At 51.5% G+C, this 57,671-nt stretch carries 49 protein-coding genes (1 of these 49 only partly in view); 14 read left to right on the plus strand and 35 right to left on the minus strand.

Features of this window, described 5'->3' with window-relative positions:
• Positions 1–134: 134 nt before the first annotated feature.
• The gene (locus EDI29_RS05190; RefSeq protein ID WP_137740024.1) at positions 135–446 is read left to right on the plus strand and encodes an ArsR/SmtB family transcription factor; all 312 of its coding nucleotides are present in this window, start codon (positions 135–137) and stop codon (positions 444–446) included.
• Positions 447–504: 58 nt separating this feature from the next.
• Here EDI29_RS05190 and EDI29_RS05195 read toward each other — a convergent pair whose 3' ends face one another.
• Positions 505–2,805 (minus strand): TonB-dependent siderophore receptor, encoded by a 2,301-nt coding sequence (locus EDI29_RS05195; protein ID WP_137740025.1) that lies wholly within the window; start codon positions 2,803–2,805, stop codon positions 505–507.
• Positions 2,806–3,230: 425 nt separating this feature from the next.
• On the opposite strand from EDI29_RS05195, the gene EDI29_RS05200 reads away from it, so the two are divergent.
• Both EDI29_RS05200 and EDI29_RS05205 read left to right on the plus strand, forming a co-directional pair.
• Positions 3,231–4,214, plus strand: a complete 984-nt coding sequence (locus tag EDI29_RS05200; RefSeq protein ID WP_137740026.1) for a helix-turn-helix transcriptional regulator — start codon at positions 3,231–3,233, stop codon at positions 4,212–4,214.
• 108 nt (positions 4,215–4,322) lie between these two features.
• A complete protein-coding gene (locus EDI29_RS05205) occupies positions 4,323–5,651 on the plus strand; it encodes an MmgE/PrpD family protein (protein WP_137740027.1) in 1,329 nt (442 codons plus the stop codon).
• 132 nt (positions 5,652–5,783) lie between these two features.
• Here EDI29_RS05205 and EDI29_RS05210 read toward each other — a convergent pair whose 3' ends face one another.
• The 7 genes from EDI29_RS05210 to pdhR all read right to left on the minus strand — a co-directional run bounded on the left by EDI29_RS05210 (position 5,784) and on the right by pdhR (position 17,125).
• Entirely contained in the window at positions 5,784–7,490 is a 1,707-nt protein-coding gene (locus tag EDI29_RS05210) for a hypothetical protein (RefSeq protein WP_137740028.1), read from the minus strand.
• Positions 7,491–7,728: 238 nt separating this feature from the next.
• Positions 7,729–8,907 carry a dienelactone hydrolase family protein gene (locus EDI29_RS05215; RefSeq protein ID WP_137740176.1) on the minus strand — a complete coding sequence of 393 codons (1,179 nt, stop codon included), beginning with the start codon at positions 8,905–8,907 and terminating at the stop codon, positions 7,729–7,731.
• 226 nt (positions 8,908–9,133) lie between these two features.
• The gene (locus EDI29_RS05220; protein WP_137740029.1) at positions 9,134–9,757 is read right to left on the minus strand and encodes a hypothetical protein; all 624 of its coding nucleotides are present in this window, start codon (positions 9,755–9,757) and stop codon (positions 9,134–9,136) included.
• Positions 9,758–10,007: 250 nt separating this feature from the next.
• The gene (gene lpdA / locus EDI29_RS05225; protein WP_137740177.1) at positions 10,008–11,432 is read right to left on the minus strand and encodes a dihydrolipoyl dehydrogenase; all 1,425 of its coding nucleotides are present in this window, start codon (positions 11,430–11,432) and stop codon (positions 10,008–10,010) included.
• A 214-nt stretch (positions 11,433–11,646) separates the two neighbouring features.
• Entirely contained in the window at positions 11,647–13,539 is a 1,893-nt protein-coding gene (gene aceF, locus EDI29_RS05230) for a pyruvate dehydrogenase complex dihydrolipoyllysine-residue acetyltransferase (protein WP_137740030.1), read from the minus strand.
• Between the two features lie 14 nt (positions 13,540–13,553).
• Positions 13,554–16,217, minus strand: coding sequence for a pyruvate dehydrogenase (acetyl-transferring), homodimeric type (gene aceE, locus EDI29_RS05235; RefSeq protein ID WP_137740031.1), 2,664 nt, complete (start codon positions 16,215–16,217; stop codon positions 13,554–13,556).
• Between the two features lie 143 nt (positions 16,218–16,360).
• Positions 16,361–17,125, minus strand: coding sequence for a pyruvate dehydrogenase complex transcriptional repressor PdhR (gene pdhR, locus EDI29_RS05240; protein ID WP_137740032.1), 765 nt, complete (start codon positions 17,123–17,125; stop codon positions 16,361–16,363).
• 659 nt (positions 17,126–17,784) lie between these two features.
• Between pdhR and EDI29_RS05245 the strand changes: the two genes are divergently transcribed.
• Positions 17,785–19,143, plus strand: a complete 1,359-nt coding sequence (locus tag EDI29_RS05245; protein ID WP_137740033.1) for an amino acid permease — start codon at positions 17,785–17,787, stop codon at positions 19,141–19,143.
• 83 nt (positions 19,144–19,226) lie between these two features.
• Here the strand turns inward: EDI29_RS05245 and ampE are convergent, their stop codons facing one another.
• Both ampE and ampD read right to left on the minus strand, forming a co-directional pair.
• Complete coding sequence (gene ampE / locus EDI29_RS05250; RefSeq protein ID WP_137740034.1) at positions 19,227–20,081, minus strand: beta-lactamase regulator AmpE; 855 nt, start codon at positions 20,079–20,081, stop codon at positions 19,227–19,229.
• Positions 20,078–20,653 carry a 1,6-anhydro-N-acetylmuramyl-L-alanine amidase AmpD gene (gene ampD, locus EDI29_RS05255; RefSeq protein ID WP_137740035.1) on the minus strand — a complete coding sequence of 192 codons (576 nt, stop codon included), beginning with the start codon at positions 20,651–20,653 and terminating at the stop codon, positions 20,078–20,080. Before ampD ends, ampE begins: the two co-directional genes overlap by 4 nt.
• 417 nt (positions 20,654–21,070) lie before the next feature.
• On the opposite strand from ampD, the gene EDI29_RS05260 reads away from it, so the two are divergent.
• The 5 genes from EDI29_RS05260 (at position 21,071) to hofC (ending at position 26,400) form a co-directional block, all read left to right on the plus strand.
• The gene (locus tag EDI29_RS05260; RefSeq protein ID WP_137740036.1) at positions 21,071–21,931 is read left to right on the plus strand and encodes a nucleoside-specific channel-forming protein Tsx; all 861 of its coding nucleotides are present in this window, start codon (positions 21,071–21,073) and stop codon (positions 21,929–21,931) included.
• A gap of 144 nt (positions 21,932–22,075) precedes the next feature.
• Positions 22,076–22,966 carry a carboxylating nicotinate-nucleotide diphosphorylase gene (gene nadC / locus EDI29_RS05265; RefSeq protein ID WP_137740037.1) on the plus strand — a complete coding sequence of 297 codons (891 nt, stop codon included), beginning with the start codon at positions 22,076–22,078 and terminating at the stop codon, positions 22,964–22,966.
• A gap of 310 nt (positions 22,967–23,276) precedes the next feature.
• Positions 23,277–23,723, plus strand: coding sequence for a prepilin peptidase-dependent pilin (gene ppdD / locus EDI29_RS05270; RefSeq protein WP_137740038.1), 447 nt, complete (start codon positions 23,277–23,279; stop codon positions 23,721–23,723).
• 2 nt (positions 23,724–23,725) lie between these two features.
• On the plus strand, positions 23,726–25,198 hold the full coding sequence (gene gspE / locus EDI29_RS05275) for a type II secretion system protein GspE (RefSeq protein WP_137740039.1): 1,473 nt from the start codon (positions 23,726–23,728) through the stop codon (positions 25,196–25,198).
• Positions 25,195–26,400 (plus strand): protein transport protein HofC, encoded by a 1,206-nt coding sequence (hofC, locus tag EDI29_RS05280; protein WP_137740040.1) that lies wholly within the window; start codon positions 25,195–25,197, stop codon positions 26,398–26,400. The genes gspE and hofC overlap by 4 nt, the downstream gene beginning before the upstream one ends.
• A gap of 87 nt (positions 26,401–26,487) precedes the next feature.
• On the opposite strand, the gene EDI29_RS05285 is transcribed toward hofC, so the two are convergent.
• The gene (locus EDI29_RS05285) at positions 26,488–27,528 is read right to left on the minus strand and encodes a GMP reductase (protein WP_137740041.1); all 1,041 of its coding nucleotides are present in this window, start codon (positions 27,526–27,528) and stop codon (positions 26,488–26,490) included.
• Positions 27,529–27,822: 294 nt separating this feature from the next.
• Here EDI29_RS05285 and coaE point away from each other — a divergent pair, with 294 nt between their 5' ends.
• Genes coaE through yacG form a run of 3 tightly spaced genes read left to right on the plus strand, consistent with a single transcriptional unit; the run spans position 27,823 to position 29,445 of the window.
• On the plus strand, positions 27,823–28,449 hold the full coding sequence (gene coaE / locus EDI29_RS05290) for a dephospho-CoA kinase (RefSeq protein WP_137740042.1): 627 nt from the start codon (positions 27,823–27,825) through the stop codon (positions 28,447–28,449).
• Positions 28,442–29,194, plus strand: coding sequence for a cell division protein ZapD (gene zapD, locus EDI29_RS05295; RefSeq protein WP_137740043.1), 753 nt, complete (start codon positions 28,442–28,444; stop codon positions 29,192–29,194). The genes coaE and zapD overlap by 8 nt, the downstream gene beginning before the upstream one ends.
• Positions 29,195–29,250: 56 nt before the next feature.
• Positions 29,251–29,445 carry a DNA gyrase inhibitor YacG gene (gene yacG / locus EDI29_RS05300; protein ID WP_137740044.1) on the plus strand — a complete coding sequence of 65 codons (195 nt, stop codon included), beginning with the start codon at positions 29,251–29,253 and terminating at the stop codon, positions 29,443–29,445.
• 44 nt (positions 29,446–29,489) lie between these two features.
• Here the strand turns inward: yacG and mutT are convergent, their stop codons facing one another.
• The 3 genes from mutT to secM all read right to left on the minus strand — a co-directional run bounded on the left by mutT (position 29,490) and on the right by secM (position 33,305).
• A complete protein-coding gene (gene mutT, locus EDI29_RS05305; RefSeq protein WP_137740045.1) occupies positions 29,490–29,885 on the minus strand; it encodes an 8-oxo-dGTP diphosphatase MutT in 396 nt (131 codons plus the stop codon).
• 90 nt (positions 29,886–29,975) lie between these two features.
• Positions 29,976–32,678, minus strand: coding sequence for a preprotein translocase subunit SecA (secA, locus tag EDI29_RS05310; RefSeq protein WP_137740046.1), 2,703 nt, complete (start codon positions 32,676–32,678; stop codon positions 29,976–29,978).
• A 111-nt stretch (positions 32,679–32,789) separates the two neighbouring features.
• Positions 32,790–33,305, minus strand: coding sequence for a secA translation cis-regulator SecM (gene secM / locus EDI29_RS05315; RefSeq protein WP_193555641.1), 516 nt, complete (start codon positions 33,303–33,305; stop codon positions 32,790–32,792).
• A 26-nt stretch (positions 33,306–33,331) separates the two neighbouring features.
• Here secM and EDI29_RS05320 point away from each other — a divergent pair, with 26 nt between their 5' ends.
• A complete protein-coding gene (locus tag EDI29_RS05320; protein WP_137740048.1) occupies positions 33,332–33,859 on the plus strand; it encodes a DUF721 domain-containing protein in 528 nt (175 codons plus the stop codon).
• Between the two features lie 12 nt (positions 33,860–33,871).
• Here EDI29_RS05320 and lpxC read toward each other — a convergent pair whose 3' ends face one another.
• The 17 genes from lpxC to EDI29_RS22710 all read right to left on the minus strand — a co-directional run bounded on the left by lpxC (position 33,872) and on the right by EDI29_RS22710 (position 52,316).
• A complete protein-coding gene (gene lpxC / locus EDI29_RS05325; protein ID WP_137740178.1) occupies positions 33,872–34,789 on the minus strand; it encodes a UDP-3-O-acyl-N-acetylglucosamine deacetylase in 918 nt (305 codons plus the stop codon).
• A 104-nt stretch (positions 34,790–34,893) separates the two neighbouring features.
• The gene (ftsZ, locus tag EDI29_RS05330) at positions 34,894–36,045 is read right to left on the minus strand and encodes a cell division protein FtsZ (RefSeq protein WP_005975217.1); all 1,152 of its coding nucleotides are present in this window, start codon (positions 36,043–36,045) and stop codon (positions 34,894–34,896) included.
• A 68-nt stretch (positions 36,046–36,113) separates the two neighbouring features.
• Entirely contained in the window at positions 36,114–37,370 is a 1,257-nt protein-coding gene (ftsA, locus tag EDI29_RS05335; RefSeq protein WP_010298002.1) for a cell division protein FtsA, read from the minus strand.
• On the minus strand, positions 37,367–38,248 hold the full coding sequence (ftsQ, locus tag EDI29_RS05340) for a cell division protein FtsQ (RefSeq protein ID WP_137740049.1): 882 nt from the start codon (positions 38,246–38,248) through the stop codon (positions 37,367–37,369). Before ftsQ ends, ftsA begins: the two co-directional genes overlap by 4 nt.
• A 1-nt stretch (position 38,249) precedes the next feature.
• On the minus strand, positions 38,250–39,170 hold the full coding sequence (locus EDI29_RS05345) for a D-alanine--D-alanine ligase (RefSeq protein ID WP_137740050.1): 921 nt from the start codon (positions 39,168–39,170) through the stop codon (positions 38,250–38,252).
• Between the two features lie 8 nt (positions 39,171–39,178).
• Positions 39,179–40,639, minus strand: a complete 1,461-nt coding sequence (gene murC / locus EDI29_RS05350) for a UDP-N-acetylmuramate--L-alanine ligase (RefSeq protein ID WP_137740051.1) — start codon at positions 40,637–40,639, stop codon at positions 39,179–39,181.
• 62 nt (positions 40,640–40,701) lie between these two features.
• Positions 40,702–41,793 (minus strand): undecaprenyldiphospho-muramoylpentapeptide beta-N-acetylglucosaminyltransferase, encoded by a 1,092-nt coding sequence (gene murG, locus EDI29_RS05355; RefSeq protein ID WP_137740052.1) that lies wholly within the window; start codon positions 41,791–41,793, stop codon positions 40,702–40,704.
• On the minus strand, positions 41,790–42,992 hold the full coding sequence (ftsW, locus tag EDI29_RS05360; RefSeq protein ID WP_137740053.1) for a cell division protein FtsW: 1,203 nt from the start codon (positions 42,990–42,992) through the stop codon (positions 41,790–41,792). Before ftsW ends, murG begins: the two co-directional genes overlap by 4 nt.
• Entirely contained in the window at positions 42,992–44,308 is a 1,317-nt protein-coding gene (gene murD / locus EDI29_RS05365) for a UDP-N-acetylmuramoyl-L-alanine--D-glutamate ligase (RefSeq protein WP_137740054.1), read from the minus strand. The genes ftsW and murD overlap by 1 nt, the downstream gene beginning before the upstream one ends.
• Before the next feature lie 3 nt (positions 44,309–44,311).
• Positions 44,312–45,394 (minus strand): phospho-N-acetylmuramoyl-pentapeptide-transferase, encoded by a 1,083-nt coding sequence (gene mraY, locus EDI29_RS05370; RefSeq protein ID WP_010298023.1) that lies wholly within the window; start codon positions 45,392–45,394, stop codon positions 44,312–44,314.
• Positions 45,388–46,749: a UDP-N-acetylmuramoyl-tripeptide--D-alanyl-D-alanine ligase gene (murF, locus tag EDI29_RS05375; protein WP_137740055.1), complete on the minus strand. Its 1,362-nt coding sequence runs from the start codon at positions 46,747–46,749 to the stop codon at positions 45,388–45,390. Before murF ends, mraY begins: the two co-directional genes overlap by 7 nt.
• A complete protein-coding gene (gene murE, locus EDI29_RS05380; RefSeq protein ID WP_137740056.1) occupies positions 46,746–48,233 on the minus strand; it encodes a UDP-N-acetylmuramoyl-L-alanyl-D-glutamate--2,6-diaminopimelate ligase in 1,488 nt (495 codons plus the stop codon). Before murE ends, murF begins: the two co-directional genes overlap by 4 nt.
• The gene (locus tag EDI29_RS05385; RefSeq protein WP_107171045.1) at positions 48,220–49,983 is read right to left on the minus strand and encodes a peptidoglycan glycosyltransferase FtsI; all 1,764 of its coding nucleotides are present in this window, start codon (positions 49,981–49,983) and stop codon (positions 48,220–48,222) included. Before EDI29_RS05385 ends, murE begins: the two co-directional genes overlap by 14 nt.
• Before the next feature lie 26 nt (positions 49,984–50,009).
• On the minus strand, positions 50,010–50,327 hold the full coding sequence (gene ftsL, locus EDI29_RS05390; RefSeq protein WP_137740057.1) for a cell division protein FtsL: 318 nt from the start codon (positions 50,325–50,327) through the stop codon (positions 50,010–50,012).
• Positions 50,324–51,268 (minus strand): 16S rRNA (cytosine(1402)-N(4))-methyltransferase RsmH, encoded by a 945-nt coding sequence (gene rsmH, locus EDI29_RS05395; protein ID WP_137740058.1) that lies wholly within the window; start codon positions 51,266–51,268, stop codon positions 50,324–50,326. Before rsmH ends, ftsL begins: the two co-directional genes overlap by 4 nt.
• Before the next feature lie 2 nt (positions 51,269–51,270).
• Positions 51,271–51,729 (minus strand): division/cell wall cluster transcriptional repressor MraZ, encoded by a 459-nt coding sequence (gene mraZ, locus EDI29_RS05400; RefSeq protein WP_107171042.1) that lies wholly within the window; start codon positions 51,727–51,729, stop codon positions 51,271–51,273.
• A gap of 449 nt (positions 51,730–52,178) precedes the next feature.
• Positions 52,179–52,316: a hypothetical protein gene (locus EDI29_RS22710; RefSeq protein WP_167494481.1), complete on the minus strand. Its 138-nt coding sequence runs from the start codon at positions 52,314–52,316 to the stop codon at positions 52,179–52,181.
• Positions 52,317–52,619: 303 nt separating this feature from the next.
• Between EDI29_RS22710 and EDI29_RS05405 the strand changes: the two genes are divergently transcribed.
• Positions 52,620–53,057, plus strand: coding sequence for an L-alanine exporter AlaE (locus EDI29_RS05405; protein WP_137740059.1), 438 nt, complete (start codon positions 52,620–52,622; stop codon positions 53,055–53,057).
• Between the two features lie 64 nt (positions 53,058–53,121).
• Here the strand turns inward: EDI29_RS05405 and cra are convergent, their stop codons facing one another.
• The 4 genes from cra to EDI29_RS05425 form a co-directional block, all read right to left on the minus strand.
• Positions 53,122–54,126, minus strand: a complete 1,005-nt coding sequence (gene cra, locus EDI29_RS05410; RefSeq protein WP_137740060.1) for a catabolite repressor/activator — start codon at positions 54,124–54,126, stop codon at positions 53,122–53,124.
• 267 nt (positions 54,127–54,393) lie between these two features.
• Positions 54,394–54,885, minus strand: coding sequence for an acetolactate synthase small subunit (gene ilvN / locus EDI29_RS05415; RefSeq protein ID WP_165800684.1), 492 nt, complete (start codon positions 54,883–54,885; stop codon positions 54,394–54,396).
• 2 nt (positions 54,886–54,887) lie between these two features.
• A complete protein-coding gene (ilvI, locus tag EDI29_RS05420; protein ID WP_107171039.1) occupies positions 54,888–56,606 on the minus strand; it encodes an acetolactate synthase 3 large subunit in 1,719 nt (572 codons plus the stop codon).
• 487 nt (positions 56,607–57,093) lie between these two features.
• Positions 57,094–57,671, minus strand: the 3' portion of a protein-coding gene (locus EDI29_RS05425; RefSeq protein WP_137740061.1) for an AMP-dependent synthetase/ligase. Its footprint extends 1,228 nt past the window's final position; 578 of the gene's 1,806 nt are visible here — the last part of the coding sequence; the start codon falls outside the window, past its right edge; it ends in the stop codon at positions 57,094–57,096.

Below are 57,671 nucleotides of genomic sequence, written 5' to 3' on the forward strand. Positions count from 1 at the left end.
GGGCCGCATCGCGCTGGCTCCGTTATGGGCTGTTTTATCGATGTCAGTCATTCTCCTCGCTCAAGGCTGGGGGTATGGTAAACTCAGTACATTAGGCATCACTAAATTAGTCGGTAACGCGGGGTGGAGTGAAGATGACGTTGAGCAATTCAGATCGGGAATTCATGCAGGACGGCGCGGTAAAAGCCGCGGCGCTACTGCGCGCGATTGGCAACGAAAACCGGCTGTTGGTGCTTTGCCTGCTTATCGAACACGGTGAAATGTCAGTGGGTGCGCTGCTTGAGCACATTCCGCTCAGCCAGTCCGCTCTCTCGCAACATCTGGCGAAAATGCGTGAGGAAGGGTTGATTAGCTATCGTCGTGAATCACAAACGCTGCACTATCGCATCGAAAATCAGGATGTAAAAACCATCATCGCTACCTTAAAAGCCCTGTTCTGCCCCTAATCACGACAACAACGCCACGGCTAGACGATGCCCGTGGCGTTGATGATGAAGTATGGCGTTAGAACGATGTCTTCACACTCACAAAGAAAGTCCGTCCCGGTTCGTTATAGGTTGCTGCTCCAGCACCCGCGATGGTAACCACGTTATTGTTCACCACATCCTGCGCATTACCCGCGCGGAACAGACGTTTATCAAACAGGTTATCGACACCGCCGGTCACGCTCAGGTTCTTGTTAAATTTATAGGTGCTGCTTAACCCGAACAGCGCATAAGGGCTTAACTCATTGGTTGCGCTACCCGTTACACGCTCACCTTTGTAGTTATACATCTTCGGCTTCTGGCGACCATACCAGGTCATATCGGCCAGGAAGGAGAGGCTCTCCGTTGCCTGCCAGTCCACCGATGAATTCAGGGTAAACTCCGGCGTAATCGACAGATAATCACCCGTGGTTTTATTTTTCGATTCCAGCATCCAGGTCAGGTTGTTACGCCAGTTGATGGTTTCCGTGACAGGAACGGTCAGGTTACCTTCCAGTCCCTGAATAACCGCTTTCGGTACATTGCCCCACTGGAAGATATTGGCGTTGTTGCGCCCCGTATTGTTTCCACCTACCGCGTTGCCAATGACATTGTTTCCAGACTCAATCTTGTTACGGTAATCGTTGTGGAAGTAGGTGATACCAGCGATCAACCCATCACGGTGAAACTCCAGGCCAATCTCTTTATTCAGGCTGGTTTCCGCTTTCAGATCTTCATTGCCGATCAGGTAGCAAGGGGTGCCACCGGAGCAGCCCTGTCCGCGGCTATAGAGAATGTAGTTCTCGTTGGTCTGATACAGGTTCGGCGCTTTGTAAGCGCGGGCGATACCTAGCTTCAACGTATAGTCGTCACCCAGTTCCTGTGACAGGTTGAGCGACGGGCTCCAGTTAGTACCTGCCGTGCTGTGATCATCGACACGCAGCGCAGGTGTCAGCACGGTACTTTGTGTTAGCTGGATATTATCTTCAACAAAAGCAGAAGCCAGACGAGCAGAAGATCTCTCACTACGGCCACGGCTACTTAGCGAACCAATGCTTCCAGCTTCATCTGTATCCTGTGCATTTGAAACGGGATCTTTCATCTTCTGCTCGTTCCACTCAACCCCGAATGTGAGCACCTGATCGACCCAGAGATTCAGCGGAAGATTTACCTCGTTGTGCGCGGTAAAATTGTCCAGCTTTATCGTGCCATATTGGTTCGGACTCGTCGTATCAAAAATCCCTTCTAAACCGCCAGACAGTCCCTCAAGGATACGGGTATTGTGCGTGCGTTCGTATTGCAGATACGACGTAGAGCTGACGCCGCTGTCCCAGTAGCCGCGATGCGTCACCGCAAAGTTCTGGCGGTACATGCGGTTGGTTTCCTTGCCATAATTACTCACGACAAGCGGGTTGGTGTTGGTATTTTGCGAATCGCCCGCATAGATATTGCCCTGACGGCTGGAACCCGCTTCAAACTCCAGTGACTGCTGCTCGGTCATATCCCAACGCAACAGGCCATTGATATCTTTATTACGCACCCCTTCGCGCCCGGAAGGCAGTGAAGCGGACTGATTGCCCGCGCGTGCGGACTGATGCCCTTGGTTAATATCGCGTGCATCAGCCTCAGTTTTGTTCAGGTTACCGTACAGACGGAAGCTCAGGCTGTCGGTCAGGCCGCCCATCAGGCTGAAATCGGTACGCTTGGTTGCACCTTCTGAGCTATGCTCCGGCGCGTTCAGGAAGGTGTTCCAGGTGCCGTGCCATTCTTGCGTCGGCTGCTTGGTGATGATGTTAACCACACCGCCTGCGGCACCGTTACCATAGCGCGCCGCAGCCGGGCCGCGCAGCACTTCAATGCGCTCAACCATGTCGGCAGGCACCCAGTTGGTGTCACCACGGGTGTCGCGCTCGCCGCGCCACCCGTAGCGTACAGCTGTACGACTTGATACTGGCTTGCCATCTACCAGAATCAGCGTGTTTTCCGGTCCCATGCCGCGGATATCGATCTGACGATTGTTGCCACGCTGGCCGCTAGTTGAGTTACCGGACAGATTAACGCCCGGCATGGTGCGAATCAGCTCTGACAGATCGTTAGCGGGCGGACATTTGCTGATATCCTCAGCCGTGATTACCGACACCCCTGGAGCCTGACGAGTTTGCTCCGCAGCCGTCACCACCATCGTATCGCCCGATGGACTATTTTCGGCCTGATTCTGCACCTGAGAGGCAGGTTCTGTTGAAGGAATGGTCGAGGTCTGCGCCGCACTCAGAAACGACGTCATCCCGCAGCTAACGCCAATAAGCGTCGCCAGATAACGGCGCGATTGTGGTAGTTTCATCAAAATTATCCTGCCCTGTAAGAAATGAATAAGTAGCCTGAAAAAGGATCAACATCGCAGCCGGTACAGCGACACCTAATGACAATCAGCAACAGTGCTGAATAACGGCGGAGATAAAACGCGCAGACGTGCGGTTATCAGGGAGAAGCGTCATGCAAACGGGGCATCACGTCGCGTTGTTATGAAATACTGTTTGTAATCAATCAGCCCTCTTTCTCCGCATTGCCGGAAATGGAAAATGCATTTATCGTGCAATGTGACCTCCTCAACGAAAAATGCTATTGAGAAGTATTTGCATTACCATTTTGGCGCGGTCATTGTTACATTTGTCATTCAGGACGGGGTTTGCTCTAGCAGCAAAATGTTTTGCCAAAGCATCAAAATGGAAGGCGCAGGTCGAAGGGTTTAATCAGGTAGGTAATCACGTGCGCAGCTTCACTCAGTCATCAAAGCCGATCTATAAAGATCACATCGTTCAGCAATCGAGTCTGGTCGCGAACAATTACCGTTTTATCGGCCCCCGGCTGATCGATAACACGCCGGTGCTCTTTGGGTCGTTCACTGTCGTGCAGCTCAATCCGCATCTGATCCTGCATACCGCGGATGTGATTAATCGCCACAACATGAAAACCCAAAACCTGCTGGATGGCGCAATCAAGCTCGCTATCGTGGTGAGCGGCAATGCGCATATTTCATTTGCCCATCAGGAACTGCATCTGGGAGAGAGCCAGCCCGCCTCGCTGATTTCGCTGACGGAACCGACGATGTTTACCCGCATCGGCAAGCGTGATGAATATGAACGAACCATTACGCTGACGTTCGACAGGGAATGGCTGTACGGCAATATGATGGACTCCGTTGGCGACTGGCAGGCCATCCACGATTTCACGCAGACCCACCTTGCGACACACCTGTGGACACCATCCCGACAGGCGCTGGCGATTGCTTTACAAACGCTGGATGCTAAACCTTGCCAAACGCCGCTCCAGCGCCTTTATCTGGAAACGCAGTGCATGAGCCTGATTATCGAGGCGTTTACGTCACTGACCACCAGCGTGGCGCAAGAGAAAAACAGCGGCGTTACCCTGCGCGGCTACCATCGTATTCAACAAATCAGAGATATGCTGGAAAGCGGCAGCGCTGACCATCTTTCGATGAGTGAAATCGCCAAAAGCGTCAACATGAGTGAAAGCACGCTACAACGCCATTTTCGCCAGACGTTCAATATGAGCGTTTTTGAATACCTGCGTAACTGTCGCTTGCAGCGCGCCATGCTGGCCTTGCAGAAGGACGGCATCGGTATCGCTCAGGCAGCCAGCATTGCTGGCTACAACAGCCCCGCTAACTTTGCCACCGCGCTGCGCCGTGCATTCGGTATTACGCCAGGGCAGCTAAAAGACCGCTTCTGATCCCCATTATTAATAACCAAATGGAATTTATTATTCCTTTTGGTTATTAATCGCTATTCAGTGACGAGCAGTAAATTAGTGTTTTTCTGCCAAGATGCCTGACAACTCATGACCACTCAGACTGATATCACCGCAACGCTTGCCCACCACATTATCCATAGCGAACCCAATCGAGAAGCGATTGATGCCGCCCGTGACGGGGTGACTGATTTCGTTTCCACCGCGCTCCCCATCGTACAGGGTGCGATTGCCGATAGCGGGCTCGCGCCGTTAAAGCAGGTATTCAGCGGCGCGGACAGCCTGACACGTAGCCTGATTTTGGGTTATGCCGGTCACGTACTCGACTTTGACGATTATCATCCTGCATTTCGCGGCCACCCCAGCACCGTCATTCTACCTGCGCTGTTTGCCCTTGCCGCAGAAGAGGAATCCGTGACGGAAGAGGCGTTTTTGACAGCCTATGTCATCGGCGTAGAAGCCGCCGGCAGAATCGGGCTGGCATGCGGCCCGCGTCATTACAGCCTCGGCTATCACAACACGGCTACGCTCGGTGCTACCGCCGCCGCCGCCGCCGCTGCACGTCTGGCTGGTGCTTCGGTGGAGCAAACGCAAACTATTCTTGGCCTGGCCGCTACACAGGCCGCAGGGCTACGGGCACAGTTTGGTTCCGCGGTCAAACCGCTACATGCTGGGCTTTCTGCCAGAGCAGGATTAACCGCCGTCAAGCTGGGGTTAGCGGGCTTCGAGGGCAACGCACAACGGGTGATTGATGCATTTCTTACCGCGCACGGCGATCAAAAACAGCAGCCAGCGCTGCTGGTGGAAAACTGGGGAACCCCGTGGCGTATTCTTTCTCCCGGTCTGGAGTTCAAGCGCTACCCAACCTGTGGCGGAACCCACAGCGCCGCCGAGGCTGCGTTTGCGTTGCGGGAACGGTGGCATGAGCAAAATGGTGCGGATGCCGATCTGGCTGACGCCATCGAGCGTATCACAGTGACCTTCCCGCCGGGCGGCGACGTTGCTCCTTTCATCCGTAATGCGACCAACGGCGTAGAGGCACGCTTCAGTCTGGAATATGTCATTGCGGCTGCGCTGATTGAAGGGGAACTGAAGCTGGCGCATTTTTCGGAAGCACCGGTTGAAACCACGATCGCCGCGCTAGCGAATCGTGTCATACGTCGCGCCGATGAAACCGCACCACCTGATGAGCTTGACCCAGAGGCGCGTTTTCATGAGGTTACCCTGCATTTGCGTAACGGCAGCACGCTGATCCAGCGAACCACTCGTCAGGAAACCTCAGCACGTCCCACCGATCTGCGCGCCAAATTGCAGCAAACCATCGGTTCTCTGGCCCATCTCGACAGTAACCAGATCGCCGATCGTTGCGCATTACGGCAAGCGGGCGATCTGCGCTATTTACTTGGGCTGTTATTTTAACAATGCTGGTTTTAAAAAAATACCAGCTTTAGGCTTTAACGGGATGCTGGTTGCTGTCGATAAGCATCGTTATCGGCAGCACTATTCTCGACAATACTATTACCCCGACAGCCACCACGCCGTAAGTTCGACTCAATCAGCCTGATGGGATATCAATTTCCCTTTTTCATCAAATACCGTCACGCCGGGTACTCTGGAATAATTCCCTTCTCCCTCTGATTTATAGCGGGTCGCCAGTATATGGGGAGAACGGTATTCAAACTTAAAATAGCCATCAGCAGGATTAGCTATTATCAGATTGCCTACACTGTCGATAAGACCTTCTTTCACTTTGAAATAACGGTTATCAAGGTTAGATTCGAAAAATGACGCACGCTCATACTTAGACAAGTTTTTTCCCTCTTGCTCAGGAATCACGGGGAAATGCGCCATATCAAGCTGCCGTAATACATGCAGAAACATCAGGCGTTCCAACGGTGTTCCTGAATCTTTCGGGACTAAAAATTGCAATGTGAGCCCATTTCCCACATTCACATCATATTCATAGCCGACAAACGCGCTATCACCATAAATAAAGATGTCGTCCACCTGTTTACCTTCAGGAACAATCTCCTTAGTTTCAGCCATAAGCTCAGGGATGGACTGGGGAGAGACCTGAAAATAAATGTCATACGTAAAGACTTCTGACGGGAATCTTATCCGTATACGTTTCATTCCCCGATCGATAAAACGTTCGGGCTTTTCCAGATTCTTATTTATGTCTTTCCATATTTGCTGATGCATTTCTGCGATAGTAAATTCATCAGCGATTTTTACGCCATACTTCGCTTCCAATTCCTGCTGAGATAAGGCCAGATCGTACATCGACAACGCCTGCTCGCCACGGTAACGTTCATCCATGGTACGCAGTACGGCAAACGCATTGGCTAACGCGACGGTATCTTCAGCATTCGCTAACCCAATAAAATAGCGCTGCTTAGCCTCATCATATTGAAAATAGACCGCTTCCAATGTGCCTTGTTGATTATCGTATGCCGCGCCGTTTTCCGACTGGAACAACACGCCCTTTTGCCCTTCCAGCCACGATGCGAGCTTAAAATCCTCTTTTGCCGCGCTCACGGTAAACAGGTCAAAGTCAGTTTTATTCTGCTTATCCTGATAGGAATAGATCTGCGTGTCTTTATTTTCCCGGTCGATAAGCAGACGCCCCATCCGGCGAACATAGGTCCCGAATGTCCACAAATCCAGCTTGTCGTACATCTTAAACGGCAGCTTAATCTCAAAATGCTCATCAAGATAAAAGGGGATACCGGGGAAATCGTTCATCGGCGCGTGGCTGAATGCTTCTTTCTCTTCAAGAAGCCACACCTGATAGGCTTTTTTATGTTCGTCAAAACGCTGCTTGATCTTAAGTAAACCGGGTGACTGTTCTTCCGTCTTTTTCAAGACCATGGTGATTTCACAATAATAAAATGCACAGGCAGCACTTTTATCCGATACAAGCTGAACTGTGTTTTTCCCGGTAATTTTTAGCGTCTGCCACGAACCGTTGACCTGTACTCGGTTCTCTTTTATGTCCTCAGTATGTTCACCATCCACACTGTAATAACTCACCTGAGTTGGTGTCAGATTAAAATAGAGGTCGTTTTTAATGCCCTTGAGGCTTTTCGCTATATGTTCCTGAAGATCATCTCTGTTTTTATTGGCTTCAGGGTTTTTACTGTTATCAAACACAACGCGAATATCTTCAACCAGATATTTCCCCTCGCTAAGTGTTTCTTCTCCATTACAGCCCGACAGCCATAGCACCATCATGATAATACCCAGATATTTCTTCATCACCTCATCCCTGTAAAATTAAAAAGCCCCTGAATGCTACAGCACGCAGAGGCGAGTCATGCATCAGTAAGCTGATGTTATCAAAAAACTTATTATATTCGTCATACTTCAAGTTGCATGTGCGTTGGCTTCGCTCAGTCACCCGAATCACTTACCTGAGTAAGCTCATCGGGATTCCTTCCCTTGCCGCCTTCATGAAACTAGAATTATTTAGAGTAGATAATTCAGGCACTGCCAGTTAGGGCTTTAGCCACTGGTCCAGAAAGCGAAAGACGTCTTCCTGTTGCTCCTGATAGAAAACGTGTCCCAGCTCAGGCCATATTTTGGTTTGCAGCTTGTTGTCCGCCCCTTGAGATTGCCACACCTTGTGCATTTTAGCGTAGGCATCTTCAACGGATTGCGTCGGGAACAGTTTGTCTTTGCCACCGTTAAATAACAGCATCGGTTTTGGTGCGGCAACGCTCGCCACATCCGGGAAATCAAAGCGTGTCGGTTGCCCCGGATGCAACATATAGAATGCCGACTGTCCTCTCAGCACATTGTTACCTGGCGTCATCAGACCGTCGTACGTGCCAATCCAGGACACCGCTGCCGTTGCCGCGACCTTGTCGGACAGGGCGGCAAGCTGCCAGGCACGGTAGGCGCCCATCGAGAAACCGACGACGCCAATGCGGTGCTTATCAACCTGTTCAAGCGATGCCAGAAAATCCGTTGCCCGCATGTCTTCGTAGGCCATCAACCCCGCGAGCGAGCGCCCCAGATTAAAGAAGTTACTCGCCAACGCCTGCTGCTGCTCATATTTGATCGGCCCGCGCGATCCCCAACCTAGCGCATCCACGGCCAGCACCACATAGCCTCGCTTCGCCAGCTCATCGCCGACAAAGCGCCCCGTGAAGAACTTATCGGCCCACGCCTGTGCGGAAGCAAGCTGTTCGTCATTGCCCCACGGCTTGATCATCTTCTCTTTGCCGATATCAAACTTCGCGCCGTGATCGTGCAGCAGAATTACCGCCGGATGCGGCCCCGCGCTTTTTGGCGTCAGGAGCAACGCGTCTACGCGGCTTTCATCGGTGAGATTAAAAGCGATCTTTTCTGCCGTGTAGCTACCACGATCCTGTTTTTCAATCGCCTGCGGCGCAAAGTCTTTGGTGGAATCAGGCGTCAGAAGCAGCGAACGCAGCGTTTTTCTTGATTGAGATTGCCACTGACTAAAATCCGTAAAATTGCCAGATAGCCAGGAATCAGAGTAGGTCATCTGCTGCTTAAGCTGCGGATAAAATGAAGGCAGCCCTTCATCCGTCACCGCCTGATCCGCCGCTATTTGAGGAGAAGGGTTCATATCGTTCGCCATCAGTGAAGGGCTGGCTAGTAACGCCGCCAATAACCAGACAGAGGAGCGTAAGGTATTCAGATTCATCATAACCTCAAAAACAAAACATCGTTTCTTTTTTGAGGTTTGATTGTAATTGACATGGCTAAAAATAAACGGACGGAGCGCGCATTCTGCGAAGCCACAGGCAAAAAAGGTTCGTCGCGGCAGCGTAGGCTCAGAAGGGAATACCACACACGCCAGCGATCAGAGTATTCAATTTATTACATAGTTAACGATTTAAGATCGCTTAATGTCTCAGAGCAGAACGACATCAGGCGGCTGATTCGTCTCGTTTGCGTTCAGCCACCAGCACAACTCCTTTTCGCGATTCATTCGGCGCAAGGCTCCAGATATCGCTTTCGGGAATGCTGCGACCATCGTATCGAATCCGTTCTCCGTCATACGGCCAGAAAGTACGTTGTTCTGAGTCGAACACAAATACCTCAATGCCAACCTCTTTACGCGCCATACGCGCCCACAACGCTTTCCCTCCAGGGAACTGAACGTTATCGCTAACCAGCACAATACCGTCGTTAATGAGCGCCTTATACATGGCGCTGGCGACATTAGCATTTCGTTCACGTTTGGTGACAATCACGCCTTCAACCTGAGCGAGATGATCATTCATCGGTTGCAAGTTCTCGTAGTAACCGATGACGGCCAAAATAGTTTCAGCCTCATCGTCGCTGTTACGGGATTTCAGGTCGATCTTTGCAACAACAACATGCCGTAAATCACCGTTAACGTCATCAGGCTCTCCATATATGGCAACGGCGTGATGCCGCTCATTATGGATATAAATATCCACGGCGCGACCATTCACACTCGTTTCGCCAATTTTCCGATATTCCCGCGCCATAGTGGCGGGGCTATATGACATTGGAAGAATCGCCATATCAAAACTCCCGCTATCGTTGAGGACTGGTGACATTATAAGCATAGCCTGTTGCACGTCGTTGGAGTCTATAATACCAAACATCATGCGTATTTATTAGCCAATTTTCGCAACCGCACTCTGTCTCTCAAATAGGAGAGTGGGAAAACAGAGAAGTAGTTAACTCAATGATCCAACACCTATACTCAAAAAAAATCCGGCACCTGTAAAGGTGCCGGATTGAATTCACGCTATTCGAACCTGAGAGAACTTACTTCTTCTTCGCTTTCGGGTTCGGCAGGTCGGTGATGCTGCCTTCAAAGATTTCAGCAGCCAGACCAACAGACTCATGCAGCGTTGGGTGCGCATGGATAGTCAGTGCGATATCTTCTGCATCGCAGCCCATTTCGATCGCCAGACCGATTTCGCCTAACAGTTCACCACCGTTAGTCCCGACAATTGCACCACCAATAACACGGTGAGTTTCTTTGTCGAAAATCAGCTTGGTCATACCGTCAGCGCAGTCAGACGCGATAGCACGGCCAGATGCCGCCCATGGGAAGGTCGCGGTTTCGTAGCTGATGCCTTTCTCTTTCGCTTCTTTCTCGGTCAGACCCACCCACGCCACTTCTGGTTCGGTATAGGCGATAGAAGGAATCACTTTCGGATCGAAGTAGTGTTTCTTACCGGAGATCACTTCAGCAGCAACGTGGCCTTCATGCACGCCTTTGTGCGCCAGCATCGGCTGACCGACGATGTCGCCGATCGCATAGATGTGTGGCACGTTGGTACGCATTTGCTTATCAACGTGGATGAAACCGCGATCGTCAACTTCCACACCCGCTTTGCCCGCATCCAGGTTTTTACCGTTCGGTACACGACCGATAGCAACCAGAACCGCATCGTAACGCTGTGGTTCAGCAGGTGCTTTTTTGCCTTCCATCGTCACATAGATGCCGTCTTCTTTGGCTTCTACTGCCGTCACTTTGGTTTCCAGCATCAGGTTGAACTGCTTGCTGATACGCTTAGTGAAGACCTTAACGACATCTTTGTCAGCAGCAGGGATAACCTGATCGAACATTTCAACGACGTCGATCTGTGAACCCAGAGCATGGTAAACGGTACCCATTTCCAGACCGATGATACCGCCGCCCATCACCAACAGACGTCCTGGGACGTTTTTCAGCTCCAGCGCATCGGTAGAATCCCATACGCGCGGGTCATTATGAGGAATGAAAGGCAGTTGGATCGGACGTGAGCCCGCAGCGATAATCGCGTTATCGAAGCTGATCGTCGTTTTACCGTTTTCACCATCCACTTCCAGCGTGTTGGCACCGGTGAATTTGCCCAGACCGTTAACCACTTTAACTTTACGGCCTTTTGCCATACCCGCCAGACCACCGGTCAGTTGGGTGATGACTTTTTCTTTCCACAGACGGATTTTATCAATGTCGGTTTTAGGTTCACCGAACACGATACCGTGTTCCGCCAGCGCTTTGGCTTCTTCAATAACTTTAGCAACGTGCAGCAGGGCTTTGGAAGGAATACAACCCACATTCAGACACACCCCACCCAGCGTGGAGTAGCGCTCTACCAGTACGGTTTCCAGACCCAAATCCGCCGCGCGGAATGCAGCAGAGTAACCCGCGGGGCCGGCACCAAGTACCACTACCTGAGCTTTAATTTCAGTACTCATCATGACCTCTTAATTGATTTCCGGCGGGTCTGTGACGTCATTGTTATTGAGTCTTAACGCCCTCTTCCACCGGGACGTGTCTTTGCCGCAGTAGTTTACAAAATCGTTAACAATTTTGAAACAACAAGCGACTAACGATTTGTCCTTGATCACTGACCGCTGTAACAAATAACAGCTTATCAGAAAAAAGCCGGCCGTCAGGCCGGCTTTTCGATTACATCACCAGACGGCGGATGTCAGACAACGTGTTGTTAATGATGGTAATGAAGCGAGCACCATCAGCACCGTCAATGACCCGGTGGTCGAAGGACAGAGACATCGGCATCATCAGACGCGGAGTGAACTCTTTACCATTCCAGACCGGTTCCATCGCGGACTTAGACACACCAAGAATAGCCACTTCCGGCGCGTTGACGATCGGCGCAAAGTGCGTAGTCCCGATGCCGCCCAGGCTGGAGATAGTGAAGCATCCGCCCTGCATTTCGCCAGCGGTCAGCTTACCGTCACGGGCTTTCTTGGAGATCGCCATCAGTTCGCGAGACAGCTCAGTGATGCTCTTCTTGTTCACGTCTTTGAACACTGGAACCACCAGACCATTCGGGGTATCAACCGCTACACCGATGTTGATGTATTTCTTCAGCGTCAGACGTTGAGCGTCTTCAGACAGTGAACTGTTGAAACGTGGCATCTGCTCAAGGGCAGCGGCAACGGCTTTCATGATGAAGACAACTGGGGTGAATTTCACATCCAGTCTGCGCTTCTCAGCTTCGGCGTTCTGCTGTTTACGGAACGCTTCCAGATCGGTGATATCCGTTTTATCAAAGTGCGTAACGTGCGGGATCACTACCCAGTTACGGCTCAGGTTGGCACCAGAGATTTTCTGGATGCGACCCAATTCCACTTCTTCAACTTCACCGAACTTGCTGAAATCGACTTTCGGCCACGGCAGCAGCCCCGGCAGAGAACCACCGGTAGCAGCGCCAGCGGCAGGCGCAGACTCAGCGCGTTTCACGGCATCTTTCACGTAAGTCTGAACGTCTTCGCGCAGGATACGGCCTTTACGACCAGAACCCTTCACTTTCGCCAGATTCACGCCGAATTCACGTGCCAGACGACGGATAACCGGCGTGGCGTGAACGTAAGCATCGTTCTCAGCGAAGTCGCTCTTGCCTTCAGCTTTCGCTGCCGGTGCAGCAGCAGGTTTTGCCGCTGGAGCTGGTGCAGCCGCCGCTTCTTGCTTGGCAGCCGGAGCCGCCGCAGGTGCAGCGCCTTCCACTTCGAAGACCATGATCAGTGAACCGGTTTTAACTTTGTCGCCGGTGCTGATTTTGATTTCTTTAACCGTACCCGCGAACGGCGCAGGGACTTCCATTGAAGCCTTGTCGCCTTCAACGGTGATCAGTGATTGCTCAGCCGCGATTTTATCGCCAACTTTAACCATCACTTCAGTCACTTCGACTTCATCACCGCCGATATCCGGTACGTTGACTTCTTTCGCCGCAGAGGCCGCTGGCGCAGCTGCTGCAGGAGCAGCGGCTTGTGCCGGAGCGGCAGCAGGTGCTGCACCCGCGACTTCGAATACCATGATCAGAGAACCGGTAGAGACTTTATCGCCGGTGCTGATTTTGATCTCTTTAACCGTACCTGCGAAAGGTGCCGGAACTTCCATAGACGCTTTGTCGCCTTCTACAGTGATCAGAGACTGTTCAGCAGCAACGGTGTCGCCCACTTTAACCAGCACTTCAGTCACTTCGACTTCGTCACCGCCGATATCCGGTACGTTGACGTCTTTCGCCGCAGAGGCTGCTGGCGCAGCAGCCGGAGCCGCTTCTTTCTTCTCTTCTGCCTTAGCAGGTGCAGCGTCAGCTGCACCGTCGGCGGAATCGAAAATCATGATCAGTTTGCCGGTTTCAACTTTGTCACCGACAGAGACTTTGATCTCTTTAATGACACCAGCCTGCGGAGAAGGGACTTCCATAGAAGCCTTATCACCTTCAACCGTGATCAGCGACTGTTCAGCTTCAACCTTGTCGCCCACCTTCACCAGCACTTCGGTGACTTCAACTTCATCTGCACCGATATCCGGTACGTTGATTTCGATAGCCATGTAATCTTTACCTCTTATGCCAGACGCGGGTTAACTTTATCTGCATCGATGTTGAATTTAGTGATGGCATCAGCAACCACTTTCTTATCGATTTCACCGCGTTTAGCCAGTTCACCCAGAGCCGCAACCACGACGTAAGACGCATCCACTTCGAAGTGGTGACGCAGGTTCTCACGGCTATCAGAACGACCGAAACCGTCAGTACCCAGTACGCGGTAATCGCTAGCTGGGATGAAGTTACGGATTTGTTCAGCAAACAGCTTCATGTAGTCAGTAGATGCAACCGCTGGCGCATCGCTCAGTACCTGAGCCACGTAAGGTACACGCGGCGTTTCGGTCGGATGCAGCATGTTCCAACGCTCACAATCCTGGCCATCACGCGCCAGTTCAGTGAAGGAGGTTACGCTGAATACGTCAGAACCCACACCGTAGTCTTTCGCCAGAATCTGAGCCGCTTCACGTACGTGACGCAGGATAGAACCAGAGCCCAGCAGTTGAACTTTACCTTTGCTACCATCAACCGTTTCCAGCTTGTAGATACCTTTACGGATACCTTCTTCCGCACCCTGCGGCATCGCAGGCATGTGGTAGTTTTCGTTCAGCGTGGTGATGTAGTAGTAAATGTTCTCTTGCGCTTCGCCGTACATACGGTGCAGACCATCATGCATGATCACCGCAACTTCATAGGCGAATGCCGGATCGTAGGAGAGACAGTTCGGGATAGTCAGCGACTGAATGTGGCTGTGGCCATCTTCGTGTTGCAGACCTTCACCGTTCAGCGTTGTACGTCCTGAAGTACCACCGATCAGGAATCCACGCGCCTGTTGGTCACCCGCAGCCCAGCACAGATCGCCGATACGTTGGAAACCGAACATGGAGTAGTAGATGTAGAACGGGATCATCGGCAGGTTGTTGGTGCTGTAAGACGTTGCCGCCGCCAGCCAGGAAGAACCTGCACCCAGCTCGTTGATACCTTCCTGCAGAATCTGACCTTTCTGGTCTTCTTTGTAGTAAGCAACTTGCTCACGGTCCTGCGGGGTGTACTGCTGGCCTTTCGGGCTATAAATACCGATTTGGCGGAACAGACCTTCCATACCGAAGGTACGCGCTTCGTCAGCGATGATCGGAACCAGACGATCTTTGATAGATTGGTTCTTCAGCATCACGTTCAGGGCACGTACAAACGCGATAGTGGTAGAGATTTCTTTGTTCTGCTCTTCCAGCAGCGTGCGGAAATCTTCCAGCGTTGGCAGTTCCAGTTTTTCGCTGAAGTTAGGCTGACGAGACGGCAGGTAGCCACCCAGCGCCTGACGACGTTCGTGCAGGTACTTGTACTCTTCGGAATCTTTATCGAAGGTGATGTACGGCAGGCTTTCGATGTTTTCATCGCTCACTGGCACGTTGAAGCGGTCACGGAAGTAACGTACGCCATCCATGTTAACTTTCTTAACCTGGTGAGCGATGTTCTTACCTTCCGCGGCGTCGCCCATACCATAACCTTTAATGGTATGCGCCAGAATAACGGTTGGTTTGCCTTTGGTGTCCTGCGCTTTTTTCAGTGCAGCGTAGACTTTCTTCGGATCGTGACCACCACGGTTCAGTGACCAAATCTGATCGTCGCTCCAGTCTTTAACCAGTGCAGCCGTCTCCGGGTATTTACCGAAGAAGTGCTCGCGCACGTAGGCACCATTTTTGGATTTGAAGGTCTGGTAGTCACCGTCAACGGTTTCTTCCATCAGTTGGATCAGTTTACCGCTGGTGTCTTTACGCAGCAGTTCGTCCCAACGATCGCCCCACATCACTTTAATCACATCCCAGCCAGCGCCGCTGAAGATGCCTTCCAGTTCATTGATGATCTTACCATTACCCGTAACCGGACCATCCAGACGTTGCAGGTTACAGTTGATAACGAATACCAGGTTGTCCAGTTTTTCACGGGTCGCGATGGTGATCGCACCTTTGGATTCTGGTTCATCCATTTCGCCGTCGCCCAGGAAGGCATAAACGGTTTGCTTAGAGGTATCTTTCAGACCACGGTTTTCCAGATACTTCAGGAATTTAGCCTGGTAGATAGCACCAATCGGACCCAGACCCATAGAGACGGTCGGGAACTGCCAGAAGTCAGGCATCAATTTAGGGTGCGGATAAGAAGACAGACCGTTACCGTGAACTTCCTGACGGAAGTTGTTCATCTGGTCTTCTGTCAAGCGGCCTTCAAGGAAGGCACGAGCGTAAACGCCCGGAGAAATGTGGCCCTGGAAGTAGACCAGGTCGCCGCCGTCCTGCGCAGTGCGAGCACGGAAGAAGTGGTTAAAGCACACTTCATAGAAAGTAGCGGAAGACTGGAAAGAAGCCATGTGGCCACCCAGATCCAGATCTTTTTTCGAAGCACGCAGCACTGTCATGATCGCATTCCAGCGGATTGCTGAGCGAATACGACGTTCCAGATCCAGATTACCAGGGTACTCCGGTTCGTCTTCCACTGCGATGGTGTTGATATATTGGCGTGCGGCCGTACCAGCAGCAACGCTAACACCGCCTTTACGCGCTTCACCCAGAACCTGATCTATCAGGAACTGAGCGCGCTCAACACCCTCTTCACGGATGACCGATTCGATCGCCTGCAGCCAGTCGCGGGTTTCGATCGGATCCACGTCATTATTTAAACGATCTGACATGGTTATTCCTTATCTTCTCTAATAAGTTGGTTTGTTGGAGCCTGTCTTCATGCATTCTGGCTTATCTTTGATCATAAGCAAAACGCATGAAGACAGGCTCATCGTCGTCATTGCCGCATTCAGAACACCAAAAATACGGGTGCTCAGTCCTTGCGTTGCTGGAGCCGACGCAGCGATCTCTCGCGCCGACTATGTTCCCGGTTAAGATCCAGCAATACTTCCTCAATAAACGCCAGATGGCGGTGTGATGCTTCGCGCGCCTTCTCCGGCTCACGGGCAACAATCGCCTCAAAAATGCTGGCGCGATGAATGCTAACCTGAGCCAACACTTCACGGCTCAAATAAAGCAATTCAAAATTCTGCCTCACGTTCTGTTCGAGCATCGGCCCCATACAACGTACCAAATGCAGCAAAACCACATTATGCGTGGCTTCTGTTACAGCAACCTGATACTGCATAACGGCTTCTGACTCGGCGTCTAGATCGCCCGCTTCCCTCGCCTTCTCAATCACGGCATGACAATCCCGGATACGCTGCAAATCCGACTCTGTGCCACGCAACGCCGCATAGTAGGCAGCAATGCCTTCCAGCGCATGACGCGTTTCCAGAAGATCGAACTGTGATTCGGGATGTGTGCTCAGTAATTCTGCCAGCGGATCGCTGACGCTTTGCCATAGATTGGCTTGAACGAAGGTACCACCACCCTGACGGCGCAAAAGTAAACCTTTGGCTTCCAGGCGTTGAATGGCTTCTCTCAGAGAAGGGCGGGAAACATCGAACTGTTTTGCCAGTTCGCGCTCCGGTGGGAGCTTCTCGCCGGGGCGCAAGGTTCCCTCAAGGATCAGAAACTCCAACTGCTTTTCAATCACATCTGACAGTTTGGGCTGACGGATCTTGCTGTATGCCATGGTGAATTCTTCTCTGCGAATGGCGCGGAGTCAATTGGTAATACCAATTTCAAAAACGTGACGCTAAAGTAACAAAGTATTCACCTTCTGTCCATAAGGACCTTGAGCTAAATCACCAATCCCACCAGATTTTAACAAATGCACGAGAAACGTGCGGCAAAGTGATAGCCCGCCTGTGGTATTACCATTAATCCCCCCTGTCTATATTTTAACTTTTTTGAAACGTAAAGCAGGCAGTGCTGAACCGTTTAAATGCACAAATAGTGAATTTTTATTCAAAAAATAAGGTTTTTTATTCTTACAAAGATAGCGTGATTACCAATAGCCCTCTATCGGGGTAAACACCATTTTTACAGCGGGGATAAATAGGCAATAAAAGGGAGTAAGCCCAAAGAGGTATCACCCCCTCAAATTCCCCACCGGTTTCTCATCATCAGGGGTTCAATCGAAGAGAGATAAAAATTTTGATATGGCGATAGTTTTTAATTATCAGGCTATAAGAAATCAGTGCAATCTTGCGCACTTACCACTATTCTTTGGCAAACGGTAGAGGATTTCTTAATTTAAGAAAAATCAATCCGTAAAAATAAAATTACACAAACGTACAGTCAATAATACGCAGCGTATTTTTTACTTGCACAGGCAGAGGGTTAAATTTGATGGATAATCAACAAGCAGACGGCACGCTAAAGCGTGGTTTGAAAAACCGTCATATTCAGTTGATTGCCTTGGGTGGCGCGGTAGGTACTGGCCTCTTTCTTGGTATTGCACAAACAATCAAAATGGCCGGACCATCGGTCCTGTTAGGCTATGCGATTGGCGGACTGATCGCGTTTCTCATCATGCGCCAGTTGGGCGAAATGGTGGTTGAAGAGCCGGTAGCCGGATCGTTTAGCCACTTTGCTTATAAATATTGGGGCGACTTCGCTGGCTTTGCATCTGGATGGAACTACTGGGTACTGTATGTTTTGGTCGCCATGGCTGAACTCAGTGCCGTAGGGATTTACGTCCAGTACTGGTGGCCAGATATTCCGACCTGGGTATCCGCCGCCGTCTTCTTCCTGCTGATTAACGCCATCAATCTGGCGAACGTCAAAGTCTACGGTGAGATGGAATTCTGGTTTGCCATCATCAAAGTTGTCGCGATTATTGGCATGATCGTCTTCGGTGGCTGGCTGCTGCTCAGCGGTACGGGCGGGCCGGAAGCAACCGTAACCAACCTGTGGGCGCAGGGCGGGTTCTTCCCGAATGGCGTGCTCGGCCTGGTGATGGCGATGGCCGTGATCATGTTCTCATTTGGCGGGCTGGAACTGGTAGGGATTACCGCAGCGGAAGCGGATGACCCAGAGAAAAGCATTCCACGCGCGACCAATCAGGTGATCTACCGCATCCTGATTTTCTACATCGGTTCATTGGCTATCCTGCTGTCACTGTACCCGTGGGGCAAGGTTGTGGAAGGCGGTAGCCCGTTCGTCATGATCTTCCATGAACTGAACAGTAACGTCGTAGCAACGGTGCTGAACATCGTGGTATTGACCGCTGCGCTGTCCGTTTATAACAGCTGCGTTTATTGCAACAGCCGTATGCTGTTCGGTCTGGCGAAACAGGGTAACGGACCGAAAGTACTGAAAACCGTTGATAGCCGTGGCGTTCCAGTTGTTGCTATAGGCATCTCCGCGCTGGCAACGGCGCTGTGTGTGCTGATCAACTATCTCATTCCCGGCAAAGCGTTCGAGCTATTGATGGCGTTGGTCGTGTCTGCTCTTGTGATTAACTGGGCGATGATCAGTCTGGCGCACCTGAAGTTCCGTGCGCAGAAGGACAAAGAAGGTACGGTGACCAAGTTTAAAGCGCTGCTTTATCCGCTGGGGAATTACCTCTGTCTGCTGTTCCTGGCCGGTATACTGGTCATCATGTTCCTGACGCCGGGCATTCAGATTTCCGTCATGCTGATTCCGGTCTGGCTGGTTATTCTGGGCGTGGGCTACTTTATCAAAAAGAAAAATCAGGCGAAGTAAGGCTCAGCACTCACCGCATTTTTTTCGATTCAATGGCCGACTTTGTCGGCCATTATTTTTCCTACCAACGCACACAACAAATATCAAACCAGCGCACCGTATATCGTCAGAAGTGCCACCACCACCACCAGCACCAGCGTCACTTTTTTCGCCAGCGTCACAGCGGCTTTAGGCGTTTCTACAGGCTCGCTATGGGATTCACGCGCCAGAGAAAATTGCGCCAGCTGAGTTAACACCCAATATTGTGAACTACGGAAATCCCCTAGCGATGCGAACCAGGCAGGCAACGCTTTTTCACCATGCCCCAGCAACGCATAAGCCGCACCAGCCAAACGAGTGGGAATCCAGTCAAGCCAATGTAACAAACGATCGACACCAGACTGCGCACGTTCCAGCGGCGTGTTATGCCGGGCAAGCCAGGTTTGTCTGGCACGCAAAAACCCATACCCCACGAGTGCAACCGGCCCGTATGGCCCTGCGACAACGAACCAGAATAGCGGAGCTAGATAAAACCGGAAATTTATCCATAGCAAGGCATTTTGCAGCTCTTTTAACTGCTCGCTTTCACCGGCACCAACGGGTAAACCGTGAATCAACGCCAATTCCGCCGCCATTTCCCGGCTGGCATCCGCTTCGCCGCGCTGTGCTGCCTGCAAATAGCGTCGATAGTGCTGACGAATATCACCCGCACCAATGCACATCAGGCTGATGACAATCCACAGCAAAAGAGAAATCAGGCCAAACAGAATGCCACTCGTTAGCCACAACAGCCCCGCTACAATGCTCATGCTGCATAGCGTCAGGAACAGCGTTTGAAATAAAGACGGAGAGGGAACGTGTCGGAATACAACGTCAAGCCGATGATCGATCTGCCAATGCTCCCCCTGTTTGAACAACCGTTCCCATGCCAGCGTAAGCAACAGTGTAAACAGCGTCATTGATCGAGACTCCCTTTGTTTTCTGTCCAGTTTTCTTGTAGCAGACGATGATAGCCGTCCCAGTCAAATGCCGGACCGGGATCGGTTTTACGGCCCGGAGCAATGTCGCTATGTCCGGTAATTCGCGGCAGTGTAATAGGATAAGCCCGCATTAATAGGCGTGTAATCGCAACCAGTGAGTGATATTGCGCCATGGTAAAAGGCAGCGTATCCGTCCCTTCCAGCTCAATACCAATAGAGAAATCATTACAGCGTTCACGGCCTTCAAACACCGAAACACCGGCATGCCAGGCGCGCTGGTCGAAAGACACATACTGCGTGGTTTGCCCATCGCGACGAATCAGGCAATGTGCCGCTACACGTAAATGGGAAATATCGGCGAAATAAGGATGCGCAGTGGGGTCCAAAGTAGCCGTAAACAGCTGGTCAATATACGGACCGCCAAACTCACCCGGCGGCAGACTGATATTGTGAATCACCAGTAAGGAAGGCACCTCATTATTCGGGCGACCATCATAATGTGGTGAAGGCGTGTGTGTAATATCGGATAACCAGCCATTTTCCAAAAGCATCGGCGATAACCTCGCATCGTATCGTTTGCCGGCTGAATCAGGCGAAAAAACTAATTTCAGGTGTAAAACCATGGAGCTAAAAGTCCTCGGCTCCAAGATACCATGTTTCATGTCATCCTATCTATCCAACTGGATATCAATAGGTTTTACCGTTTGTTTTGTGATGTTTTAGCCATTTCCCTGCCTTTTTTCGACTTTCACATCTTTTTTAGCAAGATAAAATCCCAACCTCGTTATGTGATTAAAGTCACATTACAAATGTAATAGCACAATAAAAGGCAATCGTTTTCGTGCATTGCGTCTATTTTTACTTAAAATGCATGGCAAAATTATCTCCTGATTTTTTTTGATATTACCAAAATTTATTTTGCGGTTTTACGTCCGACGTAAATAACGTCTAACACTATGGTACTTAACATGAAAAAAACTTTCGCCGCAGGCGCCTTGCTCACACTGTCATGCTCAATGCCAGCTCTTGCCGACAGCAATAAAGCTGAATACCTCTCCGACTGGTGGCACCAGAGCGTTAACGTCGTCGGCAGCGCCCACACGCGTTTCGGACCGCAACTGAACAGCACGACCTACCTGGAATATGAAGCATTTGCACGTAAAGACTGGTTCGATTTCTACGGTTACGCCGATGCACCTAAATTTTTTGGTGGCGATCCCGACAGCCGTGGCATTTGGGACAGAGGCTCTCCGCTGTTTGTCGAGATCGAACCGCGTTTCTCAATTGATAAACTGACGGGAGCTGACCTCAGCTTTGGTCCGTTTAAAGAGTGGTACATCGCCAATAACGTTATTTACGATCAGGGTCGCAACAGCGGTTCACGCCAAAGCACCTGGTACATGGGGTTAGGTACCGATATTGATACCGGTACCGACCTGTCGCTGTCACTGAACGGTTATGCCAAATACCAATGGCAGAACTACGGCGCAGCGAACGAAAATGAGTGGGACGGCTACCGCGTAAAAGTGAAATACTCCTACCCGCTTGGCTCTCTGATGGGCGGCAACGTCTCGTATATCAGCTTCACCAATTTTGATTTCGGTTCAGAACTGCGTGATAAATCGAATGCAAGCCGCACCAACAACTCCATTGCCTCCAGCCATATTCTGGCGCTGGGCTACGACCACTGGCACTACTCTTTCGTCGCTCGTTATTTCCACAACGGTGGCCAATGGGCTGATGGCACAGAGCTCAATTTCGGCAAAGGTCCGTTTGAAGTGAAATCGACCGGTTGGGGCTATTACCTGGTCGTCGGTTACAACTTCTAAAATGACATCACCTTTCCGGCGACCACGCATGTTCGCCGGAAAGTTAAAGAAAGTAATACATTGAATTATAAAGACTATTCATTCTGGATGTCCTGATATAAACAAGGTAGCATAGACCCCCGAATCCCCCTTCGGAGTTTTGTCATGTCAACGCGTCGCTACAGTCAGGAACAACGCCAGCAAGCCTTGCTCGCTCGTATTACACAAGATATCCCCGCCAGCGTGCAACTGGCACTGCGTGAAGATTTAGGTGGCATCGTCGATGCTAATCAAGACATTACCGCTCTGCTGTTACCCGACAACGAGACCGTCAGCGCGCGTATCATCACGCGTGAAGCGGGCATATTCTGCGGTACGCGCTGGCTTGAGGAAGTCTTTTCTCAATTGGGCGACACGACAACGATCGCTTGGCACGTCGCCGATGGCGAGGCTATCACCCCCAATCAAACGCTGTGTGACATAACAGGACCAGCCAAACAGCTTCTGACCGGTGAACGCACAGCGCTGAATTTCCTGCAAACGCTGTCCGGCGTCGCAACCGAAGTCAGCCGCTATGTTGCCGTCTTGCAGGGAACGCGTACCCGGCTGCTGGATACGCGTAAGACGCTACCGGGGCTGCGAACAGCACTGAAATATGCCGTATCATGCGGTGGTGGAGACAACCATCGTCTTGGTCTATCCGATGCCTTCCTGATTAAGGAAAACCATATCATCGCCGCTGGCTCAATCAAAAATGCGGTAGAAAAAGCGCAGGCTTTGCGCAACGATGTTCCGGTAGAAGTTGAAGTCGAATCACTGAATGAGTTACAGCAGGCGCTAGAGGCTGGTGCAGATATCATTATGCTGGATAATTTTAGTCTGGATAATATTCGGGAAGCGGTTGGCTTAACACAAGGCCGCGCACTGCTGGAAATATCCGGCAATGTCACGCTCGACACGCTACGTAGCTATGCGGAAACTGGCGTGGACTATATCTCAGTGGGTGCATTAACCAAGCACGTACAGGCACTGGATTTATCCATGCGCTTTATCTAATCGCTTATCTCTTTCTATCGACGAGGTGCCATGTCGCACCTCGTTCGCATCTCTAAACTTCATCCCCTTACACGCCATCGTAACGACGCAGACTGCCGCTCCCGTACAGATGACCTGTCCCGACAGCGTGAAAATTGCGTCTCTGCTCGCAAAAAGTTTTCAATCCTCTGCAAATATCTAAAAACATGTCGTAGCGCTTTCCTGTTTTAACTTTCCCCACTCGCCAGTTTTCATTCCCTTTTCTATGCTGCCAGCCGTCCGTATGGATTTATGTCCCACTAAATTTATGCTCAACAACAGGGAAATCAACATGATAAAACAACAAGGATTCACACTGATTGAGCTAATGATCGTGATTGCGATCATTGCTATCCTCAGCGCCATTGGCGTCCCTGCCTATCAAGGCTATCTGCAAAAAGCGGCGCTGACAGACATGCTGCAAACGATGGTGTCTTATAAAACGCCAGTCGATCTCTGCGGTCTGGAAAATGCCGCTTTTACGGCCTGCAATGCAGGTAATCAGGGAATACCGGGCAGCAAATCTTCACGCTATGTCAGCGCCGTGAGCGTCACTCAAGGGGTGATTACGCTGACCGGACAATCCACTCTGCAAGGGCTGCGCGTTATTCTGACACCAACGTGGGATACCGAAATCGGCGCTTCACGCTGGACGAAGAATTGTGCCACGGATAGCAACGCAGAGAGCCTGCAATCCGCCTGTCAGGACGTTTTCCGTTTTGATAATACGGCAGGCTAATCATGACAGACTCATCCTTCTCCTCCGAGCATACGCTCAGCGAGTTACAGACGCTGTGCCGACGTTATCAGGCCTTGTTGCTCAGCCTCGATGAACAAACGCTGTCGGTCGCCGTCACGGCTTCCCCTTCGGCAGAGATGATCGCTGCACTGCGTTTCGCCAGCAATCGCCGAATTATGGTGGAACAGTGGCCACAGGCCAGAATGGAACAACAGCTTAACCCGGTGAACGCCGTTGCTGAGCCCACAGAAACCTATCATGCCGGTATTCATCACGCCAACGCAGGGCCGCAGGATCATGACGACGATTCCCCCGTTGCGCAGTTTATCCATCAAACGCTGCGTCTCGCCGTTCAGCGACGCGCCTCTGATATCCACTTTGAGCCGCAGTTAGACAGCTATCATGTGCGACTACGCATTGATGGTGTATTGCAAGCTATATCCGCGCCACCTCCAGAGTTGACGGGCCGAATTACCGCACGGCTAAAAATCATGGGCAAGTTGAATATCGCCGAACGGCGGTTGCCGCAGGATGGCCAATTCAGCCTAATGCTGGATCAACAGCCCTACTCGTTACGTATCGCCACCCTCCCCGTGCAGCAGGGAGAAAAAGTCGTATTACGTATTTTACAAACGCACCAACAGGAGTTGGCGCTGGACAAACTCGGTCTTGGCGAAAAAGCATTGCAGCAGCTTATCAGTGTGCTGAACGCCTCACAGGGAATGCTGCTAGTCACCGGTCCAACGGGGAGTGGCAAAACCGTGACGCTTTACAGTGCAATACGCTGGCTTAACGATAGCAGTCGCAATATCTGTAGCGTGGAAGATCCGGTCGAAATTCCCTTACAGGGTATCAATCAAACGGCAATCAATCCCAAAGCGGAACTAGGCTTTGGGAGAATTTTACGTGCGCTGCTGCGACAAGACCCAGACGTCATTATGATTGGTGAAATCCGCGATGCGGAAACCGCTGAAATTGCGGTAAAAGCTGCACAAACCGGCCATCTGGTCATGTCCACGTTGCATACCAACTCTGCGGTAGAAACGCTAACTCGTCTCAATCACCTGGGCATTCCTGGATATCTGTTAGCTTCGGCGCTGAAGCTCATCATCGCACAGCGGCTTGTGCGTCGGTTATGCCCGCACTGTAAAACCCAAGCAGAACCGCTACTCTCACTGCCAAATAGCGTATGGCAAGGACCACTGAACCATTGGCAGGCTGGCGGTTGCAGCCACTGTTTCTCTGGTTACTATGGTCGTGTCGCACTTTATGAATTACTCCCCATCACACCAGATTTTCAGGCTGCATTAGCAGGCAACGCCAGCACAGGTGAGCTATCTGCCCTATCGCAAGACTCTGGTTTTCCGACACTGCTGACCGCGGGGCTCGAACGGGTCAACGACGGCCTAACCTCGCTTGCTGAAGTCTATCGTGTTGTAGGCGATGAGCGGTCGATGAGTCAGGAGATACAATGAAGTTAGAGCGCTTATATCATTGGCAGGCAATCACATCCGAGGGCGAATTTGCTGACGGCACGTTTATTAGCACGCACCGTCGGCACGCCTATGCCAACCTGATTGCCCAAGGCTACCAGCCGCTCATCGTAAAGGCAGGCCATTATCTGTCGCCTCACTACTGGAAACGCGAACAGCTAGGTGAGTTAATCAAACAGCTTGCTGCTCTACTACAAGCTGGATTGCCACTGCTGGAAGCATTAAAACTGGTGTCAGAGCAGCATGAGCGCCCCGGCTGGCGCTGCATATTACAAGACGTTCGCACTCATGTTGCTCAGGGAAATTCGCTGTCTGAGGCATTGCACGACTATCCTCATATTTTTCCCGTCCTGTATCGATCCCTCATTGCCGTCGGCGAATTGACGGGGAAACTAGACATATGCTGCCTACAGCTCGCTCAACAACAAGAGAAGCAGTCCAGACTGCAACAAAAAGTTATCAAGGCGCTACGTTATCCCTGTTTTGTTTTGCTCATTGCAATGCTGGTCAGCATGATGATGTTGCTGCTGGTTCTACCCGAATTCGCAACACTCTACTCCTCGTTCAATACGCCGTTGCCGTGGTTTACCCGGCAGTTGCTTCATCTCGCCGATCTCCTCGCTGGCTACGGATTCCTTGGGCTATTGCTTATTAGCTGCCTAATATTGGGGTATGCCCGACTGAGACAGCAAAGACCATTATGGAAAACCAGAGAACAAGAATGGCTGCTGAGGCTCCCTGTGGTATCCAGTTTGCTACGTGGTAAATCACTGAGCCAGATATTCCATATTCTGGCCATGACTCAGCATGCCGGTTTGACGCTTCCAGAGGGGCTAGATGCGGCCGCCACGATCCGTCATCCGCTTTATCAGGCCGCGATTCAACAGATACAAGAGCAGTTGCGTCAAGGCACGTCGCTATACCATGCCACACAGCATCACACAACGTTGTTCCCAGCACCGTGCCCGCAGTTGATTCGGGTTGGTGAAGAAACCGGGGCACTGGATGCAATCTTTACACAGTTAGCCGAATGGCATGAGAGACGAGTACAACAACAGGCCGACATGCTGACACAAACGCTGGAGCCGTTATTGATGATGGTCGTCGGGGGAATGGTCGGGGCGCTAGTGATTGGCATGTATTTGCCTATCTTCCAGTTGGGGAATGTATTGGCCGGCGCCTGAACCAGCCAATACATGCACGACAACGTCTACAAATCAAACCACGCAATCACTGTTAAGAGCGGAAAGACGGAATGTGAAGACGTATAACTATCCGTTAAAAATACGATTTTCCTGTTCGGCCACGCGGATAAACGTTGTACGTTTCGTCAGCTCTTTCAAACGGGACGCACCGACATAGGTACAGGCCGAACGCAATCCGCCAAGAATATCGCGGACGGTATTATCTACCGGACCACGTAATGGCAGCTTCACAGTTTTTCCTTCTGCGGCACGGTACTCAGCCACACCACCGACGTGACGTTCCATCGCAGATGCGGAACTCATACCGTAGAACAACATCATTTTCTCACCGTTTTCTTCAACGATGGTGCCTTCACATTCATCATGCCCTGCCAACATGCCGCCCAGCATGACAAAATCGGCACCGCCGCCAAAGGCTTTCGCGACATCGCCCGGCATAGCGCAGCCACCATCGCTCACAATTTGCCCGCCGAGGCCATGTGCCGCATCGGCACATTCAATCACGGCGGAAAGCTGAGGGTAGCCAACGCCCGTTTTCACACGCGTCGTGCAGACAGAACCGGGGCCAATACCGACTTTCACGATGTCCGCCCCAGAGAGAATAAGTTCTTCCACCATTTCACCAGTCACGACGTTTCCCGCACAGATAACCTTGTCTGGACAAGACTCACGCGCTTTTTGCAGGAACGTGACAAAGTGCTCGGAATAGCCATTAGCTACGTCGATGCAGATGAATTTAAGCTCGGGCGATAGCGCCAGAATTTGCTTTAACTTGATGAAATCAGCATCAGATGTCCCGGTCGAGACCATCACATGGCGCAATACCGATGCTGGTGTGCGTTGCACAAACTGAGACCATTGCTCGACAGAATAGTGTTTATGGACAGCCGTCAGAACATCAAAAGAGGCCAGCACCTCCGCCATACTAAACGTACCCACGGTATCCATATTGGCTGCGATAATCGGTACGCCGGACCAGTTGCCGCCAGCATGGAGGAAGGTGAATTGACGTTCCAGTTCAACGTCAGAGCGGCTTTTCAGCGTCGAACGCTTTGGCCGGATGAGAACGTCTTTAAAGCCTAACTTTAAATCTTCTTCAATACGCATGAGGTTCGAGTTCCTGGTTAGTGACGGCGGAATGCTCAGTATTGTTACTAAGCATAATCATTTCTGAAAAAATAATAGCCCTTTACCAGTGACGTTATCATACGCAGGAATAATCCTGCGGCAAGACTGCGATTTTCACTTTATTTGGGATAAAATCAGAGAAATTTACCTATCACCCAGCAAAGTGATAACGTGAAGCATACTGCGGTTGATGCCTGATTGACTTCAAAGGGGCAGGAAGGTCTTCCTCACCTTTGAAAATAGTAGAAATGTTAACTTTTCAACACGGGTGCAATGACATACATCGTAGCCTTAACGGGCGGTATCGGCAGCGGAAAAAGCACCGTAGCCGATGAATTTGCCAAATTAGGGGCCACTATCGTTGATGCGGATATCATCGCGCGTCAGGTAGTCGAGCCAGGGAAACCCGCACTGGATGCCATCAGGCTCCGGTTTGGCGACGCTATGCTCAATACCGATGGTTCATTGGATCGTGCCGCACTACGCCAACGGATTTTTTCCTCGCCAGAGGAGAAACAGTGGCTGAATAATTTACTCCACCCGTTGATCCATCAGGAAACACAGGCCCAGTTTCAGGCTGCATCCGCACCCTACATTCTGTGGGTCGTCCCTTTACTGGTAGAGAATGGGTTACAGCAGCGAGCACAACGTATTCTGGTCGTTGATGTAGATAGAGATACACAGCTTGAACGCACACTGGCCCGTGATGGCATCAGTCGGCAGCAAGCGGAAAACATACTGGCAGCACAGGCAACCCGAGAACAGCGCCTGGCTTATGCCGATGATATTATTGATAACAGTCGTTGCCCAAGCGAGTTGGCTTCACAGGTTGCGGAACTACACCGCCATTACCTGAAGCTAGCCGCTTCCGCAGCCGACAGGATGACTAAGAATGAGTGACGCTTCCTCGACGATTTTATTTGAATATCCGCTGAACGAGAAAACGCGTACCTGGTTGCGTATCGAATCATTATTGCAGCAGCTGCATCAAAACCATTCCCTGACTGACATGGGGAGCGCCCTGACATTTTTTCGCGCCGTCGCCGAGCTGCTTGATGTGCTGGAACGTGGAGATGTGCGTACCGAGTTGCTGAAAGAACTGGAACGCCAACAGCAAAAATTGCTGCAATGGAGTGATGTACCAGGTGTAGACATGGAGCGTATCCACACGTTACGGCGTCAGTTGAAAGATCTGGCCAGTACGCTGATGGCCGCACCACGAATGGGGCAGTTCTTACGGGAAGATCGTCTGATTAGCATGGTTCGTCAGCGGCTAGGCATTCCCGGCGGCTGTTGCAGTTTCGACTTACCAACGCTGCATAGCTGGCTACATCAACCTCAGGAGCTGCGTGAAAAATTGGTTTCCGGCTGGCTTAATTCTTTGTCACCGCTCAAACAAGCGCTGGACATGATCCTGGAACTGATCCGTCACTCCGGTACATTCCGCCCGCAAACCAGTCTGAATGGCTTCTTTCAGGACAATGCCTCCGATGCTGACCTGCTACGCTTGCGTCTTGAGCAAGTATATCAACTCTATCCACAAATATCCGGTCATAAGACACGCTACGCCATCCGTTTCCTGCCATTAGATAGCGAAAACGGCCATATTCCACCTCGTTTAACGTTTGAATTGGCCTGTTGCTAGACTCAGCACAGATAAACGAAAACGTGTTAAGCAGCAAATAGAGTGAAAAGAACGTTATGACAACAGAGATTACGACGGTGAAGTGCCCAACCTGCAAGCAGGCGGTCATCTGGGAAGCAGCCAGCATCTATCGCCCATTTTGCAGCAAACGTTGTCAGCTCATCGATTTGGGTGAATGGGCTGATGAAGAAAAGCGCATTCCAAGTGATGATATGGTTTCTGATAGTGAAGACTGGAGCGAAACGCGCTAACGGCCACGTTTCGCTACTATAGTTTTCAGGCAGGTAAAGCTAGATTAAAGCGATTTCAGCCAGCGGATCATCTCCGCATTCGCTGGCGGAAATTCTTCCTCACGTAATTCGTCTACGTTAACCCAGCGAGATTCCTGACCTTCCCGGCCATAGGGTTCCCCCTGCCACGTTTCAACCAGAAAAAAATGAAGCGTGATGATTCTCTCCGGCGTAGAAAACGTTTTGTCGTTTAGCGCCTGCGGTGCGCTCGCGTCGATGCCCGTTTCTTCATGCAGTTCACGAATCAGCGCCTGCTCTGGCGTTTCGCCCTCTTCAACTTTACCACCGGGAAATTCCCACATCCCTGCCATATGAACGCCATCAGGGCGGCGAGCAATGAAATATTGCTGCTCCGCATTGCGGATGATGCCTACCGCGACGGATAACTGTTTTTGCGTCATGACACTTCCTATCAGATTCTTATCAAGTAAAAGGCGGTCAATGACCGCCTTTGCACTTATCACATATTAATCACTGGATTCAGCAATCAATTATTTCTGCAAGCGGCCGTGGCACTGCTTATATTTCTTGCCAGAACCACATGGGCAAGGATCGTTACGCCCAATTTTACGATCTGCCTGCGCCGGTGAACCTGTATTCAGGCTATTTTCTTCCTGATGGCTCAGTTGCTGCTGCCGCGCCAAACGTTCAGCCTCTTCGCGGCGTTGCTGTTCCAGCGCTTCGATTTCTTCCGGCATTCTCACCTGGACTTTGCTCAGCGTACTGATCACTTCATATTTCAGTGATTCCAACATCGCGGCAAACATAGAGAACGACTCACGCTTATATTCTTGCTTCGGATCTTTCTGCGCATAGCCACGCAAGTGGATACCCTGACGCAGGTAATCCATTGCTGCCAAATGCTCTTTCCACAAGGAATCCAGCGTCTGCAACATCACACCTTTCTCGAAGTTGCGCATGACTTCCGTGCCAACCACTTCTTCTTTGCGATGATAAACCTCAAGCGCATGCTGGAAAATACGTTCACGCAGCGTTTCTTCGTGCAGCTCAGGCTCTTTATCCAGCCACGCTTTGATCGGCATATCCAGATCGAAGTCGTTCTTCAGGCGCTGTTCCAGACCTTCCGTATCCCACATTTCTTCCAGAGATTCCGGTGGAATATAGCTGTCGATAGTCGCTTTAAACACATCCTCACGAATACTGGTAATGGTTTCACTGATATCGGACACGTCCAGCAGTTCGTTACGCTGTGTGTAGATCGCACGACGTTGATCGTTCGCCACATCATCGTATTCCAGCAACTGCTTACGAATATCGAAGTTACGGCTTTCCACTTTACGCTGTGCGTTCGCAATCGCCTTAGTGACCCACGGGTGCTCAATCGCTTCGCCCGGTTTCATCCCCAGCTTACGCATCATGTTGGAAACGCGATCGGAGGCAAAAATACGCATCAGCGCATCTTCCATCGACAGGTAGAAGCGTGATGAACCCGCATCCCCCTGACGACCGGAACGGCCGCGTAGCTGATTATCAATACGGCGAGATTCATGGCGCTCAGTACCGATAATATGCAAACCGCCCGCAGCTAATACGGCATCATGGCGCACTTTCCAGGCCGCTTTAATTTCTGCAATTTGCTCATCACTTGGGTTTTCCAGATGCGCAACTTCTGCCTGCCAGCTACCGCCCAATACGATGTCCGTACCACGACCGGCCATGTTGGTCGCGATGGTGACCGCACCAGATTGGCCCGCCTGAGCAACGATGTCTGCTTCCATCGCGTGGAACTTCGCATTCAATACATTGTGTTTGATCCCCGCTTTCTCCAGCGCCAGAGAAACCACTTCTGATTTCTCAATGGAGATCGTACCAACCAGAATCGGTTGACCTTTTACGGAGCGATCTTTGATATCTTCAATGATGGCATCGATTTTTTCCTGCTCGGTCATGTAGACCAGATCAGGCAAGTCTTTACGAATCATCGGACGGTTAGTCGGCACCACAATCGTATCCAGCTTATAGATGGAGCTGAATTCAAACGCTTCGGTATCTGCCGTACCAGTCATACCCGCCAATTTTTCATACAGGCGGAAGTAGTTCTGGAAGGTAATGGAAGCCAGCGTCTGGTTTTCATTCTGGATAGCCACTTTCTCTTTCGCTTCCACTGCCTGATGCAGGCCATCTGACCAACGACGCCCCTGCATGGTACGACCGGTGTGCTCGTCGACGATGATCACTTCACCGTCTTTCACAATGTAGTCCACATCGCGGGTAAACAGCACGTGCGCACGCAGCGCGGCGGTCACATGGTGCATCAGCATAATGTTCGTCGGGGAGTACAGCGACTCACCCTCCTCCATAATGCCTTCTTTCACCAGCAGTTCTTCTACCAGAACCAGACCACGCTCGGTGAGGTTAACCTGACGTGCTTTCTCATCAACAGAGAAATGGCCTTCGCCCTGGAAAGTATCGGAATCTTCTTTCTCCTGACGGATCAGGTGAGGGATGATTTTATTGACGCTAATATAAAGCTCGGAGCTATCTTCAGCCGGACCGGAAATAATCAGCGGCGTACGTGCTTCATCGATCAGGATGGAGTCAACCTCATCCACCAGCGCGTAGTAAAGTTTACGCTGTACGCGCTCTTCCGGGCTGAACGCCATGTTGTCACGCAGGTAGTCAAAACCGTATTCGTTATTAGTACCGTAGGTGATGTCTGCGGCATACGCTTCACGCTTCGCTGGAGCAGGCATTCCCGGCAGGTTAATACCGACGCTCAGGCCGAGGAATTCAAACAACGGGCGGTTATTTTCGGCATCACGCTGTGCCAAATAATCGTTCACGGTCACGACGTGTACACCACGGCCAGTCAATGCATTCAGATAAGCAGGTAAGGTTGCCGTCAGCGTTTTACCTTCACCGGTGCGCATCTCCGCAATACACCGCTCATTCAGTACCATACCGCCAAGAAGCTGTACGTCGAAGTGGCGCATGCCAAATACGCGTTTACTGGATTCACGCACTACAGCGAAAGCTTCCGGCAGCAGGCTATCCAGCGTTTCGCCCTTCTCCAGACGAGCACGGAACTCCAGCGTTTTCGCCTGTAGCTCCTCATCGGAAAGTTTTTCCATTTCTGGCTCTAACCGACTAATAACATCAACATTTTTACGCATACGACGCAGCGTACGATCGTTACGGCTACCAAAAATTTTGGTTAAGATATTCATGACCATAATAGTTTTAATCTCACAAGTGCCACGTATCCAGTGGCAATACAATATCGAAAACCTGAGAAACTCAGCAAAAAACGAGAGAAATTTCTTCAGCTAATTATCATTACACGTTCAGCTGATGAGGTACGGTCCTGCGCGGATGCCGCGGATTTGGGCAAGCCAGATACCGATTTGATGATATGCCTGAGGATAAAAAGTGACGCGCCCGGCATGGGGAGAAATCACAAAGGGATACTGGGAATCCTGCGTCAACAGCGCATTTAGCGTATCCAACAAAACCAGAGAATGAGGCTCTAGCTCGTCAGCCTGTTGGGCATTGGCCGTCTGTGGCGTCGTCAATGCAAAAGAAAGGTGACGAATGACAGTACGTATCGCATGCTGATGCCAATAATCAACGCTGTAGGACGAGCGTCGATGCGCTTCTTTTAGCGCCACTAGGTCGGTAAGGCTCAGCGATACGTTATTCTGCCGACTAACGCTGGAGCTTGAATTAGAAAGTGAGGCGATGTCCTGTGAGTCGTTCAGGCTTGTCGGCAGACCAAGACTCGCCGCGACCATCCCTAATAAGAGATGCGGCCAGAAATAACGTCTGCCAAATTGTCGCCAACGATTTAGAATACCAATCACGAGTAACATCCACCGGAGCCAGGTCTATGCGTGATAGCCGCCCACAATCACTGGAATTTCTGTTTGATAGCGCATCTATATCGGGTAAAGGCCCGCTACAAGATGTGCAACAGCGCGCTATCGCCTTATTAAAACTCAACCGTGCCGTGCGCGGATTACTGCCTGCACCGTTGCACCCATGGTGCCGCGTCGCTAATTACCGGCAAGGTTTACTGATACTGGAAACCGCCAACGCCAGTTGGCTGATGCGGTTACGTTACGAACAACCTGCGCTGCTCTCTGCATTACGCGCACAAATACTACCATCATTGGCTTCGATCGACATCAGGATTAATCCAACGCTTGCCGCAAAAGGGCATGAAATCGTGAAAAATAGTGACATTTCAGCGACAGAAATTACCGGGGATAAACCGCTGCGTCAGTTGAGTGAGCAAAGCGCGGAGACATTGAGGACGTTAGCAGGCAACAGCCCAAAAAAACTCAGAAAGATATTAGAACGACTGGCTTCACTGGCCGGAGAGGGTACCAGTAAAACCAGTCGTAATAAGAAGTGACAACTTCAGGCGTTATGCCAACACAATAGATGGCGCTTTAAACGCCAGCGGCATTTCAGCGTCATCTTCAAAGGTCACGTATTCCCACGCTTCCTGATTCGCCAGCACAGCCTGCAACAGTTTGTTGTTCAGAGCATGACCGGATTTAAACGCAGAAAACGCACCGATGATGTTATGACCACACATAAACAGGTCACCAATGGCATCCAGCATTTTATGGCGGACAAACTCATCTTCAAAACGCAGGCCGTCTTCGTTCAGTACGCGATAATCGTCAACAACGATGGCACAATCCATACTGCCGCCCAGGCACAACCCACGAGACTGCAAGTATTCGATATCGCGCATGAAGCCGAAGGTACGCGCACGACTGATCTGGCGAACAAACGCATCGGCAGAGAAATCCAAACGATAGCGCTGGTTGCCCGCATCGATCGCTGGGTGGTTGAAGTCGATAGTGAAATCCAAGCTAAAACCGTTAAACGGTTTCATTTCGGCCCACTTGTCGCCGTCTTCAACGCGAACGGGCTGTTTGATACGTACGAATTTCTTGGCGCAGTTCAGCTCTTCGATACCCGCATCTAGCAGCAGGTAAACGAACGGGCTGGCGCTGCCATCCATAATTGGAATTTCTGGTGCATCAACATCGATGACAATATTGTCAATGCCCAACCCTGCAAGCGCAGCGTTAAGATGCTCCACCGTAGAAATACGCACGTCATGCTCATTAACCAGGCAAGTACAGAGCATGGTATCACGCACGGATTTTGCATCAGCCGGGAAATCAACCGGGGGATTCAAGTCTGTGCGGCGATAGATGACCCCGGTATTTGCCGGTGCAGGACGCATGGTCAAGGTGACCTTCTTGCCGGTATGTAACCCGACACCAGTCGCCTGAACAATACGTTTTAATGTACGTTGTTTGATCATCATTTTATCTCGCATGTTACTGAACCTACGAACCTAGTATAAACCAGGTTCGGTGGCACAGTTTAGCACAAAGAGCGGAGATTCCAACGTTATCTGGCAGCAAATTAGTCTGCCTGCTTACGCAGAAACGCTGGGATATCCAGATAGTCTGGCTCTTTATTCGTCTGCGGATTCTGGTCGTTAACCACTTTGGCAGCCGGTTTTTCCTGCGCCAGCGGCGTCATACCGTGTTGCTGATAACGATGATCCATCACAGGCTGGCTGGCCTGCTTGTTCGTTACCAGCGTAATCTCAGGACGCTTGTCCATGCCGATACCCGTCGCAACAACCGTTACACGCAGTTCATCATTCATTTCCGGGTCAAGCGATGTACCGATTACGACGGTCGCATTATCGGACGCGAATGCACGGATGGTGTTACCTACCGTCTCGAATTCATCCAGGCGCAGGTCAAAGCCCGCAGTGATGTTGACCAACACGCCACGCGCGCCGGACAGATCGATGTCTTCCAACAGTGGGCTGGAGATCGCCATTTCAGCCGCTTCTTCTGCACGGTCTTCGCCGCGTGCAACGCCGGAGCCCATCATGGCATAACCCATTTCGGACATCACGGTACGCACGTCTGCAAAGTCGACGTTCATCAGGCCTGGACGCGTGATCAGCTCAGCGATACCCTGCACTGCACCTTTCAGTACATCGTTTGCCGCACCGAATGCATCCAGCAAGGAGATCCCGCGACCCAGCACTTTCAGCAGCTTGTCGTTTGGAATGGTGATTAGCGAGTCGACGTGCTTAGACAGCTCGGCGATACCCTGCTCCGCAAACGCCATACGCTTTTTGCCTTCAAAGTTGAAAGGTTTGGTCACCACAGCGACGGTCAAAATGCCCAGATCTTTTGCAACTTCGGCCACAACTGGCGCAGCACCTGTACCTGTACCACCGCCCATACCTGCGGCGATAAACACCATGTCCGCACCTTCCAGTGCTGAACGCAGCGCTTCACGATCTTCTTCAGCCGAATTACGGCCGACTTCAGGGTTAGCGCCTGCACCCAAACCTTTCGTGATGCCACTACCGATCTGAATTGTCTGGCCAACCGCTGTTTTACGTAATGCCTGCGCATCCGTGTTGACCGCAAAGAACTCGACGCCTTCGATGCGCTCACGCACCATGTGTTCGACGGCATTACCACCGCCGCCACCGACGCCGATGACTTTAATCACCGCGTCGTTGGTTAATTCCATTGGTTCAAACATAATTTCTCTCCGTTTGTGCCTGTAACTGCGAGATCATAAAACTGTGCCAGGTGATCTCTTTGATAAAATTAGAATTCTTTCCTCAACCAGCTGTTGATTCGTTTGAACCAGTTGCTCACTGAGGCACGTTTTTCGACTTCATGCTCACCACCCAGATGAGATTCTTTCCCGTAATGCAGCAACCCAACCGCCGTTGAGTAATAAGGCTCTTGGGCATAATCCGTCAGCCCTGTTATATTCATTGGTTGTCCAATACGCACCTGTGTATGGAACACACGCTGCGCACAAGCCGCCAGACCGTCTATTTGCGCGGCACCGCCCGTCAGCACAATCCCCGCTGCCAGATGGTGTTTTACGCCCTGTTGACGTAACTGCTCCTGCAACTGTAAAAGTTCATCGTTCACCAAGTTCAACAGCTCGGTGTAACGTGGTTCAATCACTTCCGCCAGTGTCTGTCTTTGCAGACTGCGGGGTGGACGTCCTCCAACGCTCGGGACTTCCACATTCTCATCTTTGCCAACGATCGCGCCTAATGCACAACCATGGCGCACCTTGATCGCTTCAGCATCCGTCGGCGGCGTGCCAAACGCGTAGGCAATGTCGCTCGTCACCACGTTGCCTGCATAAGGAATTACTTTCGTGTGTCGCAATGCGCCGCCGGTATAGACCGCGATATCCATTGTGCCGCCGCCGATATCCACAACGCACACGCCCAGCTCACGTTCGTCTTCTGTCAAAACCGCATAGCTGGAAGCCAATCCCGCGAAAATCAGTTGGTCGACTTTTAAACCACAGCGTTCAACGGCTTTAACAATATTCTTCGCCATATCGTTATGGCAGGTTATCAGGTGGACTTTCGCCTGCATACGCACGCCGGATAAGCCAACTGGGTTTTTAATCCCTTCCTGATAATCGATCGCATACTCCTGTGGGATCACATGGAGAACACGATGTTCATCGCGCACACGCACGGACTTGGCGGTATGCACCACACTTTCTACGTCGTCCTGCGTCACCTCTTCTTCTGAAATAGGCACCATCCCTATTTCATTCTGGCAACTGATGTGTTTTCCCGATAGCGCCAGATACACGGAAGAGATCTGACAGTCTGCCATTAACTCCGCCTGATCAATCGCGCGTTGAACACACTTAACGACCGATTCCAGATCGTTTACGCCGCCTTTATCCATTCCACGTGACGGGCAACTGCCTACGCCAATAATATTGACCATGCCATCGGGCAGGACTTCCCCTACCAGCGCAGCCACTTTCGCTGTACCGATTTCCAGCCCAACTACCAGTTTTCTGTCCGTCGACTTGATCATTGTTGTTTAGCCTGTGTCTGTTTCTGGTTACTGTTCTGTTGCTGATCAATGTCTTGTTGCTGACCAACTCGCTGCCGATCAACATGTTGTTGATCAAGCAAGGCTGGAGCCCAACCTATCGCGGCCCCGCTGTCGTATCGCAAATCTACATGGCTAATACGTTTGTTTTCGTTCTGAGCCTGCCGCTGCAACAGCGGATATAGTTCAATAAAGCGTTGCAGACGTTTAGCTCTATCGTCCCGCCCCAATTCGAGGCGAGTATCATCGTCTAATCCCAGTTGCCATGAATGCCGTGCACTCATCGCCACCGTTTTTAACGTAAACTTTCCAGCGGCTAGCGTCTGACTCATGATGCGATAGCCTTCCAATACTTCTGTTTCACTGCCTTCCGGGCCATACAGTAACGGCATCTTACGGTTACCAACACGCTCAGCGGGTACACTGAACGAATTTCCTTCCGCATCAACCATTAGCTGATCATTCCAACGCGCTACCGGTACATATTCAACCAGATGAATCTTTAATTCGTCCGGCCACTGCTTACGTACGCTGGCCTGTTTTATCCATGATAGACGCTCGATCTGCTGCTGGATCACGTTCACATCCTGTGTCATGAACGTTCCCGGCGACCCCAACGACAAAATCGCCTGACGAATATCGTCATTGGTGGTGTACTGCCTTTCCCCTGTTACTGCCATACGGGAGAGCGGCAGGCGGCTGGCGTCTTTCATCCACCCCACCACCATCCAGCTTCCCCAGACGATCGTCCCTATCACCATCAGCAGGAAAATAACGCCTGCCAATTGGCCTCCATTACTGCGACGTGTTCCTTTCGGTTCAGGCTCTCGTCCGCGTGTATTCAGCGCTGCCTGCGACATATCAGCCAGCAAGCTCCAGAATTTTCACGACCAGCTGCGAGAAAGTCAGGCCACGTTGACGCGCCGCCATAGGAACCAGGCTGTGGCTCGTCATCCCTGGAGACGTATTCACCTCAAGCAAATAGAAAGCACCATCGCTATCCAACATAAAATCGACACGTCCCCATCCGCGACAGTCCACCGCACGATAAGCCGCCATCGCCAGTAGCGCTAACGCCTGCTCTTGATCGTCAGGCAAACCACTTGGGCAGAAATACTGGGTATCATCCGACAAATACTTCGCTTCATAGTCGTAAAACGTACCCGCAGGCTGGATGCGAATAGCAGGCAATACCTCATCACCCAGGATAGCGACGGTATACTCTGGGCCACTCAGCCATTTCTCGACCAGAACATCGTCATCATGACGGAATGCTTCTTCCAATGCGGCAGGCAACTCACTAAGCGCGTTCACTTTGCTCATACCGACGCTGGAACCTTCACGGCTTGGTTTGACGATCAGCGGCAACCCAAGATGCGTGAACTTCGCCAGCAATTGGTTTGCCGCCATCTCTGAATACTGGCGACGATCCAATGCTACGTAAGGTGATACCGGTAATCCGACCGCTTGCCATACCTGTTTGGTGCGGAGCTTATCCATCGTCAGTGCAGATGCCATAACGCCGCTACCGGTATAAGGCAGTTCCAGAAACTCCAGAACACCCTGCAATGTGCCATCTTCACCACCGCGACCATGTAAGGCGATGAAAACGCGGGTAAAGCCTTCTTCCTTCAATTTCGTCACAGGGAAGTCACGGGTATCAACCGCATGGGCATTGATGCCAGCTTCCTTCAGGCCAGCCAAAACCGCCTGACCGGAAAGTAACGACACTTCACGTTCAGCAGAGGTTCCACCAAGCAATACAGCAACTTTCTCAGTCATGATGTTCCTCATTCACTCATCTGCGGCTGTAATCTGGAATCAGCCAGTTTACGCGCCAGTTTACCGATGTTGCCGGCTCCCTGAACCAAAATCAGGTCTTCGCCTCGCAGCGCCTGTGACAACAGTTCCGGTAAAGTATCCACATCTGTTACCAGAATCGGATCAATCTTACCTCTTCCGCGAATGGTACGGCACAGTGAACGGCTGTCTGCGCCTGGAATCGGCGATTCTCCTGCGGAATACACATCCAGCATCAGCAACACGTCAACCTGTGATAACACATGCGCGAAGTCGTCATATAAATCGCGGGTTCGCGTATAGCGATGCGGCTGAAAAATCATAACCAACCGTTTATTCGGCCAGCCAGCGCGTGCGGCTTTAATCGTAGCATCAACCTCTGTCGGATGATGACCGTAATCATCCACCAACATCGCTGTTCCACTGTGCCCATTGACCAATTCGAGCGGATATTCACCGAGAAAATCAAAACGACGCCCAGTCCCCTGAAAACGTTCTAGCGCGCGTAGAATTGCTTCGTCATCGATGCCTTCATCGGTCGCTACAGCAACCGCCGCCGCCGCATTCAGCGCATTGTGACGCCCCGGTGCATTCAGCGTAACGTTCAGCAACGGTTTATCTTTCCGCTCCAGCGTAAAGTGTCCTTGTGCGCCAATCTGACGATACCCAGCAACGCGCACATCAGCATCGTCGCTAAAACCATAGGTAATGATATGGCGGCCAACACGTGGCAACAGCTCGCGGATTACCGCATCATCAACACACATCACAGCCTGACCATAAAACGGCAGGTTGTGCAGGAAATTAATGAACGTCTGCTTCAGGTTCTCAAAATCTCCCTGATACGTGTCCATATGGTCGGCTTCAATGTTGGTTACAATCGCCACCATCGGCTGCAAATGCAGGAAGGACGCATCGCTTTCATCCGCTTCCGCAATCAGGTAACGGCTTGAGCCCAGACGAGCATGCGTTCCCGCCGCCTTCACCAAACCACCGTTCACAAACGTCGGGTCCAATCCCGCTTCAGCGTAAATACTGGTGACCATCGCCGTTGTCGTCGTCTTGCCATGCGTACCCGCGACCGCAATGCCGTGACGAAACCGCATCAGCTCCGCCAACATTTCAGCACGACGGATCACGGGAATCCGTGCGTCATGTGCAGCGACAATCTCCGGGTTATCCGCCGTAATCGCACTCGATACCACCACCACGCTGGCGTTCAGCACGTTCTCTGCACGGTGGTGGAAATAAATCTGTGCGCCAAGATCGGTCAACTGCTGCGTCACCGCATTCGGTGCCAGATCGGAGCCACTAATTTCATAACCTTCGTTGGCCAACACTTCGGCGATACCACCCATGCCAGCACCGCCGATGCCGACAAAGTGTATGTGCCGGACGCGATGCATCTCGGGCACGATTGAACGTAGTTTCGCCAGTTGTTGAGTATTCACGTTATTCTATCGCTACCTTGTAGCGTCACCGGACAGTCTCCTACCCGACAACGTTGTATTAATTAACCATGAGCCACATGTGTGGCCCGACTGCCTGCCGCGGTACTGACTTCCGCCGCAACCCGTTCGGTTGCATCTGGAATCGCCACTGCGCGGGCTTTTTGCGCCATCGCCAGCAAAGTTGTGCGATCCCAACCGGACAGCACCTCGCTGACAGACGCCACGCTAAACTGTGGCTGCTCAATAATTTTTGCCGCGCCAGCCTTTTCCAACGGCAGCGCATTCCAGTACTGCTGCCGATCTTTATGCTGAAACGGCACAAACAGAGCCGGTAGCCCTGCTGCTGCAATTTCACTGACGGTCAAGGCACCAGAGCGGCATACCACAATGTCTGCCCAAGCGTAAGCTGCCGCCATGTCATCAATAAACTCGGTAATCTTGTGCTGCGTCTGCCCAACATCCTGATAGGCCTGCTGAACGGTTGATAACGCGCCTTTGCCGACCTGATGCCAAATCGTAATACGCTCACCCAACTGCTCTGCCACACCGGGCAGCGTTTGGTTCAGTACTCGTGCGCCCTGACTACCACCGACAACCAGCACCCTCACAGGGCCTGAACGATCGGCTAATCGTGTTTCCGGCGCAGGCAGTGCCAACACATCAGTTCTTACCGGATTACCCACGACATCCGCCTTGGGAAACGCACCCGGAAATGCCTGCAATACCTTTTTTGCGATATGGGATAACCAGCGGTTGGTTAACCCTGCAATACCGTTCTGCTCATGCAGTACGACAGGAATACCACAGAGCCAGGCAGCCAGACCACCGGGGCCGGAAACGTAGCCGCCCATCCCCAGCACCACATCAGGCTGGTAGCGGCGCATAATCGCCCGCGCCTGACGCACAGCCTGAAAAATACGGATCGGTGCACTTAACTGCGCCCGAATGCCCTTACCGCGTAATCCAGAAATGCGGATAAAATCAATTTCGATACCATGCTTAGGCACCAAATCGGCTTCCATACGATCCGCTGTACCTAACCAGCGAACCTGCCAGCCCTGCGCCATCAGATGATGTGCAACCGCCAGCCCAGGGAAGACATGTCCACCCGTGCCGCCAGCCATCACCATCAAACGCTTGCCTTCGCCACTCATCGGGCACCTCTCGTAAACGCCTGCGCTTTTGTCAGGCGCGTTTCAAAATCAATGCGTAACAACAAAACAATCGCCGTCGACATAATCAGCAAACTGGAACCCCCATAACTGATCAACGGTAGCGTTAACCCTTTCGTCGGCAGCATCCCCGCCGCTGCGCCTACGTTCACCAGCGTTTGAAAGCTAAACCAAACACCAATTGAACACGCCAGAAAGCCTGAAAAACGCTGATCGATCTCCAACGCCCGCTTTCCAATAGACATCGCGCGAAAAGCGACGAAGAATATCATTAACAACGCCAAAACCACACCGATATACCCCAGTTCCTCACCTAAAATAGAGAAAATGAAATCGGTATGTGCCTCCGGCAAATATTCCAGTTTCTGTACTGAATTCCCCAGCCCTTGCCCCCAGAACTCGCCGCGTCCAAACGCCATCAGAGATTGTGTTAACTGATAGCCATCGCCGAACGGATCGTCCCACGGATTCCAGAAAGACGTTACACGCCGCATACGATAAGGCTCAGCCACAATCAGCAGCCCAACGGCAAATGCACCGGAACCAATGATCGCCAGAAACTGCCACATCTTAGCCCCGGCCAGAAACAACATCGCCAACGTCGTAATGAACAGCACAACCACCGTACCGAGGTCAGGCTGCGCCAGCAGCAGTACCGCCAACACCACCATCACGCCCATTGGTTTGCAAAAGCCCCAGAAGTTATTTCGCACTTCTTCAACTTTGCGCACCATGTAGCTGGACAGGTAGCAAAACAGCGCCAGCTTGGATAACTCCGCGGGCTGGATGCGTAGCGGCCCCAGCGAAATCCAGCGAGACGCACCGTTGACCGAACTTCCCACCACGAGTACAACCAGCAGCATGACCATGGCGAGCAATAGCAGAACTGGGCTATAGCGCTGCCATATTTCCATCGGGACACGCAGCGTAATTAACGACAAACCAAATGCTAACCCCAGATAAATCGCATCACGCTTCGCGAACAAAAACGGGTCGTTGGCAAGACGCTGCCCGACAGGCATGGACGCCGAGGTCACCATCACAAAACCAATCACAGCCAGCCCAAGCGTTAACCACACGAGCGTTCTATCGTACAGAACGATGCTCAGCGTATCGCTTTCACGCGTTCCCATGACCCAGCTTTTGATGCGTTCGATAAACGCCAAGCCGAAGAACCGCATCAACCTAATTCCTTCGCCAGGCGAGCAAATTCATCACCTCGCTGTTCAAAACTGCGAAATTGATCCAGGCTTGCACAAGCTGGCGATAGCAACACCATGTCACCCGGCTTAATACGTTCAGCGATAATGCGCATCGCCTGTTCCATTGTTTCTGTCTGTTCAGCAATCTCCGGGCGCAGCGCGGCCAGTTGTTCACCATCACGGCCAAAGCAATACAAACGAATACGCTCACCCTGTAAATACGGCACCAGCGGCGAGAAGTCGGCAGACTTTCCGTCGCCGCCCAACAACAGATGCAACGTTCCTTCGACAGCCAAACCGCTTAATGCCGCTTCGGTGCTACCGACATTGGTGGCTTTAGAATCATTGATCCACCGCACACCATTGCGCTCAAAGGCCATTTGGAAGCGATGCGGTAGCCCGGTAAATGACGTCAATGCCGCCAGTGCAGAAGCCCGTGGAATCTTCACGGCATCAGCCAGTGCTAGCGCTGCCAATGCGTTCGTATAGTTGTGCTGTCCGACAAGCTTGATTTCACGAGTGTTGAGCACACGTTCACCGTTTACACGCAGCCAGGTTTCACCCTGCTGTCGGTTGAGATGATAATCACCGACATCAACACCAAAACTGCGGCAGCGCACATCGGCACCACGAATCGGCATGGTTAACGCATCGTCTGCATTCACCACGCACAGATCTGCATGTTCATAGATACGCAATTTCGCTGCACGATACTGCTGTAGACCAAACGGGTAACGGTTGGTGTGATCTTCCGTTACGTTCAGAATGGTTGCCGCTGCGGCATGCAGACTACTCGTCGTTTCCAGTTGGAAGCTCGACAGTTCCAGTACATACAACTGAGCTGGCTGTTCCAGCAGTTGCAGCGCAGGTAAACCAATGTTGCCACCAACGCCCACCTGCCAACCTGCCGCGCGCGCCATTTCACCGACCAGCGTCGTCACCGTACTTTTGCCGTTCGAACCGGTAATCGCCACAATCGGAGCCTGCGCTTCACGGCAGAACAGTTCGATATCGCCAACGATCTCAATACCAGCATCAGCGGCGTCACACAGAATCGGCGTCGCCAACGCCACTCCGGGGCTGGCGACGATCAAATCCGCATTCATCAGCCAGTCTTCATTCAGGCTACCAAGATGCCGTTCCACCTGTTCTGGCAGCTTATCCAGACCTGGTGGACTGATGCGGGTATCCACCACGCGCGGTACGACACCACGCGCGAGAAAGAAATCAACACAGGAGAGCCCGGTCAGACCCAACCCGATAATGACGACTTTTTTACCCTGATAGTCCACCATGTCTTATCGTACCTTCAGCGTTGCCAGGCCAATCAGCACCAGCATCAACGAAATAATCCAGAAGCGCACAATCACGCGCGGTTCCGGCCAGCCCTTAAGTTCATAATGATGATGAATCGGCGCCATGCGGAAAATCCGCTGCCCGCGCAACTTAAAGGACCCGACTTGCAGAATCACCGACAGCGTTTCGACTACGAAGACACCGCCCATAATCACTAACAAAAACTCCTGACGTAACAGTACCGCGATAGTCCCCAGTGCGCCGCCCAGTGCCAGCGAACCTACGTCTCCCATGAAGACCTGCGCCGGATAAGTGTTAAACCACAGGAAGCCGAGCCCAGCCCCCACAATCGCGGTACAGACAATCACCAATTCACTGGCATGACGGATATACGGGATATGCAGATAGCCGGCAAAATTCATGTTCCCTGTTGCCCATGCCACCAGCGCAAAACCCGCAGCAACAAACACGGTCGGCATGATTGCCAAGCCATCCAGGCCGTCAGTCAGGTTTACCGCGTTGCTAGTGCCGACAATGACAAAATAGGCCAACGCGACATAGAGCAGACCCAATTGCGGCATCACGTCTTTGAAAAACGGCACAACCAGTTGCGTAGCCGGCGTATCTTTGCCGATGGAGTACATGGTGAAAGCCACCACGAGTGCAATCACGGACTGCCAGAAATATTTCCAGCGAGCAATCAACCCCTTGGTATCCTTACGAACCACTTTGCGGTAGTCATCAACAAAACCGACGGCACCATAGCCCGCTAACACCAGCAGTACGCACCAGACATAAGGGTTAGACAGATTCGCCCACATCAAAACGGAAACGATAATCGCCACCAGAATCATCACGCCCCCCATTGTTGGGGTTCCGCGTTTGCTAAAATGCGATTCCGGCCCTTCATTACGCACAACCTGCCCAATCTGCAAACGCTGCAACCAGGCGATCATATGCGGCCCCATCCATAAGGAGATAACCAATGCGGTCAGCAGGCTGACAATGGCGCGGAACGTCAAATAAGAAAAGACGTTAAAACCGGTATAAAGTTTGGCCAAATGTTCGGCCAGCCATACTAACATTGCGCATTCTCCTGTAATGCATGTACAACCTGCTCCATCGCAGCACTGCGTGAGCCTTTGACCAATACGCTGATGACGTTATGTTCTGACATCAGCACCTTCAAACGTGAAACCAGCGCGGCTTTATCGTGAAAATGCTCACCATTGCCGCTGGCAGTGCCGATCAATTCACTCAATGTTCCCACACTCAATACGCGATCGATGCCCGCAGCACGCGCCGCTTCGCCCACCTGACGGTGACACTCAGGGGCTTCCTCTCCCAGCTCGCCCATATCACCAACGACCATCACGCGGTAGCCTGGCATCTCCGCCAGTACCTGGGCAGCTGCCGTCATCGAGCCCACATTTGCGTTGTAGCTGTCATCCAGCAGCAGCTTGCCTTCAGACAAAGTAATCGGAAACAATCGCCCCGGCACCGCCTGAAGTTGAGACAATCCTGCTTTAACAGCTTCCAAGGTCGCCCCGACGGACATCGCCAGCGCAGCTGCCGCCAACGCGTTCGACACATTATGTCGACCGGGCAAAGGCAGCAGAACCGGCGTTTCACCAAACGGTGTATGCAGCGTGAAACGCGTACCTTGCGCTAAAACGGCGATATCGCTGGCAAAAAAATCGATATCGCAAGCAGCCTGCGGCGAGAATCGCCAAACGGTTTTATGATTCAGCGTGACCTGCCAGTGCGGGAAATCGTTACTATCCGCATTCACGATCGCAACACCGTCTACTGGCAAACCAGAAAAAATCTCACCTTTCGCCTGCGCTACGCCGGCCAGCGAACCAAACCCTTCCAGATGCGCAGCAGCCAGATTATTGACCAGCGCACTTTCCGGCCGCACCAGATCGGTGGTATAGGCAATCTCACCAATGTGATTCGCCCCGAGTTCAATCACTGCAAACTGGTGTTCCGCTGTCAGACGCAGTAGCGTTAACGGCACGCCGATGTCGTTATTGAAGTTACCCGCGGTATACAGCACCGAGCCGCACTGACGCAGAATCGCCGCTGTCATCTCTTTAACTGAGGTTTTGCCAGAAGAACCGGTCAGTGCAACAACGCGCGCCGCTGACTGCTGGCGAACCCAGGCAGCCACTTGCCCTAATGCCAAACGCGTATCGCGTACCAACAGCTGCGGCACATCAATAGGTAAGTGCTTACTGACTAACAGAGCTGCCGCACCGCCTTTTACCGCATCTGCGGCATAATCATGCGCATCGAATTTCTCGCCTTTCAGCGCAACAAACAAACAGCCGGACGTCAGCTTACGCGTATCGGTTGAAACATCTTCAATATCAATGTTTTCACCAATTAGCTGCGCATTCAGCACCGTGGCAAGCTGCTGCAAGGAGACGCGAATCATGCGATCACCCCCAGCAGGCGGGCAACGGTGATGCGATCGGAATAATCAAGGCGCTGATTGCCAACCAGTTGGTAATCTTCGTGTCCTTTGCCAGCAACCAGCACCACGTCATTTTCCTGCGCCTGCATGATCGCGCTCGTGACCGCTTCAGCACGTCCGTGAATTACCTGAACCCGCCCGGCATCCAGCAGCCCAGAGAGAATATCAGTAACGATCGCCTGAGGTTCTTCACTGCGTGGGTTGTCATCAGTCACTACAACACGATCGGCCAGTTGTTCTGCGATGCCGCCCATAAGTGGGCGCTTACCTTTATCGCGATCGCCGCCGCAGCCAAACACGCACCAGAGTTTACCCAGACAGTGCAAACGCGCCGCTTCAAGCGCTTTTTCCAGCGCATCCGGCGTGTGAGCATAATCAACAACGACCGTGGGTTTACCTTCAGCATGGAAAACTTCCATGCGCCCACATACAGGTTGCAGTTGCGATCCGGCGATGACCAGTTTGTCGAGCGGATAACCAAGAGACAGCAATGTTGCCAGCGCCAACAGCATATTGCTGACGTTAAACGCGCCCATCAGGCGACTTTCAATTTCGCCACGTCCCCAGCTTGAATCAAACGCAATCGTGGCACCGTTATCGTGATAATCAATCTGTGTCGCTTTCAGCCAGCGCCCACGGCAGCCGGGGACCAAATTGTTTTCCATCGTTACAGCAACCGCATCCGGCAGCTTCGCCAGCCAGCGCAGCCCAACCTCATCATCAGCATTGATAATCATCTGACCAACACGATGCTCAGCGAACAACGCCCACTTGGCCGCTTCATAGCTTTCCATGTCACCATGATAGTCAAGATGGTCGCGACTCAAGTTGGTGAACACCGCCGCCGCAAACGGCAACGCGGCCACACGGTTTTGTACCAGCCCGTGGGAAGACACTTCCATTGCGGCAAAGGTCGCGCCTTGTTCGACCAACTGACTCAGCACCTGCTGAACATCGACAGCAGACCCTGTCGTATTCTCTGTCGGAATGGCACGCCCCAATAGGCCATTGCCTACGGTGCCCATCACGGCACTCGTTTCGCCTAACGCCTGGCTCCACTGAGCAAGAAGCTGAGTCGTTGTTGTTTTTCCATTGGTTCCCGTTACGCCAATCAGCTGTAATTTTTCCGCAGGCTGCTGATAAAAACGGCCTGCCAGTGCGGAAAGCCGCTGGTTCAGATTACTGAGATAGACCACTGGCACACCGTGCATTTCGCGAACCGTACCGTCAGCAGCTTCACCTTCTGCTTCGGCAACAATCGCTGCTACGCCTTGCGCAATTGCCTGCGGAATATAGCGCCGTCCATCTGCTTTGTGCCCAACAATCGCGACAAACAGATCCCCGGCAGCCGCAACGCGGCTGTCTAATGTCATTTCCCGCAGCGCGCACGCCGGGGTGTCTTGCACCCACGGAGCAAGTAAATCGCGCAAATTACGATCTGCCACCTGATCCCTCTTCTCTATTAATTACAAACTCGTTTTTGTCGCCCGCTGGCAACGCATCCGGTTCGATATTCATCGTACGCAGAACGCCCCCCATGATGGCGCCAAAGATTGGCGCAGAAACCGCGCCGCCGTAGTACTTCCCTGCCTGCGGATCGTTGATCACAACAACCAGAGCAAAACGCGGATTACTGGCTGGTGCCACACCCGCCGTATAGGCAATATATTTGTTGATGTATTTACCATCTGGACCGACTTTCTTGGCCGTACCGGTTTTAATCGCGATACGGTAGCCTTTGATCGCAGCCTTGGTACCGCCACCGCCGGGCAGAGCAACGCTTTCCATCATGTGCACCACGGAACGCACGAGCGCTTCAGGGAAGACGCGCTCGCCAGGCACGGGGGGATCAACCTTGGTAATCGACAGCGGACGGTAAATACCGAAACTGCCGATCGTGGCATAGACACGCGCTAACTGTAACGGGGTTACCATCAGCCCGTAGCCGAAAGAAAAGGTGGCCCGCTCTACGTCAGACCACCGTTGTTTTTGAGGATATAAGCCACTGCTTTCTCCGACCAACCCCAAATTGGTCGCTTTTCCTAATCCAAAGCGGGCGTAAGTATCGACCAGCGCAGAGGAAGGCATCGCTAACGCCAGCTTAGACACGCCAACGTTACTCGATTTTTGAAGAATACCGGCCAGCGTTAATTCGCTGTAGCGCGCCACATCTTTAATCTCATGACCGTTGACGTAATACGGTAGTGTGTTGAGTACGCTATTTTCTTTCACCACTCCGCGCTGCAAGGCCGTCATGACCACCATCGGTTTAACGGTAGACCCTGGTTCGAAGATATCGGTGATCGCGCGGTTACGCATGATGTCTTTCGGCGTACCCGCCAGATTGTTCGGGTTATAAGACGGGCTATTCGCCATTGCCAATACTTCACCGGTATTCACATCGACCAGTACGGCCGTTCCTGATTCGGCTTTGTTAAAGGCCACTGCGTTATTAAGTTCACGGTAAACCAGCGCCTGCAAACGCTCATCAATACTGAGCGCCAAATTATGTGCTGCCTGGCTGTCAACGGAGGAGATATCTTCAATCACACGGCCAAATCGGTCTTTTCGCACGGTGCGTTCACCGGGTTGCCCGGTCAGCCAACGGTCAAAACTTTTCTCTACCCCTTCGATGCCTTGTCCATCGATATTTGTGAATCCGATGAGATGAGAGGTCACTTGCCCTGAAGGATAGTAGCGGCGAGACTCCTGCCGCAGATTAATTCCTGGCAATTTCAGCTTATGAACGTATTCGCCAATAGCCGGATTCACTTGGCGCGCCAGATAAACGAAGCGCCCTTTCGGGTTAGCATTGATCTTGGTTGCTAACTGATCTAACGGAATATCGAGCGCGTCAGAAAGGGCTTTCCAGCGCGTGTCCAGCGTGATACCACCACGATCGTTCACTTCTTTCGGATCTGCCCAAACGGCGTTCACTGGTACGCTGACAGCCAAGGGACGGCCGGCACGATCGCTGATCATACCGCGCGCTGTCGGCACTTCCTGCACGCGTAGGGAACGCATATCGCCTTCGCGCACCAGTTTGTCTGGATTGATCACCTGAAGATAAGCCGCGCGAGCCATCAAGCCAACCATCGCAAGCAGGATACAGCCGCAAAGCAACGCAAAACGCCAGCTAACAAAGCTGGCTTGTTCTTCCTGGCGCTTTAACTTTCCTGTACGGGCTGCTTTCATGCTTAGTTGATTGCCTATTTAGTTCATTACTTAACCACAATGTTTTCCTGTGACGGATCAACGTGCCCCATTTGCAGTTTTTCCGTCGCGATCCGCTCAACGCGGCTATGATCCCCTAATGAGTTTTCCTCCAGGATCAGATTTCGCCATTCGATATCCAGCGCATCACGCTCCAGCAGAAGCCGTTCGCGCTCTGCTGTCAGCAAGCGCGTCCGGTGCGCCGTCGTTACGACAAAAACGGCTGAAACCAACACGGCAACCATCAGCAGCACCGGGAGTTTTGCATTACGTAGCAGATCCTCACCGATGACGCCGACCAGAGTATGCCGTTCATTACCGATCATGCCGGCAGTCTCTCAGCAAACCGCAGCACAGAACTGCGCGCACGCGGGTTTTCTGCCACTTCTTCTTCCGACGGCATCAGTTTCTTTCCGACAGGCTTTAATGTCTGTCCACCTTGGCTACGCAGTTGCGCTTCCGTTAGCGGCAGGCCGGCAGGCACCTGTGGCCCACGGCTTTGATGACGGATAAACCGTTTCACAATCCGATCTTCTAACGAGTGGAAGCTGATCACCGACAGACGCCCCTGCGGAGCCAGTACGCTCAGCGCACCTTCTAACGCACGTTCGATCTCTTCCAGCTCGCTATTGATATAAATGCGAATCGCCTGAAAGCTGCGCGTTGCAGGATGTTTATGTTTTTCCCGAACCGGGCTAGCAGCAGCAATTAATTCCGCCAGTTCTTTTGTCCGCGTCATCGGCTCAGTACGATTACGTTCCACAATGGCGCGGGCAATACGCTTGGCAAAACGCTCTTCACCGAACGTTTTCAAGACCCAGACAATGTCGTCAGCTTCCGCTTTCATCAGCCACTCGGCAGCAGACAAACCGCGCGTCGGGTCCATACGCATATCCAGCGGGCCATCGCGCATAAATGAGAACCCACGCTCAGGGTCATCAAGCTGCGGGGAAGAAACACCGAGATCGAGCAAAACACCGTCGATCTGCCCGGTAAGCCCGAGTTCCGAGACATACTCCGCCATAGCAGAGAACGGCCCATGAATAATGGAGAAACGCGGATCGTTAATCGCCTTGGCTGCTTCAATGGCCTGAGGATCGCGGTCAATAGCTAATAGACGCCCTTCCGGCCCTAGTTGGGAAAGAATGAGACGAGAGTGACCACCACGGCCAAATGTGCCGTCGATGTATGTGCCGCCGCTGCGAATATTCAGGCCATTTACGGCCTCATCCAGCAGGACGGTGGTATGTTTATAATTTTCCAGCATGGCTATAGCGATAGGTCCTGCAACCGCTCAGACAAAGGCTCCTGAGTCGATTGTTCAGCGTCAATATCATCCTTGACCTGTTGATACCAAGTCTGTTCATCCCACAGCTCAAACTTGTTGAACTGCCCGACTAGCATCACTTCTTTTTTAAGGTCCGCATGCTGCCTTAACGTATTCGCAATCAACAAACGCCCTGCACTATCCATTTGACACTCGCTGGCATGCCCCAATAACAAACGCTGCACACGGCGCTCAACGGGGTTCATGCTCGACAAGCGAGACAATTTTTGTTCAATGATTTCCCATTCAGGTAAGGGATAAAGCAGCAGGCATGGCTGATGCAGGTCAATGGTACAAACCATTTGACCTTGCGATTCCTCGTTCAGCATTTCCCGGTATCGGGTAGGCACAGCAAGACGCCCTTTACTGTCGAGGTTAACCAGCGTAGCCCCACGAAACATACCTGAGTTACCCCTCCATCACCTTTTTCACCACTTTACCCCACAAAATCCCACCTTTAAGAGTGTACGGAGGGTATGAAAACCTTGTCAAGCCAGAGCGGACGCGCTTTGGGATTATTCCTGAATGAATTTGGGCCAGCATAGAGGTAAAAAGAATAAGGAGTCGGAATTAACAGTGATTAACATCATGATAATTTGAGGAAAATTTGCAGTAAAAAGGGTTCATTGCAAACATATCGCCACCAACTTCAACATATCGATTATTTTTATTGTCACAACCTGATACCAAAGATAAAAGCTTTCAGAATTGTCTCATTAAGCCGAACACCTTGAATGTCAAGGCTTACCGAATCACGCGGGATCATAGCGTGGGTGCAAACATTTGCTCAATGTCACATTTTTAACATCAACACCATCGATTCTGCATTAATCCGTCGATTTACGCTTATTTATGCCTCCCTACGATGAATACCGGTTCCCATTGAAAGAAAAACAGGCCCAGGAAGCACGTCGAATAAAATGAACACCAGCACATCCCAAGAAGCCTTAAGCAAGGGCGTCAAAAGTAACCTTTGTTTATCGGTCATTCCTTCACTTCCTTTAAGGCTTCCACACAATTAACGCGTTGCAGGGACGTTACGGCCCCAAAATAAATTAACACATTGTTTTTAAATGATTTTAAATTTCATCTCGCGATAAAAAAACGGGAAAATTATTGGATAGACATAAAGTAGCGGAAAAGTATAAAAAATGAACATAAATAAAAACTTTTCACTAATACCAAGCCAATACTTCAGTGATGTAAACTACACAAATAAAATAAGTCATGACAAAAAACCATACAAATAGACTTAACCAGTTTATCCGCCCTAATAATGGAGCACCTAGGTATGTTTTCCCCGACATCACGATTGCGAAGCGCCACCGCTGATACCTTTGCACTCGTTGTCTACTGTTTCATCATCGGCATGGCAATTGAAATTATGCTTTCCGGGATGAGCTTCGAGCAGTCGCTGTCTTCACGTCTGCTATCTATCCCCGTCAATATTGCTATTGCCTGGCCATACGGGCTTTACCGCGATCGCGTGTTGAAGATGGCTAAACGTCACGGTGGCGACTATTTCCTGGTGCGCAGCGTTGCTGACCTGTTTGCGTATGTCAGTTTTCAATCTCCTGTTTATGCTGCGATTCTCTGGGTTATCGGGGCAAGCCCGGCACAAATTTTGACCGCAGTCACCAGTAATCTGGTGATATCAATGGTGATGGGTGTAACGTACGGCTACTTTCTGGAATATTGCCGTCGGTTATTCCGGGTCGCACTGCCATAAAAATGGATTGAGATCGGGTTAGAGAAGAGGCGCCATAGCAATCTATGGCGTAGAAAGAGGGATATTATGCGCGGCTCAATGAGCCACGACGGTACAGATTGCGTCGAATACGATTCAAGCCAGGCTTCGGCCTTTTCGGCTCATCCAGACTGGCCAACACCAACTCTAGCACACGCTCTGCAACTTCACGATGGCGCTGGGCGACAGACAATACTGGGCATTCCAGATAATCCAACAGCTCATTATCCCCAAAGGTCGCGATAGCCAGATTATTCGGCAAACGCCCGTTAATCTTCAGGTTAACGTCCATCACCCCCTGCAATAGTGGGAATGAGGTAGTGAACAACGCATCAGGCATAGGATTATTATTCAAATAATCCATAAACGCAGCAGCAGCAGCCACCCGCTCATAGCTATTGGAATAAAGATAATTCACTTCACGCGGATCGCCCGACCATGCCTGACGGAACCCCTGTTCACGCAGGAAACTGACGGAAAGTTCAGGTAACGCGCCAAGGTAGAGTACCGATTTAGCTGGCACCTTCCTCAATTCCTGCGCCAACATTTCAGCATCTTCAAGGTCGGCTCCGACCACGCTGGTAAAGTGCTCGCGATCTAATGCTCGGTCTAATGCAATAATCGGCAGGCCGCCGTTTATCCAGCGCTGATAAAACGGGTGCTCGGGTGGCAGCGCGGTAGAAACGATAATCGCATCAACTTGCCGCTGTAATAGATGCTCAATACACCGCATCTCGTTATCCGGCTGATCTTCAGAACAGGCGATTAATAACTGATATCCGCGCTGTCTGGCCTGACGTTCCAGATAATTGGCAATGCGCGTATAGCTGGTATTTTCCAGATCGGGAATAACCAGACCAATTGAACGTGTACGTCCGGCACGTAATCCAGCCGCGACGGCGTTGGGATGATAATTGTGCTCCCTGACGACAGCCATAACTTTCTCAACGGTCTTATCGCTGACGCGATATTGTTTGGCTTTCCCGTTAATGACATAGCTGGCTGTCGTGCGTGAAACACCCGCAAGACGCGCGATTTCATCCAGTTTCACGGTAACCCCTTAGTAGGCCGGAAAATAAGTAGGCCGGCTAAATAAATAGTGTGATGACCATAAAATCATCATGGATATGGCGTAGATCTAACAGCAGAAGCTTTTGTACGGCAACTGCTTTTATCACGTTACCCACATATTTCAAGCTGCCATATCAATAATGGACGCCTTTTAAGCTGAATATATTGCGTTTATATAAGATAAGGGAAATAAAAAGGCCCGATACTATGATATCGGGCCTCTTAAAGGACAAAGCAGCGAAGTTGATTAACGCATTATCTTATCGCCGCGCGATACGCCGACAACGCCTGAACGCGCCACTTCAACAATTTCAGCAACTTCACGCACGGCGCTGAGGAATGCATCCAGTTTATCGCTGGTGCCAGCAAGCTGTACGGTATACAGCGAGGCGGTGACATCTACGATCTGGCCGCGGAAAATATCGGCGCAGCGTTTCACTTCTTCACGGCCATAACCTGTAGCCTGTAGCTTCACCAGCATGATTTCACGCTCAACGTGCGCACCCTGCCCCAATTCACTGACGCGCAGGACATCGACTAGCTTGTGCAGTTGCTTTTCGATCTGTTCCAACACCTTCTCATCGCCTACCGTCTGGATAGTCATACGGGATAGCGTAGGGTCTTCGGTTGGTGCCACCGTCAGGCTTTCGATGTTGTAACCGCGCTGTGAAAACAGACCGACGACACGTGATAAAGCGCCTGATTCATTCTCAAGTAATACTGATAAAATCCGCCGCATGATCAGGTTCTCTCCGTTTTGCTCAACCACATTTCATCCATCGCCCCGCCGCGAATCTGCATGGGGTAAACATGCTCGCTGCTATCGATGTTGATATCAACAAACACCAGACGATCTTTCTGCGCCAGCGCTTGCGACAGCTTACTTTCCAGTTCGTCAGGCGTGTCGATAGAAATCCCGACGTGACCATATGCTTCAGCCAGCTTGACGAAATCCGGTAACGATTCCATATAAGAACTGGAATGGCGGCCAGAGTAGATCATGTCCTGCCACTGCTTCACCATGCCTAGGAAACGGTTGTTCAGGTTGATCACCACAACCGGCAGATCATATTGCAGTGCCGTAGAAAGCTCCTGAATATTCATCTGAATACTGCCATCGCCCGTGACGCAAATGACCGTTTCTTCCGGCAGCGCAAGCTTAATGCCCAACGCAGCAGGCAGGCCAAAGCCCATCGTGCCCAGCCCACCAGAGTTCACCCAGCGACGTGGTAAATCGAAAGGATAATACAGCGCAGCAAACATCTGGTGCTGGCCGACATCCGATGCCACATAAGCTTTACCTTCGGTCAGCCGATGCAGCGTTTCAATCACCGCCTGCGGTTTAATTTTGTCGCTTTCAGTGTCGTATTTCAGACAGTGACGCCCACGCCACTGCTCGATACCCTGCCACCAGTCGCGTAGCGCATCAAACTGCTGCGGTGCACCATCCTGTTCCAACAACTCCAGCATCAGGCTTAGCACCTGTTTGGCATCGCCCACGATGGGGATATCTGCGTTTACCGTTTTAGAAATCGACGCGGGATCGATATCAATATGCAATACCGTCGCATTCGGGCAGTACTTCGCCAAATTGTTGGTCGTGCGGTCATCGAAGCGCACCCCAACGGCAAAAATCACATCGGCGTTATGCATAGCCATGTTGGCTTCATACGTCCCGTGCATCCCCAGCATGCCGAGGCATTGACGATGCGTTCCAGGGAAGCCGCCCAACCCCATCAGAGACGTTGTCACTGGCAAATTAAGCTTTTCCGCCAGCGTCAGCAGTTCTTCGTGGCACTCTGCGTTAATCACGCCGCCACCGCTGTAGATAATCGGCTTTTCTGCCGCCAGCAGGGTTTGCAACGCACGGCGAATCTGACCTTTGTGCCCTTGAACCGTTGGGCTATAGGAGCGCATGCTGACGCTTTCGGGATAAACATACGGCAGTTTATTTGCCGGATTCATGATGTCTTTGGGTAGATCGACGACTACCGGCCCCGGACGTCCGGTTGATGCCAGATAAAACGCTTTTTTCAGGATCGTCGGGACATCTTCAACTTTCTTGACCAGAAAGCTGTGCTTCACAATAGGACGGGAAATTCCCACCGTGTCGCATTCCTGAAAGGAATCGTAGCCAATCAGCGAGGTGGCAACCTGACCGGACAGCACCACCATAGGAATGGAGTCCATATACGCCGTAGCAATACCGGTAATGGCATTTGTCGCACCGGGACCGGAGGTAACCAGCACAACACCGACCTCACCCGTCGCGCGCGCATAGCCATCGGCCATATGTACTGCGCCTTGCTCATGCCGCACCAAAATATGCTCGATACCGCCAACCGTGTGTAGGGCATCGTAAATATCCAACACCGCCCCGCCCGGATAACCGAACACATGTTTTACGCCCTGATCGATCAACGATCGGACCACCATTTCGGCGCCTGACAACATCTCCATGGATCTGCCTCTTTTGTTCAGAAAACGGAGCCCGTTTCTGTATTGACCGGGGGAAATCCCCGCGCTCACGTTGTGTTAATACTGTTAAATTTTAGTATATCCTAAATAATTCGAGTTTCAGGCAGGCGGCAAGGGAAGGAACCCCGATGAGCTTACTCAAGTAAGTGATTCGGGTGACTAAGCGCAGCCAACGTACATGCAACTTGAAGTATGACGGATAGACAAGAATACGAAATATTATAGGGATGACTAATAACCCATTAACATAACGCCAGATTATGACGCAGACAAACGGCAAAAAACCACCGCTCTTAATCAGACCTAGGGGAAATCGAACGTGAGTGAAAAAAGAACTGAGATAAAATACTAATCAGGGACCCGTAGACCTGAGAGATCGTCCATGAAGGTGGTAAATTACAGAGTGAAATCTTGAGGCCGAAAAACCACATTTCTTTTCAGGAAACGCATTTTTCGGCCTACGACAGCATCAAGACTCAGCGTACATCGCATCAATTTCCAACTGGTAACGCTGATTGATGATCTTCCTGCGCAGCTTGAGCGTTGGCGTCAGTTCCCCTTCGGCCATCGAAAATGGCACAGGAAGTAGCGTGAATTTCTTCACCTGCTCAACGCGGGAAAGCTCCTTCTGCATTTCCCGCAGACGCTGCTCGAACAGCTCAATAATATGGCTGTGGCGCAGCAGTTCCAGACGATCGTGGTACTTCAGATTAATAGAGTGAGCGTATTCTTCCAGCGCCTCGAAACAGGGAACAATCAGCGCAGACACGTACTTACGCGTGTCCGCAATAATCGCAACCTGTTCGATAAAACGATCCTGCCCCAGCGTCCCTTCCAGATGCTGCGGTGCGATATATTTACCGCCCGAGGTTTTCATCAGATCTTTCAAGCGCTCGGTAATAAACAGGTTACCATTGGCATCCAGCTCTCCCGCATCACCCGTTTTCAACCAGCCGTCTTCGGTAAAAGCGTCTGCGGTTTCTTGTGGGCGATGGAAATACCCTCGCATGATGGTCGCCCCGCGCACTTGGATCTCTTTTTCCTCGC

This window comes from Pectobacterium polonicum, from assembly GCF_005497185.1.
Taxonomy (GTDB): Bacteria; Pseudomonadota; Gammaproteobacteria; order Enterobacterales; family Enterobacteriaceae; genus Pectobacterium; species Pectobacterium polonicum.

What these genes read in the sequence shown, in the direction of transcription:
- EDI29_RS05190 (WP_137740024.1), top strand. Translation starts at nt 135, where the DNA reads ATGACGTTGAGCAATTCAGATCGGGAATTCATGCAGGACGGCGCGGTA.
- EDI29_RS05195 (WP_137740025.1), bottom strand. Translation starts at nt 2,805, where the DNA reads ATGAAACTACCACAATCGCGCCGTTATCTGGCGACGCTTATTGGCGTT.
- EDI29_RS05205 (WP_137740027.1), top strand. Translation starts at nt 4,323, where the DNA reads ATGACCACTCAGACTGATATCACCGCAACGCTTGCCCACCACATTATC.
- EDI29_RS05210 (WP_137740028.1), bottom strand. Translation starts at nt 7,490, where the DNA reads ATGAAGAAATATCTGGGTATTATCATGATGGTGCTATGGCTGTCGGGC.
- EDI29_RS05215 (WP_137740176.1), bottom strand. Translation starts at nt 8,907, where the DNA reads ATGAATCTGAATACCTTACGCTCCTCTGTCTGGTTATTGGCGGCGTTA.
- EDI29_RS05220 (WP_137740029.1), bottom strand. Translation starts at nt 9,757, where the DNA reads ATGGCGATTCTTCCAATGTCATATAGCCCCGCCACTATGGCGCGGGAA.
- lpdA (WP_137740177.1), bottom strand. Translation starts at nt 11,432, where the DNA reads ATGAGTACTGAAATTAAAGCTCAGGTAGTGGTACTTGGTGCCGGCCCC.
- aceF (WP_137740030.1), bottom strand. Translation starts at nt 13,539, where the DNA reads ATGGCTATCGAAATCAACGTACCGGATATCGGTGCAGATGAAGTTGAA.
- aceE (WP_137740031.1), bottom strand. Translation starts at nt 16,217, where the DNA reads ATGTCAGATCGTTTAAATAATGACGTGGATCCGATCGAAACCCGCGAC.
- pdhR (WP_137740032.1), bottom strand. Translation starts at nt 17,125, where the DNA reads ATGGCATACAGCAAGATCCGTCAGCCCAAACTGTCAGATGTGATTGAA.
- EDI29_RS05245 (WP_137740033.1), top strand. Translation starts at nt 17,785, where the DNA reads ATGGATAATCAACAAGCAGACGGCACGCTAAAGCGTGGTTTGAAAAAC.
- ampE (WP_137740034.1), bottom strand. Translation starts at nt 20,081, where the DNA reads ATGACGCTGTTTACACTGTTGCTTACGCTGGCATGGGAACGGTTGTTC.
- ampD (WP_137740035.1), bottom strand. Translation starts at nt 20,653, where the DNA reads ATGCTTTTGGAAAATGGCTGGTTATCCGATATTACACACACGCCTTCA.
- EDI29_RS05260 (WP_137740036.1), top strand. Translation starts at nt 21,071, where the DNA reads ATGAAAAAAACTTTCGCCGCAGGCGCCTTGCTCACACTGTCATGCTCA.
- nadC (WP_137740037.1), top strand. Translation starts at nt 22,076, where the DNA reads ATGTCAACGCGTCGCTACAGTCAGGAACAACGCCAGCAAGCCTTGCTC.
- ppdD (WP_137740038.1), top strand. Translation starts at nt 23,277, where the DNA reads ATGATAAAACAACAAGGATTCACACTGATTGAGCTAATGATCGTGATT.
- gspE (WP_137740039.1), top strand. Translation starts at nt 23,726, where the DNA reads ATGACAGACTCATCCTTCTCCTCCGAGCATACGCTCAGCGAGTTACAG.
- hofC (WP_137740040.1), top strand. Translation starts at nt 25,195, where the DNA reads ATGAAGTTAGAGCGCTTATATCATTGGCAGGCAATCACATCCGAGGGC.
- EDI29_RS05285 (WP_137740041.1), bottom strand. Translation starts at nt 27,528, where the DNA reads ATGCGTATTGAAGAAGATTTAAAGTTAGGCTTTAAAGACGTTCTCATC.
- coaE (WP_137740042.1), top strand. Translation starts at nt 27,823, where the DNA reads ATGACATACATCGTAGCCTTAACGGGCGGTATCGGCAGCGGAAAAAGC.
- zapD (WP_137740043.1), top strand. Translation starts at nt 28,442, where the DNA reads ATGAGTGACGCTTCCTCGACGATTTTATTTGAATATCCGCTGAACGAG.
- yacG (WP_137740044.1), top strand. Translation starts at nt 29,251, where the DNA reads ATGACAACAGAGATTACGACGGTGAAGTGCCCAACCTGCAAGCAGGCG.
- mutT (WP_137740045.1), bottom strand. Translation starts at nt 29,885, where the DNA reads ATGACGCAAAAACAGTTATCCGTCGCGGTAGGCATCATCCGCAATGCG.
- secA (WP_137740046.1), bottom strand. Translation starts at nt 32,678, where the DNA reads ATGGTCATGAATATCTTAACCAAAATTTTTGGTAGCCGTAACGATCGT.
- EDI29_RS05320 (WP_137740048.1), top strand. Translation starts at nt 33,332, where the DNA reads ATGCGTGATAGCCGCCCACAATCACTGGAATTTCTGTTTGATAGCGCA.
- lpxC (WP_137740178.1), bottom strand. Translation starts at nt 34,789, where the DNA reads ATGATCAAACAACGTACATTAAAACGTATTGTTCAGGCGACTGGTGTC.
- ftsZ (WP_005975217.1), bottom strand. Translation starts at nt 36,045, where the DNA reads ATGTTTGAACCAATGGAATTAACCAACGACGCGGTGATTAAAGTCATC.
- ftsA (WP_010298002.1), bottom strand. Translation starts at nt 37,370, where the DNA reads ATGATCAAGTCGACGGACAGAAAACTGGTAGTTGGGCTGGAAATCGGT.
- ftsQ (WP_137740049.1), bottom strand. Translation starts at nt 38,248, where the DNA reads ATGTCGCAGGCAGCGCTGAATACACGCGGACGAGAGCCTGAACCGAAA.
- EDI29_RS05345 (WP_137740050.1), bottom strand. Translation starts at nt 39,170, where the DNA reads ATGACTGAGAAAGTTGCTGTATTGCTTGGTGGAACCTCTGCTGAACGT.
- murG (WP_137740052.1), bottom strand. Translation starts at nt 41,793, where the DNA reads ATGAGTGGCGAAGGCAAGCGTTTGATGGTGATGGCTGGCGGCACGGGT.
- ftsW (WP_137740053.1), bottom strand. Translation starts at nt 42,992, where the DNA reads ATGCGGTTCTTCGGCTTGGCGTTTATCGAACGCATCAAAAGCTGGGTC.
- murD (WP_137740054.1), bottom strand. Translation starts at nt 44,308, where the DNA reads ATGGTGGACTATCAGGGTAAAAAAGTCGTCATTATCGGGTTGGGTCTG.
- mraY (WP_010298023.1), bottom strand. Translation starts at nt 45,394, where the DNA reads ATGTTAGTATGGCTGGCCGAACATTTGGCCAAACTTTATACCGGTTTT.
- murF (WP_137740055.1), bottom strand. Translation starts at nt 46,749, where the DNA reads ATGATTCGCGTCTCCTTGCAGCAGCTTGCCACGGTGCTGAATGCGCAG.
- EDI29_RS05385 (WP_107171045.1), bottom strand. Translation starts at nt 49,983, where the DNA reads ATGAAAGCAGCCCGTACAGGAAAGTTAAAGCGCCAGGAAGAACAAGCC.
- ftsL (WP_137740057.1), bottom strand. Translation starts at nt 50,327, where the DNA reads ATGATCGGTAATGAACGGCATACTCTGGTCGGCGTCATCGGTGAGGAT.
- rsmH (WP_137740058.1), bottom strand. Translation starts at nt 51,268, where the DNA reads ATGCTGGAAAATTATAAACATACCACCGTCCTGCTGGATGAGGCCGTA.
- mraZ (WP_107171042.1), bottom strand. Translation starts at nt 51,729, where the DNA reads ATGTTTCGTGGGGCTACGCTGGTTAACCTCGACAGTAAAGGGCGTCTT.
- EDI29_RS22710 (WP_167494481.1), bottom strand. Translation starts at nt 52,316, where the DNA reads ATGACCGATAAACAAAGGTTACTTTTGACGCCCTTGCTTAAGGCTTCT.
- EDI29_RS05405 (WP_137740059.1), top strand. Translation starts at nt 52,620, where the DNA reads ATGTTTTCCCCGACATCACGATTGCGAAGCGCCACCGCTGATACCTTT.
- ilvN (WP_165800684.1), bottom strand. Translation starts at nt 54,885, where the DNA reads ATGCGGCGGATTTTATCAGTATTACTTGAGAATGAATCAGGCGCTTTA.
- ilvI (WP_107171039.1), bottom strand. Translation starts at nt 56,606, where the DNA reads ATGGAGATGTTGTCAGGCGCCGAAATGGTGGTCCGATCGTTGATCGAT.